Raw genomic sequence first — 40,777 nt, 5'->3', positions numbered from 1 at the left:
ACACCGTCACACACCCCACCCCCCTTTTTATCTATTAATTTTGGGCGCCTTACAAACTGACACAGCACACCGCCGCCCGCGCCCGGCCGCCGCCCGCCCCCCCGCGGGGCGAGGGCGCCGAGCTCCCACAGCCGCAGGCCGATGTGGTAGACGCCCCCAGGGTCGCGCTCGAGTGCACCCCAGGCCGTCAGTAGGCCGACGAGGCGGTGCGTGGTCGGCAGGGTGAGGCCGGCGCGCCTGCTGATCTCGGTCAGCGACAGCGCCGGGCCGGCATGCCCGAAGGCCGCCAGTACGGCGAGCAGCCGGTCGGCGGCCGAACGGGGGGCCGGGTCGGTCATGCGTAGAAACGGTAGACGGCCTGGGCGACGACGGCGGGCTTGGGCTGTCCGTCGATCTCGACGGTCAGATCGACGGTGACCTCCGCGCCGCCCTTGACCTCGACGACTGACGCGATTGCGCCCTGGGCGCGGATCTTGGCGCCGACGCGTACCGGTGAGGGGAAACGGACCTTGTTGAGGCCGTAGTTGACGGCCATGCCGACGCCCTGGACCTTCAGCAGCTCGCTCCACAGCGGGATGAGCAGCGAGAGGCTCAGGTAGCCATGGGCGATGGTGCCGCCGAAGGGGCCGGTCCTGGCGCGTTCGACGTCGACGTGGATCCACTGGTGGTCGCCGGTCGCGTCGGCGAAGGTGTTCACCCGCTCCTGCGTGATCTCCAGCCACTCGCTGTGGCCGAGGTCGGCGCCGCCGAGCTCGAGCAGTTCGGCGATGCCGTTGACGGTACGGGACATGGGGAGGCCTCTCCGAGGGGTCAAAGGGTGGTCAGCGCTGGCTGTAGGTGGCCCGGAGCGGGCCCTTGAGCAGCTTGCCCGCGCCGCTGCGCGGGAGGGCGTCGGCGAACAGCACCGACTTGGGGATCTTGTAGCGGGCGAGTCGCCCGTCCAGGTGGGCGATCAGTTCCTCGACACCGGCTTCGGCGCCCGGCCGCAGGACGACGACGGCGCGGCCGACCTCGCCCCACTTCTCGTCGGGTACGCCGAAGACCGCGCACTCGGCGACGGCCGGGTGCTCCAGCAGGGCGTCCTCGACCTCGGCCGGGTAGACGTTCTCGCCGCCCGAGATGAACATGTCCTTCAGCCGGTCCACCAGCCGGATGTAGCCCTCCGCGTCCACCGTGGCGATGTCGCCGGAGCGGAACCAGTGGCCGTCCCGGAAGGCGGCAGCGGTCTCTTCCGGGCGCTCCCAGTAGCCGGGCGTGACATGGGGCCCGGCGATCAGCACCTCTCCCGGCTCGTCCACCCCGACCGGATCGCCCGCCGGGTCCGCCAGCCGTACGTCGGTGAAGAAGTGCGGTACGCCCGCCGTTCCGGCGTGGGAGAGCGCGTCCTGCCGGTCCAGGAGCAGGACGCCGGGCGAGGCCTCGGTCATGCCGTAGCCCTGGACGAAGGCCAGGCCCCCCTCGAGGTAGCGGCGGATGGTCCGGGTCGGCACGGGCGCGCCCCCGCACAGCAGGTTGCGCAGGCTGCCGAGGTCCGCCTCCGCCCAGCCGGGCTCCGCGGCTACCGCGTCGTACATCGCCGGGACGCCGAACAGGCAGGTGATCCGGTGGCGTTCGATCAGCTCCAGGGTGCGGGCCGGGTCGAAGGCGGACTCCAGCACGGCCGTGCCGCCCTTGAGCAGGGTGGGCAGGCAGGTCATGTTGAGTGCGGCGGTGTGGAACAGCGGTGCGCTGACCAGGGTGACCTCGTCGGTCGACAGGTCCACGTCGACCAGGACGTTGAGGCTGTTCCAGAGGATGTTGCCGTGGGTGAGCATGGCGCCCTTGGGGCGGCCGGTCGTCCCCGAGGTGTACATGATCATGCACAGGTCGTCCGGACCGACCGGCACGTCGAGCGGATCGGTCGAAGCCCCGGCCAGGAGCGTCTCGTAACCGTCACCCTCAGCCTCCAGCACTTCCACGTGCGCGGAGAGTTCGGCGGACCCGGGCTGACGCACCGTCAGTAGCAGGCGGCTGCCCGAGTCCCGCAGTTGGTAGCGCAGCTCCGGTGCGGCGAGTCGGGTGTTGAGCGGGACGAAGACCGCGCCGAGCCGCCCGGCGGCGAAGAGGGTCTCCAGGAAGGCGGGGTGGTTCGGCCCCAGGAAGGCCACACGATCGCCCTGCCGCACGCCGCGTGCGCGCAGCAGGTGGGCGAGGCGGGTGGTCCGGTCGTGCAGCTCGGCGTAGCTGGTGGCGCGCTCCTCGTGGAGCAGGGCGGTGCGGTGGGGGGTCTTGCGGGCCCTGCGGGCGGGCCAGGACCCGATGCCTTGGTTCTGCAACGCGGGACTCCCTTGTCTGGCGTCACTGCTGCTTGTCGAGGCCGAGCAGCCTGGCGGCGTTCTCCTTGAGGATCTTCGGACGGACCTCGTCCTTGACCGGGAGCCCGGCGAAGTCGGCGAGCCAGCGGTCCGGGCTGATCAGCGGGTAGTCGGAGCCGAACAGCACCTTGTCCTTGAGCAGGCTGTTGGCGTACTGGACCAGCTGCGGCGGGAAGTACTTCGGCGACCATCCCGAAAGGTCGATGTACACCTGCGGCTTGTGGGTGGCCACCGCCAACGCCTCGTCCTGCCAGGGGAAGGACGGGTGGGCGAGGATGATCGGCATCCCGGGGAAGTCGGCGGCGACGTCGTCGACCAGCATCGGGTTGGAATACTTGAGCCGGATGCCGCCACCGCCGGGGGCGCCGGCGCCGATCCCGGTCTGGCCGGTGTGGAAGACGGCGATCGCGCCGGCCTCCTCGATGGCCTCGTACAGCGGGTAGGCCATGCGGTCATCGGGGTGGAATGCCTGGACGTTGGGGTGGAACTTGAAGCCCTTGACCCCGAACTCCTCGACCAGCCTGCGGATCTGCCGCACGGCCATCTTCCCCTTGTACGGGTCGACGCTGGCGAAGGGAATGATCACATCGGGGTTCTCCCGCGCGGCCTCGGCGACCTCCTCGTTGGGGACGGCCGGGGTGCCCGTGGCGGCCTCGGCGTCCACGGTGAAGACCACGCAGGCCATCCTCCGCTCGCGGTAGTACGCGGCGATCTCCGGGAGGGTCGGGCGGCGGTGCTCCGCCTTGAAGTACGCCCCGGCGGCGGCGTCCAGCTCCTCGGAGAGCGAACCCTGGCCGCGCGAGGACACCTCGGCGTGCGTATGGACGTCGATGGCGACGAGTTCGTCCACGTTCATGGGGTGACTCCCTTCGTATTCTCTGGCCTTCAGATCCTCGGGGCCGGGATGCCGTAGGTCTCCGGCACGCGCCCGACGGTGACCGGCCAGGCGGCGGCGATGGCCTCCGCGCTCCAGCCGCCGTCCGCGTAGGCGACGGAGATCTCCTGCGGGTGCGACCACAGGGCCAGCTTGTCCCCGCCGATGCCGATGCACTGCCCGGTGATCGCGGCCGAGGCGTCGGAGGCGAGGAAGGTGATCAGCGGGGCGACGTCCTCCGCGGTGCCGAAGCCCTCGCCCTTGCGCAGGCTGTCGGGCAGCGGGGTGCCGTGCTGCTCCAGAGCCTCGACGTGCGGGGCGAAGACCGGGATGGTCTTGGTCATCGCCGTGGCGGCGACGGGGATCACGGCGTTGGCGGTGATGCCGGCCTTGGCCAGCTCCATCGCCCAGGTGCGCACCATGGCGGCGATGCCGGCCTTGGCAGCCGCGTAGTTGGTCTGGCCGAAGTTGCCGCGCTGCCCGGCGGGGGAGCCGGCGACGATGATCCGCCCGCCCCCTCCCTGCTCGCGCATCCGCTCCACGGCTGCCCGGACGCAGGTGAAGGTGCCGCGCAGATGGACCTGGACCACGGTGTCGAAGTCCTCGTCGGTCATCTTCCACAGCACCCGATCGCGCAGCACGCCCGCGTTGGTGACCATGACGTCCAGCCGCCCGAAGGCCTCGACCGCGCGCGCGACCAGGGCCTCGGCGGCCTCGGTGGTGCCGACCGCGGCGACCTCGGCGACGGCTCGACCGCCGGCGGACCCGATCTCCTTGACGGCGGTGGCCGCCGCGTCGCCGTCCACATCGTTCACCACGACGGCCGCGCCCGCAGCGGCGAGGGCCTTGGCATAGGCGAGTCCGAGTCCGCGACCGCTGCCGGTGACGACGGCGACCTTGCCGCTCAGATCCATGGGAGTGCTCCTTGGCTAGGGGGCGGTGCGCTCAACTTAGGCAGGTTCCTGTCGACGGTCAATGGATCTGCCCAATATTTGGGCGCATTCACACGCGGGTCGCCGGGCGCCCTACGCTGTGCCCGTGACCAGTCCCGATCTCGCCCCGCGCCCCCAGTCGCTGATGCTCACCTTCTTCGGCATCCATGTGCTCGGCCGGGACATCGCCCTGTCCTCCGCCTGCGTGATCGACGTGTTCGCGAGGATCGGCGTCACCGAGGAGGCCGTTCGCTCGACCCTCACCCGCATGGTCAACCGCGGCCTGCTCGAGCGGCACCGCCAGGGCCGGAAGATGTACTTCGCGCTGACCCCTCGCGCCGTCGCCGTACTGCAGGACGGGCACGACCGCGTCTGGCGCACCGGCGCGGTCAACCGCGACTGGGACGGCCAGTGGACGCTGGTCGGCTTCTCCCTTCCCGAGGCCTGGCGGCGCGAGCGGCACGATCTGCGCTCCCGCCTGACCTGGGGCGGCTTCGGTCCGCTGCAGAGCGGCCTGTGGGTCGCGCCGGGCGTCGTGGACGTCAAAGCGCTCCTGGCGGACCTATCCCTCGCCGCCCACCTCCGGGTGTTCCGCGGGACCGTCCTGGAGCCGACGGAGGCGGCGCAGGTGGTGGAGTCGGCCTTCGACACCGCCTCGATCGCTGCCGAGTACCACGCCTTCCTGGACCGCTGGAGCGAGTCCGACGCCGGCGGTGCGGACCCGCTGGGCGGGCAGCTGCTGCTGCACACCGACTGGCTCGAGCTGGTCCGCCGCGACCCGCACCTGCCCGCGGAACACCTGCCCGGCGACTGGCCCGCGATCCGCGCCGAGGAGCTCTTCCGCGCGCTGGCTGGGCGCTGCGCCTCCGCCGCGCGGGCGGAGGCCCAGCGAGTTCTGGACACGATCCCGGTGCACTGACGCAATCTCCCGCGATGTCGGTCCGCGGCATGGCCATCGGCAGATCTTGGGCAATATCTTGACCCTCGCCAAAAAATCGCCCTACATTCAACGCGTTCTCGGCCCTCGCCGCCGCCCCGGCGGTCGCCCTCGTCCTGCGCGGCGGCGACCTGGGAAACGAGTCATGACAGGGCACGCCAGCCTTGGAGAGGGCTCCGCGGAAGTGTTGGATCTGTCAGCCGGTCAGTTCGTGGACCACGCGTTGCTCCAACTCGGCACGTTGCTTTCAGATCGTTGTGAGGATCCAAGTCGCCATGAGTGCCTTCGGGATCGAGCCCGGCCGACTGTTCGTCGGCGGGCAGTGGCATGAGTCGGACGCGGCACGCTGACCGAGGTGATCGACCCGTCCACCGGCCGGGTGGCCGCCACCGTCGCCGAGGCCGACGCGACCGACGTCGACGCGGCGGTCCGCGCCGCCCGGGAGGCCTTCGAGCAGGGCCCGTGGGCCGCGACAAGCGGGCGCGGGCGCGGCCGGGTGCTGCACCGGATCGCTCAGCTGATCAGGGAGAACGCCGATGAGCTCACCGCCCTGGAGAGCCTGGACGTCGGCAAGCCCGTCTCCCTCTATCGGCCCGTGGACGTCGAGACCGCCGCCGACCAGTACGAGTACTACGCCGCCCTCGCCCAGACCTTGGACGGAGCGAACCGCGACACCCCGCTCAACGCCTTCGCCCACACCCGGCGCGGTCCGCTCGGCGTCGTGGCGGCCATCACCCCCTTCAACTTCCCGCTGATCCTCTCCAGTTCGAAGATCGCGCCCGCTCTCGCGGCCGGCAACACGGTCGTCCACAAGCCCGCCGACGAGACGCCGCTGAGCGCGCTGTTCATGGCCGGCCTGTTCCAGCGAGCCGGCCTGCCCGACGGCGTCGTCAACGTCGTCACCGGCACCGGCCCGGTGGCGGGTGAGGCCCTGCTCGGGCACCCCGGGATCGACGAGGTCGCCTTCACCGGCTCGACGGCGATCGGCCGGCACGCCGCGAGCGTGGGCGGCGAGGCGCTCAAGCCGGTCACCTTCGAACTCGGCGGCAACGCGGCTCATCTCGTCTTCGAGGACGCCGACCTGAACAAGGCGATCGGCGCCGTCATCAAGGGGCTTCGTCTTCAACACCGGCCAGTTCTGCATGGGCGGGCCCCGGCTGCTGTACGAGACGGTGCTGGGGATCCTCGCGGAGGCCGTCCCCGGCGTCCCGGTCGGCGCCCCCCCGGGACCCGGACACCGTGGTCGGGCCGATGGCCGGCGACCGGCATCTGAAGAAGGTCGAGGAGTACGTCGCCCTCGCCCGCCAGGAGGGCGGTCGCATCGTCTGCGGCGGCGAAGGCCTCGAACTGAACGGCGGCTGACCGGTCGGCCATGCCGGCCGTCTGATGACGTCCGGTCTCTGCCCCGGTCACCGAGCCCGCCTGGTCTGCCCCGGGCATGACAGCGCCGTCCCGGGAGCGGTGCCGCTCGCCGCCCCGCACTGCCAGGCTCACCAGGCAGACCAGACCCGCATGTCCTCACCGCCTCCTCGGTCCGCCGGCGCGGTCACCGCATGACAGCGGTGCGCGGCGGCGGCTCCGTTGTGAGGACAGTGCTCCTGAGCGCTGGGGTCTCCGGCCCATGGGGTGGGGGAGTGGGGCAGTGTCTGCCCAGGTGCTGGTCACGGGTGAGGGGTCGTCATGGGTTCGGGTGGTCGTGTGGTTCCGCTGGTGGTGCTGTCTTCTCTGGTCGTGGCGGGGTGCTCTTCCTCGACCACTCATTCGGGTGGGGCGGGGAAGAGCGGGGCGCCGTCGTCGGTTTCGGCGGTGCCCGCGGGTCGGTCGGAGAGATCCCGGTGGCTGCGGGTCCGCAGAAGACGTACACGGTGCAGCAGCGGCCGCCCGCGGGCAGCTGCCACTACCGGCACGAGCAGGGCGAGCCGCTCCAGGACCTGAAGTGCACCCCGGGTGCTACGTCGCCGGCGGTGGCGCAGGCGAACCTGGCTTCGACTATCTGCCGCAAGGGCGGCTACACCAACCTCACCGACACCCGGAACGCATCCTGCGCTGCATCCGGCGGACGATCGCCGGCCATCGTCCAGGCCCGGCCGTGTGGGGGAGAGGTAGCGCGCCTTGCCCCTTCGGGCGACCGTCGGAGGCCGGGTACCTCGGTACTCTTGCCGCTGCCTGACCAAGTGATTTATGCGGGTACGGCGTCAGTCGGCGATGAACTCGCGGACCAGCTTGGTGAAGTCGTCCCGCTTCTCGAAGAATGCGACGTGACCGGCGTCGATCTCGGCGTAGGCGCTGCCCGCTATCGCCGCGTGCAGGGCCCGGCTGTGCTCCACCGGCACGGTGGCGTCCTGAGAGCAGCCCACCACCAGCGTCGGTGCCTGGATGCGTGGCAGCAGGTGACGGATGTCCACGCGCAGATCCAGGTCGACATGGCGCAGGGTGCCGGGGGTGGGCGGCATGTTGGGCACGAGCTTCTCGACCTCGTCGCGGCCGATGGCGTTGAGGAAGCCGCGGCTGAAGCCGGTCATGGTGACGCTGCGGCCGAAGCCCTCGGCGTCCACCTGGCCCAGCCGCCGCCACAACGTGAAGAGGTTCCTCATGTATTCGTCGGCGTCGGTGTGCGCCCAGCCTGCCACTGTGATCAGGCGCCGCACGAGATCGGGCCGGGTGGCCGCGACGGCGGCGACCACGGGTGCCCCCATGGAGAAGCCCAGCAGGTCGACCGGGCGCGCCCCGGCGTCCTCGATGACGGCGATGACCTGCTGGGCCAGGCCGTCGACAGTCAGCGGCGCGCCGTCGTCAGTGGTCCGCTCGGTGCCGGAAAGGTCGGGCGTGATGACGGTGTGCCGATCGGCGAACGCGGGCACGATCTGGCCCCACGTCAGCTCGGCGCCCGCGGAGCCGGTGCCGTGCACCAGAACGAGGGTCGGTCCGGTGCCGGTCACGTCGTAGTGGACCTGGGCGTTGCCTGCGGTGACTGTTGCCATGGTCGTCTCTCCCCCTGAGGATGGGCGCGCCCGGTTTAGTTGCGGCGCGGAAGTTTCGATGCGGGATTCTATGCATGACGATATTCCTCATGTCAACTATCCGCAGCGCAAGCACTCCTGCTAGCCTTCTGCCATGCCCGCACCCGATCTCTTCGACGACGCCCGCTTCACCGCCATGGGCCTGCTCCTGGAAACCCACGACGGGCTGCTCGCCCGGCTGGCGCCCAGCCTGGGAGGTATGTCGCCGCTGGACTTCGACGTCCTGGTACGGCTGAGCCGTTCACCCGGCCGGCGGCTGCGGCTGAGCGACCTGGCCGCCCAGACCTCCCTCTCGACCAGCGGAGTGACCCGTGTCGTCGACCGCCTCCAGCGCCGCGGCGAGGTCCGGCGCGAGGCCCGCGTCGACGACCGCCGCAGCACCTACGCCGTGCTGACCGCCGAGGGCGTGGACCTCCTGGAGCGGATCCTTCCCGGCCATCTCGAGGCGATCGAGCACTGGTTCACCAGTCGGCTGACCACCGAACAACTCGACGCGCTGAACAGCGCTCTGCGCATCGTCCGCGACGCTGTCCATCCGGACGCCGCCGCGCACTGAGCCGAATCGAGCGCAGGCGCCACGTGTCGCGGCGCGCAGCCCACGAGGCGGATCGGGGGGGGCGGGCAGCTCGCGAGGGCAGCATGCTGTCGACCGTCTCCCCGGGGCCGAGCAGGTCCGGCACCCCCAGCGGGGCCACCTTCCCCTCGCCGGGCTGCATCCGCAGTGCCCGGCCCACGGCCTGGACGAGGTCGGGCATAGAGCCGCAGACGTCAGCGAAGGAGACGCAGTCGCAGTTCCTGGTGCCGAAGCCCTCGCCAAGCACCCGCACCGAGCCCAGGAAGCTCTTCTCCATGACCGCGCCGTCCCTGGCGATCCCGGCCGCGAACTCGCCGAGCACTCGACGCTGGGGGAGTCGTTTGTGCTCGCCGCCCGGCCAGTCGGCCTACACCACACGCGGGTACAGCTCAGGATCCGCACTTTGCAGTCGGCCGACGACGCGGGGGAGGCCGGCCGCGAAGGCTTCGGTCTCCTCGACGACGTGGTGGAAGACCAGCGTCCTGCGGAACCCTTCCTCGGCCGACGCCACAAGCGCCGTCTGCAGCGCGGCGAGCCGCGCCCCGCGCACCTCATCCGAGCGGCCCTCAGCGCCCAGGAGCTGGGCGGCTTGAAGCTGGGTGCCGGTGATGGCGACCGGGCTGCACCTGAACCTGGTCCGTCACCGCCCCCGTCTGCCGGCCACCCTGCAGCGGGGCCCTGCACCGCGTCCCGCACACCATCACCGAGGGGCTTAACGCCGCCCCGGCGGGGCTTCGGGCCGCCCGCCCAGGCCCCGCCCGCACCCTCCCGCCGGACCGCGAATCGCTGGATCACGCTGCCGGCCCTTGAGCGGTTCGACTCTCTCGACAGTTCCAGCCACTGCATCGGCACCTGTACTGCGCCGATGATCAAATGGAGACACCGGCCCAAGCCCCGACCGCGCACCGAGCCCACCCTGAGCAAGATCCCCGTCGATGTCGTACAGCACGAAGTACACCGGACCGGCGGAGGAGCCGCGGCGGATCTGGCGCGAGCGGATCAGCGGAATCACCGTGTTGCGGACCGCGTCGTGCACGCTGTCGTTGACTGTGGGGTCCGGGGCGGTGAGCGTGTCCGCCTTCACCGTCCACCGAGGGCCCTGGCGCTCCACCCCGACGAACACCGCGCGCTGTTGCTTGGCCCGCCGGTATGCGGCGTTGAAGGCATCGACGCCGGTGGCATCCGGGACCAGGCCGGCGGGGCACGGAACGGGCGGCGGCTGCGTGAACAGCATCGTGCCAGGCAGCGCTCAGGGCTGTACGGCCGACTGCATGAGCGAGGCGGCTGCCGGACCGGACAGCCGCCTCGCTCTACGCTCTCCTGCCCGCTCAGCCGCGGACGATGTTCTGCGCCTGCGGGCCCTTCTGGCCCTGGCCGATGTCGAACGTGACGTGCTCCCCCTCGGTCAGCTCGCGGTACCCGCTGCCCTTGATCTCGGAGTAGTGCGCGAAGACGTCCGGACCCCCGCCGTCCTGCTCGATGAAGCCGAAACCCTTTTCGGCGTTGAACCACTTCACGGTGCCGCTGGCCATACCGGTTGATCCTTCATTCAGGCCCAGGAACAGCCCTACCACCGGGCATGCTCCGGCTCGCGCAACCACACGAACCAACAGCCGTTCTACCCCGCAACGCCACCTCCACACGGCTGCCGACACGACCAAGGAACCAGATGTTCGCCTGGGGGCGATCGGATCGCGTAGCCGTCACCCGGCCGGCGCCGCCCCTTTGCGTTCCCACCCACGCGGCCGTACGGCACCGACTGGAGCAGAACACCTGGTCAGAGCGGGTGAAGTAGCGGGGGGCCAGACGGTGGCCGCACACCGGGCAGGTGGGCCCGCTCCTCCAGCCATACCTACGGTCTACGCCCCTTCGCCCGCGCGCACCGGCCTGTTTTCCACCGCACAGCGCGTGACCTTGCGGGCCGGCTGGGTGTTGAGCCGGTGACGCGCGCTGGTCTGGACGCCCCACGTTGGGCCGGTGCGGTCCGCGGCCCTTCGATTCCGCGCTCTGGCGTCGGGGCCGCGTCAGCTTCCCTCCGAGGCCTACAAGGTCCTGATCATCCCCGAGCGGTCAGGGCCTTCGTCGTGCCGGGCGCCGTTGCATGCCCCGGGGCCGGGTGACTGACTGGCGGGGCTGCCGGACCGGGGCCCAACCACGGTGACGGCTCGGCAGCCCGGGAGCACGGGCGCCGTACCGGTGCTGGCGGGTTCCCTGGGGGTGCGGTGCGGGTGGCGGTGGCCGCACCGCGCGGTCAGCGCCCCGGCCAGCGCTATCTGGTCGGCATCGACGTCAATATGGCCTCCGCCGCCGGCGCGAACGGGCTCAACGTCGGCCTCGGCCAGGCGACGCACGTCAAGGCCCCCGCGTTCGACCCGAAGCTGCCCGGCTCGTGGCTGGTCGACCTGTCCCACGTCGACCTGTCAAGAGTGAAGGTCGGCAAGGAATGGGTGGAGCTGGACGGCTCGCTGCTCCCCAGCCCGTTCACGCCGAAGGGCGAGCGCCCGCAAGGGCCGGCCTGGTACGCGACGCCCACCGTCGCCTACGCCCAGGAGCTCGGCTACGAGGCGCGGCCGATCGAGGCGTGGGTCCGCTACGACAACGGCCGCTACCTGAACGGCTGGTACAACCGGCTCCGCGACGCCTACCTCGCCACGATGGCCGACCTCGCCCCGGCCGGCTTCCTCGCCGCGATGGACGGCTACAAGGACCGCGACCCGGAGCCTGCGATCGTCGTCTCGGCGATCAAGGCGACGGTCACGGCGGCCGGGGCAAGCTGCGCGAACGGCCCCGGGGCGAAGGCTGGCGGCCGGGCCAGCCATGGCGCGCCCTGTCCCGCCCGACGTGGCGGCCGGACATGTGCGCGGCGGTCATCTCCCGCACCCGGAGCAACCTCCACCGCAAGATCGTCAAGCACGCCGCGTTCACCGGCCAGTACCCCGTCGCGATCCTGTCCGACTGCGTGGTCTACGCGGCCAACGGTCCGAGCCCGTTGGACTTCCTGCCGTACCGGGACGGCAAGCCGCTGCCCGGTGGTTTCAAGCTCGGCGTCAACCCGGCCTGGTCAAGCACGAGGGCACCCAGGACGTCCTGTGGGGCGAAGAGATCCGGGAGCGGTTCAACGCCCCGGAGCTTGACCTCGCCCGGTACATCAAGGACGGCACCGTCACCGACGTCGACAACGGAGAGCAGGAGCAGGCCACGATGAGCCTGCTCGGGGACGGCCTGGAGAAGGCGGTGCAGAAGGCGTTCACCCGCCCGGCGCCGAAGCCGGCCGGTGCGCAGAAGCGGTACCTGGTCAAGCAGCTCAAGGGCACGAAGGTGGTCGCCCAGATGCTGCGGGTCTCCCAGCGCACCGTCGAGCGGTACGTGAAGGACCAGATCAAGAAGCCGCGCCCCGAACTTCGCCGAGCGCCTGGAGCGCGAGGTGAAGAAGCGGTGGCAGCCGCAGATCCGGGCCAAGGCCCGGCGGAAGGCGGCCACCACCGGTGGCATCGTCATCGACACCCAGGCGCGCATGGGCTACACCGCGCCGATCGGCTCCACGGACGAGGACCGCGTCCGGCACCTGACCGTCGCCCTGCCGCCCGCCTACGCCGCCCGCCTCTTCGAGGCCCAGGAACAGGGCGCCACCGACCAGCAGCTCCAGCAGATCGTGGCCGAAGGACTCAAGGAGTGTTACTCCAGGACGGCGGCCGCCGCGCCGGCAGCCTCGAGGAGGTCCACTTCACAGACATCGAGCACCTCGAGTTCGACCTGTAGTGGCCTGCGCCCTGAGCAGCCAGAGCCCCGGTGTGACTGAGCGCTTCACCTGCCAAGTTTGCGTTCGAACTGGCCAGCTGTGCTTTCCGCGCGAGGACGGTGCTCTCCGATGCTCCGCCAGAACTCGCGGAGCGCGGTGACGAGTGCCTCGGGTGCCTCTTCGGCGATGTGGTGCCCGGAAACGATCGGGCCACCGACCAGCCGGTCGCCCGCCCAGTCGCGCCAGACGCTTCTCACGTCGCCGTACAGGTCGGCCATGTCGTCATGGGTGGCCCACAGGACCTGCAGCGGAGAGCCGATGCGTCGCCCGGTCTGCCGGTCGGCGTCGTCGTGCTCACGGTCGACACCGAGTCCGGCTCGGTAGTCCTCGCACATGGCGTGCACGGTGGCCGGGTCGTGGATCGCACGGCGGTAGTCCTCGTACGCTTCGGTGCCCATCTGCTCAGGTGTGGCCTTGTACCAGGCGTCGGGGTCGGCGTTGATGATGCGTTCGGCGGGCTTGTCGGTCTGTCCGAGGAAGAACCAGTGCCACCAGCTTGCGGCGAACGTGGCGTCGCAGCGCTGCAGTGCCTCCCCGATGGGGACGGCGTCCAGCACGCTGACGGCGGACACGGCCTCCGGATGGTCCAGGGCGAGGCGGGTGGCCACGTACGCGCCCCGGTCGTGTCCGACGACGGCGAACCGTTCGTGCCCCAGTTGGCGCATGACCGCCAGGCAGTCACCGGCCATGGCCCGCTTGGAGTACGGCCTGTGCAACTCGTCGGTCGGCGGCTTTTCGGACTCGCCGTAGCCGCGCAGGTCGGGGCAGACCACCGTGTGACCTGCTGCGACAAGCCGCGGAGCGACGCGGTGCCAGGTCACGTGCGTACGCGGGTGGCCATGCAAGAGCAACACCGCTGGCCCACTGCCGCCGTAACGCACCCGCAGCTGCGCCCCGTTCCCTTCAACTCGAGTCAGCTGGAACCCCTCGAACATGGCCTCCTGGCCTCCCTTGTATGGGGCCTCCAGCTCCTCTGCCCCAGAGCACTCGGATCATGCGAGGGTCGCTCGCGCGGTGAAGTAGGCCGCGCTCAACTGGCCAACTCACGCGCTCAGTCACAACTGGGCCCTTCACTTGGCGGATGAGCGGTTGAATTGGCGAGTTGCGTTTCCGCGCGTTGACAGGTTGCGATGTGCCAGGTTGGCATCCTGCTGGGGCTGCTGGCATCTGCCGCCGCGCCGGATGGGCGTGTGCTTGCGCCGCCTTGGGTGAACACCTGCACAGGTGGCGGTACCGTTCCCAACGTGCCCTGCGGGCACTACGCAGTGCCGCGTGCCGTTGGGGCACTGGCCGGCCCTGACGGCCTGGCCAAGGCCCCGTGCGGTAGGAGGAGGGGAGGTGTCAGTTTCATGATCGGCCCTACCGCCCCACGAGGACGGCGGATCACTCGCCCCGATGTGATCCTGCGCGGAGAGGAAGTCGGTGCCGGACCGACCTTCCTGCTCCTTCACGCCGGTGGCGAACGCCGTCAGGTGTGGGGACCGGTCAGCGAGGTCCTCGTCGACGCCGGGTACCGGTGTGTGGCCTTCGACCAGCGAGGCCACGGCGACAGCGAGGGCAGTGCTCGCACGCTGTCCGCGTGCGCGGATGACGTCGCCGCGATGGTGCACACCGAGCCACCGGAAAGCGTGGTCGTCGGTGCCTCACTCGGCGGGCTCGCCGCCATCGCCGCTCTCGCGGATCCGGCAGTGCGAGCCAGGGTGGCGGGGCTGGTGCTGGTCGACGTCGTACCCTGCCTCGCCCCCTCCAGGGTCCGCCGCTTCCTCGCGTCCGTCGGTCCGCTCGGCGCCCACACCGAGCTCGTCGAGGACATCCTCGCCCAGGTCCCACGGCTACGGCAGGTCACCGCGGAACTCGACCTGCCCCTCCTGCTCGTCCATGGCGACGAGGGCTCGTCGCTCACCGACGAGGACATCGACCAGTTGCTGCACCTGGCTCCTCACACCACAGTCCGGCCCATCCGTGGCGCCGGGCACCTCATCGCCCGCAGTCAGCCCGTGGCCTTGGCCCAAGCAGTCATCGCCGCCACCACCGCCTGGCGGTGAGCACGCCGCTGGTTTCCAGTACCCCGCGAAGGAGGGTGACGTCATCGCAGGCGAGGCCACGGGTCTGGCCGATTCCCTCAACGACAGGTGCCCGGCCAAACGACAGGTGCCCGGCCAACGCGCAACTCGCCAATTGAACTGCTCAGTCAAGCACCGTCACGGTTGTAACGCAGCGCGGCGAACAGCTCGTTGAAGCAATTGTCGGGCAGCCGCCGCGGCAGACGCTGAGGAAGCGAGGGCCGGTACCTGCCTCCCGCCGACTGCCGGGTCGTCCGGCCAGCTGCCGTCGGCAACCGGCGGCGTTCCCGAGCTGAGGGAAGCGGGTTGGTGATCGGGCCGGTGCCCTCCTCCAGATGGAAGTCGTAGAACGATCTCAGCACGGTCTCGCAGTGCGCCCGCGTCGACGCCAATAGAGCAAGCCCGGCGCGGCCCGCCCCGTGACCGGCTTCGGCACACTCGCCGCGGGCCGTGTCAACGCCTCTGCGGGACCCTCACCGAAGGCCCGGTAGCGCCAATGCGCCCGAGAAGCCTTCGGCACGATCTGCTGGCGCGGGCATCCTGTCCGACCTCGCCTACGAGCTGCTGTGGCTCACCGACGCCCGTGGTGCCGTGGCCATCCTCGAACACGCCATCCCGCGCGCCCAACACCCCACCGCACGCTCCCTCCTCACAGGTGCCTTGCCGATCTCGGCCAGCGACGGCGGGCTCACCAGCTCATGAACGAGGGCATCGCCCTTCTCCCAGCCACCCGCTCCAAAACGCGCGCGGTGTTCCTCACCTACCAGGCCGAGACCTACCTCCGCGACGGCGAAGTGGAGATCGCAGCGGAGACCGCCACCCGTTCCCTGGACTTGGCCAACCGCATCAACGCTCCTTGGTGCGTCACGATGGTCCGTGACCTGGAGCCAGCGCTGTCTCCCTACGCTCACACCGCAGCCGTGGACGACCTCCTCGAGCGGCTGCGGGCCACCGGCTGAAGCGGACTGCGACGTGTATCTGGGTCACACCTCCTCGAGGCCCTGCCGCAGATCGGTGTACATCCGCAGCCGTACGGGCTGGCCAGCATCCCGGGTGTCGATACCAGCAGGCCGGGCTCGGACAGGTGCGCTTCTCGGATCGGGTCCACGTCTGTCACTACGTGTTCGTGGACGGCCCGGGTTCTGTCCAGACTCCGGATTCACCTGGCCGGGTGAGTTGTCAGTGGCGACGCCTACCGTTCCCTGTATGACCAGTTCGCCGAACTCCCCCGACCGAGCATGGGTGTTGGAGGCCGCCATCCGGACAGCTCCGGCCGCCGATCCTCAATGGCAGGAACAACTCGACAGGCTCCGCCAAGTAGCCACGTACGACCCGGAGACCCAGACGTGGCATGCCCGTCTCGGTGCGCTCGACCTGGCGGGCGTGCAGCTGCTGCAGACCCTCTTCGACGCCGCGCGCATCCACGGCACCGAGGTGCGCCTCACGCCCATGGCGGTCCCGGCGTCCTGGGACGGCCCCACCTTCACCACGGGGCCGGACGTTGCCGCTGAGCTGGAGGCTCAGGCTGATCGTGGTCGGCCGCTCGGGCAGCTTCCTCTGGCCTGAGAGCAGGCGCGACTTCGAGCTCGTTGTCGGCGACGTGGAGGTAGTCGGTGCGGGTGCAGCGCTGGGGATGCCCACCATCCCTAGGTCTGTCCCGCCTATGTGGCACGACGTCCATGCGCGTCGTCTGGGCGATCGCCTCGGTCCCACTGCCGGGCTGACGGGGGAGGGGAGCTGAGGGCGAGGGGGGTGGCGGGGTAGAGCACTTGACGCCCGTAGCGGGCGCGGGCGCGGTCGGCGACGGTTTCAATCGCGAGCGGTTTGTCGTCGCTCGCGTCGAGGGTGAGCGTCTTTTCGATCTTGAGGGATGCGTTTCGAGCGGGGCGCCTCCAGTACGCCGTACGCCTCGTCCTCGCCGGCATAGTCCGCATCCATCATCTTCTCCACCAACGCAACGGCCGTTGCACGAGCTGTCACCGTCACAGCCACCCCTCCCCAAAGAGGGTCGGCCTAGACAGTCACATGATCGGCCGGGCAGGCCTTAGCGGGCAGACATGCTATGTATGATCGGGGATTAATAGTCGGATAGCTATAGATAAAGGTAAAAAAGGGGCAGTCGAAAGACCGTATTCATCCCTGCATGCCCGTTGACAGGGGCATGGTGTGTGCCGCAACTTCATGCGAGACACAGGCACGCACGGCGCAGGGTCGCACGAGAGGCTCCGGGCGGCGAAAGAGTCATGCGGCGGTGCTGCCGTACGGGAACCGAGTGAGGAGGTGCGGTCGGGAAACCGCTCCGCCGCGAGTTCCCCGGGGCCCGCGGACGCCGTCGCCGTCACAGCCGGTGGCGCGCTCCTCGCCGGCACAAGTGCAACCGGCCACCCGCCCTGGTCTTCCACCACAGCTCTGACGGAGGTACCACCATGATCAGTAGACGCCATTTCCTGGCGAGCGCTACAGGTGTCGCGGCGGCGGTGGCCGCAGGCAACGTCCTCGCCGCCGGCACCGCCCGCGCCGCGACCACGTACACCCCTACCTGGGCCTCGGTGGATCAGCACAACGCGGCTCCCGAGTGGTTCAAGGACGCCAAGTTCGGTATCTACTACCACTGGGGCGTGTTCAGCGTGCCCGCCTACGGGAACGAGTGGTATCCGCGTCGCATGTACATCAGCGGCGATGTGTGCAACCAGCACCACATCGCCACGTACGGCGACCCGTCGGCGTGGCCGTACCACAACTTCATCAACGGCGCGAAGGACCTGAACGGCAACTTCACCAAGTTCGCCCCGAAGCTGAAGTCCGCCGGCGGGAACTTCGACCCGGACGAGTGGGCGCAGTTGTTCGTCGACGCGGGCGCGAAGTTCGCCGGCCCGGTCGCCGAGCACCACGACGGGTTCTCCATGTGGAACAGTTCGGTCAACGAGTGGAACTCGGTCGCCAAGGGCCCCCAGCTCAACCTGCTCCAGCTGTTCACCGACTCCATCCGCGCCAAGGGGCTGAAGCTCCTGGTGGCCATGCACCACGCGTACAACTTCAACGGCTATTACGACCACGCGCCCGCGCAGTCCGACCCGAGCCTGCAGAAGCTGTACGGGCAGTTGGGCACCACGGCCGAGAACCAGCTGTGGTACGGCAAGCTCAAGGAGGTCATCGACCTCGCCCAGCCGGACATCATCTGGCAGGACTTCGATCTCAACAAGATCGACCAGACGCAGCAGCTGAACTTCCTGTCGTACTACTACAACCAGGCGAACACCTGGGGCCGCGAAGTCGTCGCCACCTACAAGGACGGCTTCAACCCGCACGGCGAGGTGTTCGACTACGAGCGCGGCGGCCCCAGCGACATCACCGCTCCCTACTGGCTCACCGACGACAGCATCTCCAGCTCCAGCTGGTGCTACACGGACGGCATCGGCTACTACAGCGTCCAGCAGATGCTGCACTCGCTGATCGACCGGGTCAGCAAGAACGGCAACATGCTGCTCAACATCGCCCCGATGGCGGACGGCACGATCCCCCAGGCCCAGAAGGACATCCTCCTCGGCATCGGCGACTACCTGCGCCGCTTCGGCGAGTCGGTGTACTCGACCCGGGCCTGGACCACGTACGGCGAAGGTCCCACGCACATGGGCGGCGGCGCCTTCACCGCCCCGAAGGTCGGAACGGCGCAGGATATCCGCTTCACCCGCAACAAGAACAACACCGTCCTGTACGCCACGGTCCTCAGCTGGCCGGGCAGCACTCTGAACATATCGACGCTCAGCTCCGACCGGATCGACGTCGGTTCCCTGGCCTCGGCGCAGCTGCTGAACCCCACCGCCGGCACGTACACGAACCTGCCCACGCCGACGCAGGACTCGGCCGGGCTGCACGTGACCCTGCCGTCGTCGTCGGCGCCGTTCTCCGCCCTCGCCTACGTCGTGAAGCTGACCTTCTCCGGCTCGATCCCGGTTCTGAAGCCACTGACCGGCGCCGTGGTCTACCAGGACGTCAACTACCTGGGCGGCTCCTCCGTGCTCCAGGTCGGCTCCTACACCGCCGACCAGCTGACGCTCGCCGGCCTGCCCAGCCGCAGCCTGTCCTCGCTGAAGCTGGCCCCCGGCTACCAGATCATCGGCTACTCCGGTGACAACTTCACCGGCGCCGCCTGGACCTTCACCGACGACAACGCCGACCTGCGGGTCACCGGCAACAATGACGCCGTCGTGTCGATGAAGGTGCAGCTCAACCCCTCGGCGTGGTTCAAGATCACCAACGTCACCGACGGGCTGGTGCTGGACAGCGGCGGTAACGTCCCCAGCGGCTCCAACCTCAAGCAGTGGACCTGGAACGGCAGCAGCAACCTGCAGTGGCAGGCCGTCGAGCTCGGCACCGGGTACTACAAGCTGGTCAACCGAGCCAACGGCATGGTCGCCGACGGCGGCGGCGCCACCACGAACGGCTCCCCCGCCGTGGAAGCTCCCTGGGACGGCGGCAACAGCCAGCAGTGGCAGCTCAAGTACCAGGGTGGCGGCTGGTACTGGATCGTCAACCGCGCCACCAACCTCGTCCTCGACGGCGGCGGCAGCGTGCCCTCGGGCTCCGTGACCAAGCAGTGGTCCGGGAACAGCAGCACCAACGTGCAATGGACCTTCACCAAGGTCTGAGCGGACGGGAGGGCAGGGGCCCCCGGGCTGTGAGCGCTCATGCCTGTGCTGCACATTCGCCATCGGCTGCAGCGAAGGCTGGTCGTCTTCCTGGCGGCGGTGGCGCTCGCGTTCGCCGGTCTGGTCGCCTTCGGCGGTGCCTCGCAGGCTGCCTCGCAGGGGCCGTGTGACATCTACGCGGCGGGTGGTACGCCGTGTGCGGCGGCGCACAGCACCACCCGCGCGCTGTTCGCCGCCTACAACGGCCCGCTCTACCAGTTGCAGCGCACCTCGGACAACGCGTTCAAGAACATCGGGGTGCTGTCCGCCGGTGGTGTCGCCGACGCGGTGGCGCAGGACTCGTTCTGCGCAGGCACCACCTGCACCATCACCCGCATCTACGACCAGACCGGCCACGGCAAAACCCTGGTCTACCAGGGACCCGGCGGTACCGGCGGCGCCGACACGGCCGCCACCGCGACCACCGAAGCACTCAACGTCGGCGGCCAGAAGGCCTACGCGCTGTACATCAACCCCGGCAACAGCTACTTCGCGTACAACTCCGCCGGCGGCGTGCCCACCGGCAGCTCACCCGAGGGCGCGTACATGATCACCAGCGGCACCCACGTCAACAACGGCTGCTGCTTCGACTACGGCAACACCGAGACCAACAACCACGACAACGGCAACGGTCACATGGAGGCCATCTACTTCGGCACCGAGAACCACTGGGGCACCGGCAGCGGCAATGGCCCCTGGATCATGGCAGACCTGGAGAACGGCCTGTTCTCCGGCGTGAACCAGCACCTCAACGCGGGCGACCCCACCGTCACCAACCGGTTCCAGACCGCCATGGTCAAGGGCGGCCCGAACCAATGGGCCATCCGCGGCGGCAACGCCCAGTCCGGCAGCCCATCCACCCACTACAGCGGCGTGCGCCCCAACGTCTCCGGCTACAACCCCATGCACAAGGAGGGCGCGATCATCCTCGGCATCGGCGGCGACCACAGCGTCGCTGGGCCCGTTCCACGCAGGACGCGACGATGTGCTCGGCCATGACCTCCTGGGCCGGACGGCCGAGTGGGAGTTCCATAGCCGTCCACCGCCTTCTCGCCCGGCAGCCGAGATCCTCCTGTGCATACCGTCGCACCGCGTGCCTGTCGCCGCGACACGCCACCGGGTCCCGGGCCGGGGTGGCTCTCCGGCCGGTTTGCGAGCCGTGAGGTCCTGGCGATGCTTGAGGCATCGGCCGAACTGGGCTCCCCGGCCGCCCCTCGAGGACCGAGACATGCCCGTCACTGTTCCGCACATCGTGAGCGATGTGATGACCACGCCCGCGGTCGCCGTCGGGCGCGACGCGCGGTTCAAGGAGATTGTGCGGGTCATGGACGAGCGGCAGGTGAGTGCCGTGCCGGTCGTGAGCGGTGAAGGGCGGGTCGTCGGCGTGGTGTCCGAGGCCGACCTGCTGCCCAAGGAGGAGTTCCGGGAACGCCGGCCCACCCGCTCCGAGCGCAGGCGACTGTGGTCCGACCTGGCCAAGGCGGAAGGTGCGACCGCTGAGCAGGTGATGAGCGCGCCCGCTGTCACGGTCCACTCGGACGAAACCTTGGCCCGGGCAGCTCGCCTCATGGCCGTGCACCACGTCAAACGGCTCCCCGTCGTCGATGCCGAGGACGGATTGCTCGGCATCGTCAGCCGTGGCGACCTGTTGAGGGTCTTCCTGCGCTCGGACGAGGACATCGAGGAGGAGGTCCGCCGCACGGTGGTGTCCTATCTGTTCCCCAAGCACGCCCACGCCATCCACGTGTCGGTGCGAGACGGCGTCGTCAGGCTCCGCGGACCCGTCCACGACACCTCGCTCATCTGGGTCGCCGAGCGCCTCGTGAACGGGTTGGAAGGCGTGGTGGGCGTCGAGTCCCGCCTGAGCTGCGAGGGCTCCGAACCGGACAGCCCTGAGCCCGAGGCATGATCGTCTACTGATCGGCAGGGGTGATCCGGCGGCCCGTGAGATCTGTGGGCTCGATCGACACCCACATCTCGCGCTCGCCGCCCGCCCACGGCGTGGTGTGCGCGTGTCGGGCGAGCCCGCGTACCGCCTCGGGGTCCGTCACCACACGTGCCGGTCCGACGGCGAGCACGCTCCAGCCCTGACTCAGGGCGTCGTCCACGTGGTCGACCTCGAACGCGACCTCCCTCTCCGCTGCCAGCGCCGCCACGGAGTCTGGCGCGGTCCGGAAGACGATGGCGTCATCGACGACCTCGTAATTGACCGGGACGACCACCGGACGGCCGTCGGATGTGGACACCGCGACGCGCCCCACCCCGTGCGTGGAGAGCAGGCTGCGGCATTCCTGCGGGCTGAGGTCTCGAAGCCGGGGGTGCAGCAGTGCGCGGCCCTGACCCGGTGGGAGACCGGTGCCTCCGCCACGCAGCTCGGCGACCGAGGTGCCGAGCGCGTCGGCCAGCCTGATAAGCGTCGCCAAGGTCGGATCGGCGGGCCGTTCCTCCAGGTAGGCCAAATAGTAGGGCGACATGCGTGCGCGGCCGGCAGTTTCTTCTCGGCTGAGCCCCCGCCTTCGGCGTTCGACGGCTACCCGCCGGCCGATGTCACCGGCATGGGCCGTCCCGGGCGGCCTGTACGCCGTGGACGCGGCCGCCGCCTCGTCGGCCGTCGTCGCCGCCCCGCCCGCTTCCGTAGGCTGCTGCACATCCTCGAGATGGCGGATGTGGGCGTCCGGCCCTGGAAACACGAGCGTCACGTCGTGCGTGTCGGACCAGCGCACGTCGTAGGGGGGTGTTCCGTCGTCGTGGTGCAGTCCGACGATCTCGCCGTCGCGCCTGGCGCCGCCGGTCGCCGGACTCTCGATGACGAGTTGGTCGCCGAGGTGAGCTCGCATGATCGCCGCCCTCTCCTCAGAATGGTGCTGTATCCAACCTGCCACGCGGGCCACACCGCCGCACGGGGTGGCCTGGTGTCCGCGAGGTGGGTGCCCCGCACCCGGGAGGCACCATGCATCACCGAACAGTCGAGGAGCTCATGTCCCGGAACGTCGTTCGGGCACGGCCCGACACGCCGTTCAAGGAGCTCGTCAGGCTGCTGGAGGAGAACGGGGTCACCGCCGTACCGGTGGTGGACGAGCTCGGCCGCCCGATGGGCGTGGTGTCCGAGGCCGACCTGCTGCGTAAGAGTGCCGACCAGACCGACCCGTCCGGCCGAACCCCCATCCCGCATCTGGAGGCCTGGGAGCGGGCCAAGGCCGAGGGGGCCCGGGCCGAGGAACTGATGTCCGCTCCCGCGGTGTGCGCACGGCCCGAGTGGACGGTGGTCGAGGCCGCCCGCCTCATGGAAACCCAGAACGTCAAACGCCTGCCCGTGGTCGACGAAGCCGATCGGCTGCTGGGCATCATCAGCCGTGGTGATCTGCTGCGGGTCTTCCTCCGCCGTGACGAGGCCATCCGCGAGGAGATCACCGGAGACGTTCTGCGGCGCACCCTGGGGCTCGATCCGAGGGACGTGACCGCGGAGGTGCACGACGGGCGGGTCGCCCTGACGGGCACCGTGGAGTACAGGAGTCTGATCCCCGTCATCGAGCAGTTGTGCCGGGGCGTCGACGGCGTCGTCTCGGTCACCGCGCAGATCGCGTCCCGGACGGACGACGCCCGGGACACACCTACCGGGACCTTGTGAGGCGACTGGGTTTCACAAGGGTTGACCGGCGGTCTGACGGATGCCGGGCCGCGGGGCCGCCATGCCCTCGATGTCGTGTTCGGCGGTCTCCAGCAGCTGGTGAGCGAGATCCACCAGGGCCCTGCCCGCCGCCAGCTCGTCGCCGATCTCCGGCACGTTCGTGTCCGCCGGGTGGCAGTGCGCGGTCCCGTGTCCGGTGAGCGCCGTGGTGCCGGTGTCCAGCACCAGATGAGCCTTCGTCGTTCCGTCGTCGTCCTCGAAGAGGTCGAGACGTACCTTCCACTGTCCTGTGTGCGACATCGTTCTCTCCTTGCCTCCGCGTTTCCACGATCGGACGACGGCCGTCGGGGATCACGGGGCCAAAGGTCCCCGGAGTATCGGCGACCGGCCCTGGCAGCCGGTCCTGCGGCGGTCACATCTGAGGGACGACGGCCACGGGACACGGTGCGTGATGCAGCAGCGCATGGTTGGTCAGGCCGAGTTGCAGCCCCGGATGGCCAAGTCGCCGCCGCGCACCCAGGATCAGGAGATCTGCGGTCGACGCGGCCTCCAACAGCGCCTGGCGCGCAGGTTTCTCGATCAAGCGCCGGCTCACCGTGGCGTCGCGGTACCTTTCCGCAGGACGGCGCAGAGCGTCCTCCAGCACCTGCGCCGGAGGACGCCGATGAGCCTCCAGCTGCCATGAAGGCGCCTGGGGTGTAGTACACGCACCGGACGGTGCGCTCCAGGCGTGCACGGCCTCGAGCCCACAGCGCCGCACCTCGGCCTCGCGCATCGCGAAGTCCACGGCCGTGCCGCTGCCCTCCCCGTCCTCAACACCCACGACGACGGTTCCGAACCGGGCAGCACGGTGCTCCGGGGTGCCGCGGACCACGACCACCGGGCAGTCGGCGCGTGCGGCCACGGCGAGGCTGACCGAGCCGAGGAGCATGCCGGAAAGTTCTCCGAGTCCCCTGTCTCCCCATACCAGCGCGTAGGCATTGCGGCCATGGCCGACCAAGGCGGAAGCCGCGTCCTCGTGCGACACCTCGCTGGCAGCCGCACCCCTGGTGCACCCGTCCGGGCACGTTCGACGGCAGCGTCGATCACCTCGGAGGCTTCCTGCTCACCGGCCGCCGCGTGCAGCAGGTGGAGCTGGACCCCGTGCCGGGCCGCCTCGTCGGCGGCCCAGTCGACGGCCTCAAGGCTCGCATCGGATCCGTCGATGCCCACCACCAGAGGAATCGTCACCGCTCCTGACTCCTCTCCTGCCCGCACGCCCCGCCCGCCGCCCGCGGGATCCACATGCGCCGTGGCGAGGACCGGGAGATCCTCGAAGGGGAGAAACACGTCGATCCCGGTATGCAGGCGACGTCCGGAGCGTCCACGCGATCGGACTCGTTCGCCGTCCCCTCCAGCCTCTTACGAGACGGAGACCGCCGCCATGCAACCAGTCGTAACCGTGGGCCTCGACGGCTCGCCGGCGAGCCTGGCCGCCGCTCGCTGGGCCGCCGACGAGGCCGGAAGGCGAAAGCTCACTCTGCGGTTGCTGCACGCGTGGCCGACGCTTGCCCCGGAACCGGCTCGTCTCCCCGCGGAGGTCGACCAGAACTACTGGGCGAGGCTTCTCGTCGACACGGTGCGGGCGGAACTCCGGAACCGTCACCCGGGCCTGGCCATCGGCAAGGTCCTGGTCGCCGACGATGCCCAGCACGCGCTGCTTCGAGCGGCCTCCGAGTCGGAGATGGTCGTCCTGGGCTCCCGGGGACTCGAGCCCGTCGAGAGCTATTTCCTCGGGGACGTCAGTCTGCCCGTCGTGGCACGGGCCGAGCGGCCTGGGGTGCTGGTGCGCGCCGAACCCCGGGACGAGGGGAGACCAGCCACGTCCGCGCGCCCTGTCCTCGTGGCGCTGAAGCTGAACGGATCACCGGACGACCTACTCGACTTCGCCTTTCAGACCGCTGCGGCCAGGGGCGTTCCCGTCCTCGCCGTCCACGGCCGCAGCGTGCCGCTGTACGCACGGACGCCCTGGGGGGTGGACCACGGCTTCAGCGAGAAGACGACCCGGGACGCGCACGAGCAAGTGAGTAGAGCGCTGCACCCGTGGCACGAGAAGTACCGGCGGGTGGACGTGGTCGAGAGCATCCGTCTCGAAAGCCCCGCCAAGGCCGTCGTACAGGCTGCGGAGGGCGCCTCACTACTGGTCGTGGGCCGCCGCAGGCACCGTGCCGGTCTGGCGCCCCACCTCGGTCCGGTGGCGCAGGCCGCCGTCCATCATGGCCGCTGCCCGGTCGCCGTGGTTCCCCATGACTGAGCCCGGTCTCCGCGAGCCGCGTGCCGACGTGTCCGCTCTCCGGGCGAGTGCCCCGCACGAGGGGGAGCGGCTGTCGCGCGCGGCGGTGTGCGAGACCCACACCGCGACGCTGTTCTTCGTCGGTGACCGGGCCTACAAGCTCAAGAAACCAGTTGATCTGGGGTTCTTGGACTACACCACGGTCGCGGCGCGCCGGGCCGCGTGCGAGCGCGAACTGACGCTCAACCGTCGTTTCGCCCCCGACGTCTACGCGGGACTCGGCGAGTTCCGCAGTCCCGATGCGGAGTCACCTGAACCACTCGTGGTGATGCGCCGTATGCCGGAGGAGCGCCGCCTCTCCCACCTCGTAAGGGCAGGGGCTGCGGTGGACGACGTCCTTCGCGCCGTCGCGCGGCAACTGGCGGCATGGCACGCGCACGCACCCCGTGGCCGTGACGTGGACGAGCAGGGCACGCGGGACGCGCTGTCGGCACGATGGGAGGCGAGTTTCGCGCAGGTCCGGGAGCTGGCCGCGCACGGCGCCGTGCCCGACTGCCTGACAGAGATCGAGGGGCTGGTGCGCCGGTATCTGGCCGGTCGCAAGCGGCTGTTCGACACGCGCATCGAGCAGGGACGGGTGGTCGACGGCCACGGTGACCTGCTGGCCGAGGACGTCTTCTGCCTCGACGACGGCCCCCGCGTCCTGGACTGCCTGGAGTTCGACGACCGCCTCCGCTACGTCGACGGCCTGGACGACGCCGCGTTCCTCGCCATGGACCTGGAACACCTCGGCGCCCCGGAAGCCGCGGCATACTTCCTCGCCCGGTACGGCGAATACTCAGGGGACCCCGCGCCTCCGTCCCTGTGGCACCATTACGTCGCCTACCGCGCCTTCGTCCGCGCCAAGGTCTCGGTGATCCAGGCCGGACAGGGTGCGTCCGGCGCGGAAGTGGCGGCGCGGCGGCTTGCCTCCATGGCACTGCGCCACCTGCGCACCTCCGCAGTCGGCCTCACCCTCGTCGGCGGACTGCCGGGCAGCGGGAAGTCCACCCTCTCCGGAGCCTTGGCCGACCGGCTGGGAGTCGCCCTGCTCAGCAGCGACCGCATGCGCAAGGAACTGGCCGGCATTCCGGCGGAGCAGTCCGCCGCGGCCGGCTACGGCGAAGGGCTGTACACGCCCGAGTGGACGGCCAGGACCTACGCCGCCCTGCTCGACCGCGCGTCCGCACTGCTCTGCTCCGGTGAATCGGTGGTCCTCGACGCCACCTGGTCCGACGCCGCACAGCGCGAATCCGCTCTGCGCGTGGCCGACCGAACCAGCGCCGAACTGGTGGCCCTCCACTGCCAGGTGCCGGGCGAAGTGTCGGCGGCCCGCCTGAGCACGCGCGCCCCCGGCATCTCCGACGCCGGCCTCGACGTCGCCACCGCCATGGCCGCCAGGGAGCCGCCGTGGCCCGAAGCCGTCCCGGTCGACACCAGTGGCGCCCTGGAGTCCGCGGTCACCCAGGCGCTCGCGGCCGTACGGCCGTGGGGCAGCGGTCAGGCACCCGTCTTCCGCCGCCCTTACATGGAGCCGGACTGAGGTGTCGCGAGTGGCCGTGTCGCCCGAGCGCAGTGCGGGGGTGACCCTGGAGGTGGGGGGAGCGAGGGAGCGAATGCGGTGCGAGCGCTCGTCCACCACGGCCCGGCACACACCTCCTGGGACACCGTCCCCGACCCGGTGATCGAGGAGCCGACCGACGCGATCGTGCGGATCGATGCCACCACCGTCTGCGGCACTGACCTGCACATCCGGCGGGGCGACTTCCCCGAGGTGAAGCCGGGGACGGTCCTGGGCCGCAGGTACGGACAGTGCCATGGGGGCGGCGGATGGATGTTGGGGAGCCTGGTCAACGGCACCCAGGCCGAACTGGTGCGCGTCCCGTTCGCCGATCACTCCACCACCCGACGGCCCCCCGACCTCCCGCTCGCTGACGCGGTCTTGCTCGCCGAACTCCTCCCCACCGCCTACGAGGTCGGGGTCCGCAACGGACATGTCGGCCCGGGAGACACGGTCGTCGTGGTGGGCGCTGGCCCTGTCGGTCTCGCCACGGTGGTCGTCGCCCGGCTCTAATCGCCTCGCAGGATCATCGTCGTCGACCTGGCCGGCGCCCGGCTGGAGAACGCCAAGCGGGTGGGGCGGATGCTGCCGAGTCACCGGGAACCATGATCGCCGAACTGTCCGAGGGGCCGGGCGCCGACGTGGTCGTCGAGGCGTCCGGCGACCCGGAGGGTTTCGTGCTCTGTACGCGTGCCGTCCGCTCGGGAGGGCACATCGCCAACGTTGGCACCCACGGCAAGCCGGCGAGGCTGCATCTGGAGTCCCTCTGGCGCAAGAACGTGGATCGCCCCCACTACCCGAGAAATGCAACAGGACTGTTGCTGCCACCCGCGGAACCGATGCCTTCCTGACCTGGGTCATCATGGTGAGCTCGACGGAGTGCATCAGCTCTGAACTTGCGGCAGAACCGGCAGCTTGTAGGCGATCGCCCATCGCGGTGCGCGGGAACCGGATCCGGCCGCCTCCTGGTCAGCGGCGAAGTCGGCCTTGAAGACGATGCCGTCGATGTCGAAAGGCAGGTCCGCCCGCGCAGCGGCGATCTCCTTTACCCGGGCCAGCACCGCCTCAGTGCCGTGGGCGACCGTGTCCGGGACGGCGGTCTGGGCGCTGGTGTGCACGCCGAAGTCGGCGACCAGCTTCATCAGGTCGCTGTGTGCACATGAGGTCAGCCGTTCGGCGAGGGCCGGGTCGGTGTCCGGCATGAGAAGCAGGCCGTAGCCGAAGAAGGTCATCGGGACCGTGTAGGCGCGCTCCTTGGCTCGCAGTGTGCCGGCGGCCGCGTTGCGGGGATGGGCGAACGGCTGTCCGCCGTGAGACGTGCGCACCTCGATGGCGCGCTCGAACTGGATGGTGGTCATGAGGACTTCGCGCGCACCTCCACGGTGACCGGCTCGGCCAGGGTCGCGGGCAGTCCCTCTATGGTGCCGATCGCGTGCGAGACGTCCTCCCCAGCCGTCCCGTCCCCGCGAGTGATCAGTTGGGTGAGGCGGCCACTGCTGTAGCGGGCCGCGACCGCCAGCCCGTCCAGCTTCGGCCCCACAAGGAAGCGCGTGGCCTCAGGGCCGATCCGTCTGTCCAGGGATACCGTCCAGGCGGTGAATTCCTCCGGGGAGAACACGTTGTCCAGGCTGAGCATCGGCACTGTGTGCGGTACATCGCCCTCGGCCGCACCGCCGGCGATCGTGCCCGTGGGGGAGTCGGGCAGCACTTGATCGGGGTGTTCTGCCTCCCACGCGGAGATCCCCGTACCAGGCGGTCGTAGGCGTCATCATCTAGCGGTGATATGCCACCCGCGTAGTAGGCGGCGGCCGCACGCCCTGCGTCCTCGACTGCTTGCGCGTAGGCGGCGCCATCGTCGATCACTGCTGCAGAAGTCGTCATGCTCGGCATCTTGCCGTCCACCACTGACGGGCCGCCGACGAAGGATGGCTGGTGAGGTGAGGGGAGTGGTAGTCACGACCCGGCTATCGCCACCGTGGGCGGGCGGCGCGGCCTCGGCGTACAGGGGCGGCACCGGGTAGGAGCCGGCCCTCAGCGGCGAGCCAGAGAGGCGCTGAACAGGCCCTGCACTTTCGACGTCACCCAGGACCGGAAGGCCCCAGGCCCAGAGCATCGTCCGCCGCGGCTGACGTCCGACCCGAGTCCCGCGTGATCCACCATGTAGAGTGGCATCACCGACGCGGGGTGGAGCAGCTCGGTAGCTCGCTGGGCTCATAACCCAGAGGTCGCAGGTTCAAATCCTGTCCCCGCTACCAGAAGAAGGGGTCCGCTAGCGCGGGCCCCTTCTGCGTTGGCGGCCGGACGAGCAGCCGGCCAGTGGGCAGTGTTGTCGCGACCTGTTCTACCGCTCCGCGAGAGCCGAACGGCTGGTGCTGCGCTGGCCAGACTCGACCGTAACGAACGTGTCCGATCCGTGTCGGGCTCGACGGAGTGAGACGCCCAGCCCTTTCAGTGCCAGTTGGTAGCCGTCATCGCCGTCGTTGCAGCAGAGCTCGAGGCCTGGAAGCCACACCCGGAACGGCTCCCCCTGCGCTGCTACCAGGTATCCGCGCTGGCGGTACCAGCGCATCACTCCGTACTCCCCGCGGGCGATCTTCGCCATCACCACGCGGCACCCCTGGTTTCCCAACCACCCCTCGGTCTCTTCAAGGAGTGCACTGCCCACTCCTTGTCGGCGGACGTCGGCGTCGACGGCCAGCAAGTCAATCTCTGCCAGCACCCGGGCCAGAGCACGCAGCGCGGAACGTCCGTGCTCGGCGTGCTGGCGCATCAACCGAACTGGGGGAGTCACGAAAGCCAGCCCGCATGGTTCACCTGCCGACTCCCTCTCGGCCACCACGGCTCGCGCTTGTCCGAAGGGGCGTACGGAGAACTCGCCACCATAACGTTCCACGATTGTCCCAAGCGGCTGATCCTTCGGCTGCCGCAAGGAGGGGCGACCTCCTATGGCAATGTCTGACAGCCGGTTGAGATCCTTGCTCTCACCGCGGCGTGCGGTGCGAATGGCAAGCACCGAATGTCCTCTCGTCGTTTGCGAGCAGGTCCGCCCCTTACGTGATGCGGGCGTCCCATACAACGACAGACCAACTGTTTAGGCACACAACAGCCGTATTTCCTCCGCAGTTCCGCCCGGGGAAGAGCTGCCTGTGTGCGGCCGACGGCCCAGCGGCCTTCACCGCGCTCCAAGCCGTGGAGCAGGCCCTGCCGGAGTACCGCAGCAGCGCCCTCGGACGGCTTAGAGTTCCCCACAAAGGCGTTGGACGTGGCGGTGGGTGATGAGGCATGTAGCGAGGCCGAGGAAGGCTTCGTGGATGTCGTCCCGTCGCTCCCAGCGGATCCGTAGGCGGCGGAAGCCGGGGAGCCAGGAGATGGTCCGCTCCACGACCCAGCGGAAGGTGCCCAGGCCCGTGCCGTGCTGTCGGCCGCGTTCGGCGATGACGGGGCGGATGCCTCGCTGCCAGAGCAGTCTCCGGTACTTGTCGTGATCGTAGCCGCGGTCGGCGAAGAGCATGTCGGGGCGTCGTCTGGGCCGGCCGACAAGCCCTGCGACGGCCGGGACCTTGTCCAGCAGGGGCAGCAGTTGGGTGACGTCGTTGCGGTTGCCGCCGGTCAGCGACACCGCGAGCGGAATGCCCTGCCCGTCGGTGAGGACGTGGTGCTTGCTGCCCGGCCGTGCGCGGTCGACCGGGCTGGGACCGCTTTTGGGCGCGTCGAGCCGCCCGTACGTGGGAGGAATCGATCACCGCCCGCGACCGGTCCAGCTTCTTCGCCGACGGCAGCTTCTTCAGCAGGACCACGTGCAGCTGGTCCCACACACCTGCCTCGTTCCATGCGGCCAGACGCCGCCAGCAGGTCATGCCCGAGCCGAAGCCCAGCTCCTGGGGCAGGTACTCCCACTGGATCCCGGTGTGCAGCACGAACAGGATCCCGCACAGCGCTTGCCGGTCCGGCACCCGAAGCCGGCCCGCGACCAGCTTGGGGCCGGGTTCGGGCAGCAACGGCTCGATCGACGACCACAGTTCATCCGACACGACCCACGGCCGCGACTGACGCTTCCCCACGACCAGACCCACGAGCAGCCCCGCCGATAGTCACATGATCAACGACTTCTGTTAGGGCCAGTTAGCCGAACTCGTGCCGAAATGATGAGTAACGCCGGTTCACGCCGGTGTGCGCGGCGCACCCCGTGGGGGCACGAGCGCCCGATGGGAACCTCCGCACGCTCTACCGGGACCCCTGGGGGACGGAAATGATGAGCGCACCGTACGTGAACCAGATAATCCGCACCCCTGTCCGCAAGGCGGACATGCGGCGGAAGGAGCCCGTTGGTGTTGCTTCTCATCTCCCCGGACAGCGTGGAGGAGGCCCTCGACTGTGCGAAGGCAGCGGAGCACCTCGACATCGTCGACGTCAAGAAGCCCGACGAGGGCTCGCTCGGCGCCAACTTCCCCTGGGTCATCAGAGAGATCCGCGACGCGGTCCCGGCGGACAAACCGGTGTCCGCCACCGTGGGAGACGTCCCGTACAAGCCCGGCACCGTGGCCCAGGCCGCGCTCGGCGCGGTCGTCTCCGGCGCCACGTACATCAAGGTCGGCCTCTACGGATGCACGACGCCCGATCAGGGCATCGAGGTCATGCGCGCGGTCGTCCGGGCAGTGAAGGACCACCGCCCCGAAGCGCTCGTCGTCGCCTCCGGCTACGCCGACGCCCACCGCATCGGCTGTATCAACCCGCTCGCCGTGCCCGACATCGCCGCCCGCTCCGGCGCCGACGCGGCCATGCTGGACACCGCCATTAAGGACGGGACGCGGTTGTTCGACCACGTTCCGCAGGACGTCTGCGCCGAGTTCGTCCGGTTGGCCCACACGTCCGGTCTGCTCGCCGCCCTCGCGGGCAGTGTCAAACAGACCGACCTCGGCCCGCTGACCCGCATCGGTACGGACATCGTGGGCGTGCGCGGAGCGGTCTGCGAGGGCGGCGACCGCAATGCCGGAAGGATTCAGCCGCATCTGGTGGCCGCCTTCCGGACGGAGATGGACCGGAACGCCCGAGAGTACGCGGCGGGCGTCCCCGCCGTGAACTGACCACCGGCATGCCGACCTCTGAGCCCGACCGCGGCCCCGGACGCCGGGCCGCGCGTTTCTCCGTCGTCGACCCGGCCACCGGGGAGACCTTCGATGAGGCCCCTGACCAGCAGCCGGACGAGTTGGACGCCGTGGTCGACCGGGCCCACCGGGCCTGGCACGGCTGGCGTACCGAGCCCGCCGCCCGCACCGCCGCGCTGCGTGCGGCGGCCGACGCCGTGGACACGGCCGGCGACGACCTCGCCCGGTTGCTCACCCGAGAACAGGGCAAGCCCCTGGCCGAGTCGTACGCGGAGATCGCCCGTACGGCGGCCCGCCTGCGCTACTTCGCCGACCTGGCCCCCAGAACGCGGCGGATCACCGACGGCCGGCCCGTGCACAGCGAGATCCGCTGGCGACCTCTCGGACCCGTCGCCGCGATCGTGCCGTGGAACTTTCCCCTCCAGCTCGCGGCGGCGAAGTTCGCGCCCGCGCTCGCAGCGGGCAACACCATCGTCCTCAAACCATCCCCATTCACCCCCCTCGCCACCCGACTGCTCGGCTCCGTCCTCGCCACCGCCCTGCCCGAGGACGTACTGACCGTCGTCACCGGCCGCGAACCCCTCGGCGCCCGCCTGGCCTCCCACCCGGGCATCCGCCACGTCACCTTTACCGGCTCAGTGCCCACCGGGCGGGCCGTCGCCGAAGCGGCGGCGGCCTCGCTCGCCCGGGTCACCCTGGAACTGGGCGGCAACGACGCCGCCGTCCTGCTCGAGGACGTCGAGGTGGACCGGATCGCGGACCGGCTGTTCTGGGCCGCGTTCCGTAACTGCGGGCAGGTCTGCATGGCGGTCAAACGCGTCTACGCCCCGGCCCGGCTCCACGCCGAGGTCGTCGAAGCCCTCGCCCAGCGCGCGAAGACCGTCCCTGTCGGAGCCGGCCTCGCCCCTGACACCCGGCTGAGCCCGGTCAACAACGCCCCCCAGCTGGCCCGGGTCGAACAGGTCGTGAAGCAGGCCCTGACGGACGGAGCCCGGGCCGCGGCCGGCGGGCACCGGCTGGACGGGCTGGGCTACTTCTTCGCCCCCACGATCCTTACCGATGTCCCACCCGGCAGCCCGGTGGTGACCGAGGAACAGTTCGGACCGGTCCTGCCGGTGCTGCCGTACCGGAGCCTCGACGAAGCCGTCGACGCGGCCAACGGCACCGGCTTCGGACTGGGCGGCTCCGTATGGGGCACCGATCTCGACCGGGCCGAGGCGGTGGCCGACCGGCTCGAATGCGGCACGGCCTGGATCAACCACCATGGCGAACTGTCCCTTGCCCAGCCCTTCGCAGGCGTCAAGAACAGCGGTGTCGGCGTAGCGGGCGGGCCGTGGGGGCTCTACGGCAACCTCCGGCCGTTCGTCGTCCACCGCCCGCAGGAGGCATGACGATGAGGTTCCAGGCGGCCGTACTGCGCTCCTACGAGGACCCGTTCACGGTCGAGGAGGTGACCCTGCGCACGGAACCCGCCGCTGGCGAGATCCTGGTCGAGATCGCGGGCTGCGGGATGTGCCGGACGGATCTCGCGGTCCGGCGATCGGCCGGCCGCAGCCCGCTGCCGGCGGTGCTCGGCCACGAGGGGGCCGGGGTCGTGGTGCGGACGGGCTGCGGCCCGGACACCGCGATCGGCGTCGGTGACCACGTCGTGCTGAGCTTCGACTCCTGCGGACACTGCCGCAACTGCCGCGGCGCGGCGCCCGCCTATTGCGACTCCTTCGCCTCCCTCAACCTCTTCGGAGGACGCAAGGAGGACGCACCGCGGCTCACCGACGCGACCGGGGAAGCGCTGGCCCCCCGGTGGTTCGGCCAGTCCTCGTTCGCCCAGTACGCGCTCGTCCCGGTCCGCAACGCCGTCCGGGTCGATGCCGCACTGCCCGTCGAACTGCTCGGGCCGCTCGGCTGCGGCTTCCTCACCGGCGCCGGAGCCGTGCTGAACGCCTTCGGCGCCGGCCCCGGCGCCACCCTCGCGGTCTTCGGCGCCGGAGCGGTGGGCCTGGCCGCGGTGATGGCGGCCACCGCCGCCGGCGCGCTCACCGTCGCCGTCGACCGGCATCCCGGGCGGCTGGCCCTGGCCGAACGGTTCGGCGCAATCCCGCTGCCCGCTGAAACGGCCGGACTGCCCGAGCAGATACGGCGGCTGACCGACGGCGGCGCGCAGTACGCGCTGGACACCACAGCCTGGCCCCCGCTCATCAACGACGCGCTCCGGGCCCTGCGCCCCACCGGCAGCCTCGGCCTGGTGGCACGGCTGCACACCGCGCTGCCGCTCGTACCGGGCACGCTGGAGGGAGGCCGCAGCATCCGCCACATCTGCGAAGGGGACGCCGTACCCGGACTGCTGATACCCCGGTTGACCGGGCTGTGGCAGGCCGGACGCTTCCCCTTCGACCAGCTGATCCGCACCTACCCGCTGGCCGACATCAACGAGGCCGAACGCGACTGCAACGCGGGCCGCGTGGTCAAACCCGTCCTGCTCCCCGAGGGGAGAAGCCGATGAGCGAGGCACGCAGCACCGCAGACTCACCGCATCCGACAAGCAGGCACCCGGCAGTCCCCACTCCCGCAGGCGGAGGAAACATGGTCGGCACGGCGCCGCAGCACACAAACGTGGAAGGCGTGGACGGAGGCGTGGGCCTGACCGCCCTCCTGGTCGCCGCGGCACGGGCGATCGAGACCCACCGCCACGACAGCCTGGCCCAGGACGTATACGCGGAACACTTCGTGCGTGCCGCCCCCGGGTGCGCAAACTGGCCGGTGCGCATCCAGCAGGTCCAGGACGGGGACGGCAACCCCCTGTGGGGGCGGTTCGCCCGCTACTTCGGCCTGCGGACCAGGGTCCTCGACGACTTCCTCCTCGGGTCGGTCCGCAGGAGCGCCCGCCAAGTGGTCCTGCTGGGCGCCGGGTTGGATACCCGCGCCTTCCGGCTGGACTGGCCGTCCGGCTGCGTGGTCTTCGAGATCGACAGAGCGGGGGTGCTGGCGTTCAAGCACCAAGTGCTCACGGACCTGTCGGCCACCCCGAAAGCCAAGCGCGTCCCCGTACCGGCCGACCTGCGCGCTGACTGGGTCACCGCGCTGACCACCGCCGGCTTCGACCCGGTCGCACCGAGCGTCTGGCTGGCCGAGGGACTGCTCTTCTACCTGCCGGGGCCCGCCGAGACCTACCTCATCGACACGGTGGACCGGCTGACCACCGAAGGCAGCGCACTGGCCTTCGAGGCCAAGCTGGAAAAGGACCTGCTCGAGTACCGCGACAGCGCGATCTACACGGCGACGCGAGAACACATCGGCATCGACCTGCTCCACCTCTTCGACAAGGGACCACGACCCGACTCCGCAGGCGACCTGACGGCCAAGGGCTGGTCCACCTCGGTACACACCCCCTTCGACTTCACCCACCAGCACGGACGCGGCCCCCTCCCCGAGCCGAACGACGCGCTGGAGGGGAACCGGTGGGTCTTCGCGCACAAGCCCCGGCTATGAGGTCTCGGTGGCCGCAGGCCGTGACGTCGCACGAGGCGATCGGACCATCGGGATGGCTGCACCCCAGGCGGAAGTGGTCCACCAGGGCGTGGCCTATGACCTGGTGGTGGACACCACACACGCAGAGGCGATGGAGTGCGCACGGACCATCGCCGGGCATGTCAAGTGATCGACAGCCAGGCTGTCTGCCGCTGTGAGGCCGGGGCGAGTCGGGCGGCGGTGGTGAGGGGGCGTCCGCCCCAGCGGATGCCCTTCTCGCTGCGGATGCGGGCGCGGTCCTTGCGCTGGGCGGCGAGCATGTCGGGGTGACGGGTGTTGGCGTTGCGCCAGCGCAGATAGCGGTGCAGGGCCCGGGTCTGCTCGGGGTGGCTGCGGTGGTGGGAGTTGGCCAGAGTGAACTGCCGCAGCGGTCCGAAGTGCGCCTCGATCGGGTTGGCCAGCCGACCGATCAAGCGCGCGTGCGTCTGCTGCGCCCCCACCGGCCTCAGCCACGTTGCCGAGGTTCCTTTGAGCAGACAGCTGGGGAAGCTGAGATCATTTGCGGTCGGTTCAGGCGCTGATGGTTGATCTGCGCTGTCGCCGGAGCCGCTGGCTTTCACTGTGATGCCCGCTGTTCCCCGTTCGATCTGGTGCGCTTGTTGTGCGGCCACGGAGCGCCGGCTCCGCGCGGCGTCCTGCCCGGGTGGGTACCGGAAGGTTCCGAGGCGGCTGCCGACCACTGCTTCAGGAGTTCGATCGCAGGGCCCCGTGGGCCCCGCTCCTCGCGATGAAACACCACTCGTGCTCGCTCAAGTACACCTCGGCCCGTTGTCATTGATGTCACATGGTGATGTCAGGTTGGATGGCGTGATGGAGGGTGACGAGGCAGAACTGTTCACCGATGGCGACTCCTTCAAGTATTCCGCAGCGACCTGGCCGAGGTGATGGAGGCGTGCGCGCCGGCGGGCTGGCTGACGCCCGAGAGGCCGCTGTGGCCACCGGCTGCCACCCCATATCGACGCTAGATAGGGACTTGACTCGTTCACTCGTTGGCAGGCTTACCGCAGATTCCGCTCAGGTGCGTGGAATTTTATACCCAGACCTTGAAAATCGAGCGAGCCACCCATTGGGAGCTACGATGGCTGCATCCATTCCCGTATCTCCAGGGCTCATTTCAATAAGATTTTGACGCTCAAGCTCCTCTGCGTGTTGCCTCATGTCTCGAACATCCGTAAAATTGAAGGACTCGAAGTCTTCAAAATTACAAGATCCCCCATTATCGACCATCTCATCCAGCAGCCTCCAGCCGACTGTTGAAATGTTGGAGTTGTGGGCATATTCATCCGAACGGAGCGTCAACCAGGATTCCAATAGTGCAATACATTCCAAATCATCCGCATCCAAGATGCCCTCGTCGTGCAGCCGGAAACTAAAATCCTCACACTTCTGGAGAGTGTTTCTGAGGTTGCATTTTAGTATCTCGTAGAGATGCCGAAAACCGATGGGCCCGACCGGGGCTGTCCCGCCAGTCGAGTACTCGCCGATCCTAGCCTCGAGGGCTCTTATGGCGTCATCCATGGACAATGGATCCACTTCGATCGGATGACACAAGCGGCCTTGGAGCCGAGGTGAGGATGCTGCTGTGCGCACCACCCCTCGTGCGCCGCAGATAACCCACCTCAAGCCTGATTCGGCGAGGATCGTGTCGCGCATTTCCTCGAGCGCCTGTCGCGCTGACGCAGAGCTAACCAGAAGTTCCAAATTATCCAATACGCAGACGAAGTATCCGCATCCCTGAGGATCGAAGCATTTGCGCATCCAGTTTCGAACCGTTTTGGCGAGCCCTGATTCCGCAAACCCGACTGAAGTATTCAGGGATTCACTTCTCGCACCTGTCACGCCAAAGCCGGCGATTGAAGCGCCAGCGGATACCGACTTTACTGTAGGTGAGTTCATCCACTTGTTTACGTCTCTCACCTTAGGCGCATCATAGCCCCAGCTACGCAATTCATCCCTGTACCGGATGAACGCTTCGGCCACCGCCCGATAGACCTTAAATTCAAGAGCCGTTATGCCATCTTTCGTGGTGAGCTGGAATTCCTCCCCAAGAGGCAGTAGTAGTGGACTCCTGGCCTTATCGCTATTCCGCTTCATGCGATAGTTGGCTATGGTTATGAGGCTAGTTTTTCCAGCCCCGGCCTCGCCCTCTATGGTGACGTGACTTGAGGAGGAGGCCAGTCGATTAATCAATCGTCGTATGTGATGCTCACGCCCCACGAGTAGCCTTTCCCCTGTCGCCGTCGGAGGGAGGGAGTCAGTGTCATAGGGGCTTTGAGTAAAACCGAAATCCGACCAGATTGTCATGATGCCCCAACTGGTACTTCGTTGAAATGGTTACAATCTCGGATTGGATGCTCTTTATTCCAAGGGTAGAAGCTACCGGCGAAGTCCTCAACTTGCGCCTCACGTCCGGTTATCATCACCGCACAGGGCACGTAGCCAGTCGGCTCCCGCGGCAGAATCGGCCAGATGCCCGCCGCAGCCGTGGCTAGTGAACTCAGGCTGCGGAACTGAAACAACTTTGAGGTCTGCCTCCGCCTGCGAACCGCATTCCGTTGGCAGTTCTACGGCGACCTCTGCTAGTCAGGCATCGCATACGACCCGGTCGGCGTGGCGGCCGTGGGCTGGTCTGCGCTGCGGCCGGGTGGAGATGGACCCAGCACACCGCGCGGCCACGCCACTGGAGCGGCCAGGACCATGGCCGCCTCACCGGCCGGCCACAACGGCACGCGATCGCCGTCGAGCATGAACTCCTCCGCTCTAGCAGGTCGCCCAGGAACTGGCCGCCCTTGAACAGCGGCCAGGCAGGAAGGATGTCGGTGAGGCGGGCCGCCGTTCGGAGTCGCCCCCCCGGCACAGCCGCGCCGTGCCGGGCCGGCGTGCACAGCCCGGACCGGGTCAGTCCGTTGACCGCGCGCAGCGGGCTCAACACCGCGATCGCCGGGGAGCAGGCCGCCCGCAGCGGTCTGGTGGTGGCGTAGTGGGCGATCTGGCGGAGCACGGCTTTTTCTTCGTTGTCCGCCGACGATGGCGAGATCGCTTTCGAAGCGGGTGATTTGCGTCGGCTGCGAGACGATTCAGCGAGTTCGATGGCGTACTCGATGGAGCCTGCCGCGCGCCGGCCTGCGGGCGGCGTCCGTCATAGGAGGCGGGCCGGGCGACGGCTGGCGGGCGTGCTGGCGTCCTTGCCCGGCTCGCCGTCGTGTTGCCGCATTGGCCTCGGCGAGCCGGGCTGGGGCCCGTTGTCCCGCGCCTGTCCGGTTGTGCTGGTCCGGCCGCTGCCCGGCTGCTTGCTGCTGTGTCCGCGCTCCTCGTGCTGCACGCAGTACCCGTGGCACCAGCAGCATGCGTAACGACAGCAGCAGCCGGGCGAGCAGCAGCACCTTCCGCGCCGCAGCAGCACCTCGCCGGCCCTGGCCGAGCCCAGGAGCTGCTGCTGCGTTCGGCAGGGGACTGATTGCCGTGCTGCGCCCCGGTGTGCTGCCGCCCCGCGGGGCGGCGTCGGGAACGGGTGCGGAGGTGGCCGGCCACCCGGCGCCGATGTCCCAGGCAGGGGCGGGTGGCTGTGATGTGGAGTCCGGGCCTTGGCTGGGTCTCGGAAGGGTGCCCGGTGGGCCGGATGGGGGAGGGGCCCGTACCTGGTGTGGTGCTTGCCGTCGGGTTCCTGGAGGGGCCGGGGGAGGCACCTGCGCCGGCTGGTTGTGCGAGCCGAAGTCCGCAGTCGTGGCCGGGCTGCCGTCGGTCGGCACCGACGGAGCGGTGGCGCCCGGGGCCTCCTTGACCTGCGACAGCGAAGACGGACCGCTTGTCACCGAAGTTGGGAAAGCGCTGCTTTGTGCCAACGAAGTTGGCCCTGTTCTCGTATAGCTACGGTAGGCGGGACATGCATCGGAGAGTGACCGTGGCCCCGGCCTGTCGTGGGAAGGCAGTCCCCAATCCGAGTGTCATCAGAACTTCGATTTGGCACGCCACCTGGCCGGTGCAGGGGCGCCCCGTTTGGGCGACGCTCCTTGTGGGCCTCGCCGGCGCCCTGCTCGCGAGCGCAGGAGCGTTCGCCGGCGCCTGGCGCTCCTCAAGAGCCCTCCGCCAGAACACCGAAAGAACCCTGGAACACGAACGAACCCGCCTGCTCAACGAACGCTTCAGCACCGCAGCCGAACTCCTCGGCCACAACGAAGCAGCCTGTCGCCTCGCAGGCGTCCACGCCATGGCCGGCCTCGCCGACGACTGGACCGAACGCCGACAAACCTGCATCGACGTTCTCTGCGCGTACCTACGCATGCCCTATCCACGAGGCCTGGCAGAGAACACACCAGACGACGAGGACCCAAACGGACAAGCCAACCGCGAAGTCCGCCTCACTGTCATTCGGACAATCCGTGACCACCTCCTACCCGCCAACCCAGCCGAGACGTCCTGGAGCGGATACGACCTCGACTTCACCGGCGCCGTATTCGATGGCGGCGACTTCTCCAACGCCAGGTTCTCCGGCGGCAAGGTGCGTTTCACCGGAGCCACGTTCTCCGGCGGCCTGGTGAGCTTCTACGGAGCCACCTTCTCCGGCGGCTCGGTGGGCTTCTACGGAGCTACGTTCTCCGGCAGCGAGGTGCTCTTCCGCGGAGCTACGTTCTCCGGCGGCTCGGTGAACTTCCGCGGAGCCACGTTCTCCAGCGACGTGGTGAACTTCGACCGCGCCGCGTTCTCGGGCGGCGAGGTGAGCTTCTACGGCGCCACGTTCTCCAGCGGCACGGTGAACTTCGACCGCGCCAAGTTCTCCAGCGGCACGGTCAACTTCGACCGCGCCAGGTTCTCCGGTGCCACGGTGACATCCCATGCAGCACAGTTCGATGGCGGTGTCGTCGACATGCGAGACGTGGCAACCTGGTCGAGGCCTCCGTCCCTCGACGACGGCCTCCTAACAGCCCCACCCGCAGGACTACTCCTGCCAGGCGCGCCGCCCATGCCGAAACCTTGAAACCGCAACGGCGGCCCGACCCATCAGGGGTGATGACACAGGGCCTGTTTCACCGCCTCGGGCGGGAACAGGCTGGCCTGTGACAGCGAAGACGGACCGCTCGACATCCACGAAGCCTTCCTCACCCCGGGATGTGCACTCATCTGCTGGCGACGGCTGCGCTCATGCTGTTGATCTGTCTAGCACGTTGGACGAGGGGACGGCGGGTCGGGAGCGCATGCTGCTTCCTGGGCGGCCATAACCTCATCGCCGTGCTCGAAGGCCCATGCGCCGACGGCGTCGATGGGCGCCAGCAAGGTCCGGCCCAAAGCGGTGAGCTGGTACTCGACCCGTGAGGGGTGGTCGTTGTCTGCCTGCCGGTCGACCAGTCCGTTGAACTGCAGCCGGCGCAGAGTCTCGGTGAGGACCTTGGAGCTGATGCCCCCGATCCG

At 69.3% G+C, this 40,777-nt stretch carries 30 protein-coding genes, 1 tRNA gene and 9 pseudogenes; 22 read left to right on the top strand and 18 right to left on the bottom strand.

Annotated features, from left to right (window positions below; all coding sequences use genetic code 11):
* The 5 genes from ACFVIU_RS25700 to ACFVIU_RS25680 all read right to left on the bottom strand — a co-directional run.
* The coding region (locus ACFVIU_RS25700) for a helix-turn-helix domain-containing protein (RefSeq protein WP_385845331.1) at positions 1-338 on the bottom strand (338 nt) is incomplete at its 3' end.
* On the bottom strand, positions 335-790 hold the full coding sequence (locus ACFVIU_RS25695; protein WP_385845330.1) for a MaoC family dehydratase: 456 nt from the start codon (positions 788-790) through the stop codon (positions 335-337). The genes ACFVIU_RS25695 and ACFVIU_RS25700, both read right to left, overlap by 4 nt.
* Before the next feature lie 31 nt (positions 791-821).
* Complete coding sequence (locus tag ACFVIU_RS25690; RefSeq protein WP_385845329.1) at positions 822-2,315, bottom strand: long-chain fatty acid--CoA ligase; 1,494 nt, start codon at positions 2,313-2,315, stop codon at positions 822-824.
* A 22-nt stretch (positions 2,316-2,337) separates the two neighbouring features.
* Positions 2,338-3,210, bottom strand: a complete 873-nt coding sequence (locus ACFVIU_RS25685) for an amidohydrolase family protein (protein WP_385845328.1) — start codon at positions 3,208-3,210, stop codon at positions 2,338-2,340.
* A 29-nt stretch (positions 3,211-3,239) separates the two neighbouring features.
* A complete protein-coding gene (locus ACFVIU_RS25680) occupies positions 3,240-4,142 on the bottom strand; it encodes an SDR family NAD(P)-dependent oxidoreductase (protein WP_385845327.1) in 903 nt (300 codons plus the stop codon).
* Between the two features lie 118 nt (positions 4,143-4,260).
* On the opposite strand from ACFVIU_RS25680, the gene ACFVIU_RS25675 reads away from it, so the two are divergent.
* Together ACFVIU_RS25675 and ACFVIU_RS25670 are read left to right on the top strand one after the other, a co-directional pair.
* A complete protein-coding gene (locus ACFVIU_RS25675; RefSeq protein WP_385845325.1) occupies positions 4,261-5,079 on the top strand; it encodes a PaaX family transcriptional regulator C-terminal domain-containing protein in 819 nt (272 codons plus the stop codon).
* 293 nt (positions 5,080-5,372) lie between these two features.
* Positions 5,373-6,456: pseudogene (locus ACFVIU_RS25670) on the top strand (aldehyde dehydrogenase family protein); the annotation flags it as partial.
* An 836-nt stretch (positions 6,457-7,292) separates the two neighbouring features.
* Here ACFVIU_RS25670 and ACFVIU_RS25665 read toward each other — a convergent pair.
* Positions 7,293-8,078 (bottom strand): alpha/beta fold hydrolase, encoded by a 786-nt coding sequence (locus tag ACFVIU_RS25665; protein WP_385845324.1) that lies wholly within the window; start codon positions 8,076-8,078, stop codon positions 7,293-7,295.
* Between the two features lie 133 nt (positions 8,079-8,211).
* Here ACFVIU_RS25665 and ACFVIU_RS25660 point away from each other — a divergent pair, with 133 nt between their 5' ends.
* Positions 8,212-8,673 (top strand): MarR family winged helix-turn-helix transcriptional regulator, encoded by a 462-nt coding sequence (locus ACFVIU_RS25660; protein ID WP_385845323.1) that lies wholly within the window; start codon positions 8,212-8,214, stop codon positions 8,671-8,673.
* 730 nt (positions 8,674-9,403) lie between these two features.
* Here ACFVIU_RS25660 and ACFVIU_RS25655 read toward each other — a convergent pair.
* Entirely contained in the window at positions 9,404-9,925 is a 522-nt protein-coding gene (locus ACFVIU_RS25655) for a hypothetical protein (RefSeq protein WP_385845321.1), read from the bottom strand.
* 94 nt (positions 9,926-10,019) lie between these two features.
* Positions 10,020-10,223: a cold-shock protein gene (locus ACFVIU_RS25650; protein WP_055711351.1), complete on the bottom strand. Its 204-nt coding sequence runs from the start codon at positions 10,221-10,223 to the stop codon at positions 10,020-10,022.
* Positions 10,224-10,958: 735 nt separating this feature from the next.
* Between ACFVIU_RS25650 and ACFVIU_RS25645 the strand changes: the two are divergent.
* Both ACFVIU_RS25645 and tpg read left to right on the top strand, forming a co-directional pair.
* Positions 10,959-11,877, top strand: a pseudogene (locus tag ACFVIU_RS25645) (transcriptional regulator); the annotation flags it as partial.
* A gap of 15 nt (positions 11,878-11,892) precedes the next feature.
* Positions 11,893-12,450, top strand: a pseudogene (tpg, locus tag ACFVIU_RS25640) (telomere-protecting terminal protein Tpg).
* Between the two features lie 45 nt (positions 12,451-12,495).
* Here tpg and ACFVIU_RS25635 read toward each other — a convergent pair.
* Complete coding sequence (locus tag ACFVIU_RS25635; protein WP_385845319.1) at positions 12,496-13,425, bottom strand: alpha/beta fold hydrolase; 930 nt, start codon at positions 13,423-13,425, stop codon at positions 12,496-12,498.
* A 414-nt stretch (positions 13,426-13,839) separates the two neighbouring features.
* Between ACFVIU_RS25635 and ACFVIU_RS25630 the strand changes: the two genes are divergently transcribed.
* The 6 genes and pseudogenes from ACFVIU_RS25630 (at position 13,840) to ACFVIU_RS25605 (ending at position 21,150) form a co-directional block, all read left to right on the top strand.
* Entirely contained in the window at positions 13,840-14,535 is a 696-nt protein-coding gene (locus ACFVIU_RS25630; protein WP_385845318.1) for an alpha/beta fold hydrolase, read from the top strand.
* Between the two features lie 716 nt (positions 14,536-15,251).
* On the top strand, positions 15,252-15,512 hold the full coding sequence (locus ACFVIU_RS25625; protein ID WP_385845317.1) for a hypothetical protein: 261 nt from the start codon (positions 15,252-15,254) through the stop codon (positions 15,510-15,512).
* 247 nt (positions 15,513-15,759) lie between these two features.
* Positions 15,760-16,119 carry a hypothetical protein gene (locus ACFVIU_RS25620; protein WP_385845315.1) on the top strand — a complete coding sequence of 120 codons (360 nt, stop codon included), beginning with the start codon at positions 15,760-15,762 and terminating at the stop codon, positions 16,117-16,119.
* An 860-nt stretch (positions 16,120-16,979) separates the two neighbouring features.
* The gene (locus ACFVIU_RS25615; RefSeq protein ID WP_385845313.1) at positions 16,980-19,202 is read left to right on the top strand and encodes an alpha-L-fucosidase; all 2,223 of its coding nucleotides are present in this window, start codon (positions 16,980-16,982) and stop codon (positions 19,200-19,202) included.
* Between the two features lie 39 nt (positions 19,203-19,241).
* Positions 19,242-20,192 (top strand): annotated as a pseudogene (locus ACFVIU_RS25610) (arabinofuranosidase catalytic domain-containing protein); the annotation flags it as partial.
* Positions 20,193-20,469: 277 nt separating this feature from the next.
* Positions 20,470-21,150, top strand: a complete 681-nt coding sequence (locus tag ACFVIU_RS25605) for a CBS domain-containing protein (protein ID WP_385845312.1) — start codon at positions 20,470-20,472, stop codon at positions 21,148-21,150.
* A gap of 4 nt (positions 21,151-21,154) precedes the next feature.
* On the opposite strand, the gene ACFVIU_RS25600 is transcribed toward ACFVIU_RS25605, so the two are convergent.
* Positions 21,155-22,078, bottom strand: coding sequence for a pyridoxamine 5'-phosphate oxidase family protein (locus tag ACFVIU_RS25600; protein WP_385845311.1), 924 nt, complete (start codon positions 22,076-22,078; stop codon positions 21,155-21,157).
* Positions 22,079-22,191: 113 nt separating this feature from the next.
* Here ACFVIU_RS25600 and ACFVIU_RS25595 point away from each other — a divergent pair, with 113 nt between their 5' ends.
* The gene (locus tag ACFVIU_RS25595; RefSeq protein WP_385845310.1) at positions 22,192-22,869 is read left to right on the top strand and encodes a CBS domain-containing protein; all 678 of its coding nucleotides are present in this window, start codon (positions 22,192-22,194) and stop codon (positions 22,867-22,869) included.
* Between the two features lie 12 nt (positions 22,870-22,881).
* Here ACFVIU_RS25595 and ACFVIU_RS25590 read toward each other — a convergent pair whose 3' ends face one another.
* Both ACFVIU_RS25590 and ACFVIU_RS25585 read right to left on the bottom strand, forming a co-directional pair.
* On the bottom strand, positions 22,882-23,169 hold the full coding sequence (locus ACFVIU_RS25590; RefSeq protein WP_385845309.1) for a DUF1876 domain-containing protein: 288 nt from the start codon (positions 23,167-23,169) through the stop codon (positions 22,882-22,884).
* Positions 23,170-23,281: 112 nt separating this feature from the next.
* A pseudogene (locus ACFVIU_RS25585) lies at positions 23,282-24,099 on the bottom strand (universal stress protein).
* 193 nt (positions 24,100-24,292) lie between these two features.
* On the opposite strand from ACFVIU_RS25585, the gene ACFVIU_RS25580 reads away from it, so the two are divergent.
* The 3 genes and pseudogenes from ACFVIU_RS25580 to ACFVIU_RS25570 all read left to right on the top strand — a co-directional run.
* The gene (locus ACFVIU_RS25580; protein ID WP_385845307.1) at positions 24,293-25,162 is read left to right on the top strand and encodes a universal stress protein; all 870 of its coding nucleotides are present in this window, start codon (positions 24,293-24,295) and stop codon (positions 25,160-25,162) included.
* Positions 25,163-25,247: 85 nt separating this feature from the next.
* Entirely contained in the window at positions 25,248-26,723 is a 1,476-nt protein-coding gene (locus tag ACFVIU_RS25575) for an AAA family ATPase (RefSeq protein WP_385845465.1), read from the top strand.
* 78 nt (positions 26,724-26,801) lie between these two features.
* A pseudogene (locus ACFVIU_RS25570) lies at positions 26,802-27,523 on the top strand (zinc-binding dehydrogenase); the annotation flags it as partial.
* Between the two features lie 111 nt (positions 27,524-27,634).
* Here the strand turns inward: ACFVIU_RS25570 and ACFVIU_RS25565 are convergent.
* Positions 27,635-28,622: pseudogene (locus ACFVIU_RS25565) on the bottom strand (NAD-dependent DNA ligase LigA); the annotation flags it as partial.
* Positions 28,623-28,919: 297 nt separating this feature from the next.
* Between ACFVIU_RS25565 and ACFVIU_RS25560 the strand changes: the two are divergent.
* Positions 28,920-28,996, top strand: a tRNA-Met gene (locus ACFVIU_RS25560).
* An 86-nt stretch (positions 28,997-29,082) separates the two neighbouring features.
* On the opposite strand, the gene ACFVIU_RS25555 is transcribed toward ACFVIU_RS25560, so the two are convergent.
* Both ACFVIU_RS25555 and ACFVIU_RS25550 read right to left on the bottom strand, forming a co-directional pair.
* Positions 29,083-29,577, bottom strand: coding sequence for a GNAT family N-acetyltransferase (locus tag ACFVIU_RS25555; protein ID WP_385845463.1), 495 nt, complete (start codon positions 29,575-29,577; stop codon positions 29,083-29,085).
* Positions 29,578-29,976: 399 nt separating this feature from the next.
* Positions 29,977-30,802, bottom strand: a protein-coding gene (locus ACFVIU_RS25550) for an IS5 family transposase (RefSeq protein WP_385845306.1) whose coding sequence is annotated in 2 segments (ribosomal slippage) — positions 29,977-30,451 and positions 30,450-30,802 — 828 coding nt in all. Because the reading frame shifts where the segments join, the coding sequence is not laid out codon by codon here.
* Between the two features lie 267 nt (positions 30,803-31,069).
* Here ACFVIU_RS25550 and ACFVIU_RS25545 point away from each other — a divergent pair.
* The 5 genes and pseudogenes from ACFVIU_RS25545 to ACFVIU_RS25525 all read left to right on the top strand — a co-directional run.
* Positions 31,070-31,825 (top strand): (5-formylfuran-3-yl)methyl phosphate synthase, encoded by a 756-nt coding sequence (locus ACFVIU_RS25545; RefSeq protein WP_385845304.1) that lies wholly within the window; start codon positions 31,070-31,072, stop codon positions 31,823-31,825.
* A gap of 8 nt (positions 31,826-31,833) precedes the next feature.
* Complete coding sequence (locus ACFVIU_RS25540; RefSeq protein WP_385845303.1) at positions 31,834-33,237, top strand: aldehyde dehydrogenase family protein; 1,404 nt, start codon at positions 31,834-31,836, stop codon at positions 33,235-33,237.
* A 2-nt stretch (positions 33,238-33,239) separates the two neighbouring features.
* On the top strand, positions 33,240-34,346 hold the full coding sequence (locus tag ACFVIU_RS25535; RefSeq protein ID WP_385845462.1) for an NAD(P)-dependent alcohol dehydrogenase: 1,107 nt from the start codon (positions 33,240-33,242) through the stop codon (positions 34,344-34,346).
* 80 nt (positions 34,347-34,426) lie between these two features.
* Positions 34,427-35,332 (top strand): class I SAM-dependent methyltransferase, encoded by a 906-nt coding sequence (locus tag ACFVIU_RS25530; RefSeq protein WP_385845302.1) that lies wholly within the window; start codon positions 34,427-34,429, stop codon positions 35,330-35,332.
* Between the two features lie 4 nt (positions 35,333-35,336).
* Positions 35,337-35,501 (top strand): annotated as a pseudogene (locus ACFVIU_RS25525) (chloramphenicol phosphotransferase); the annotation flags it as partial.
* On the opposite strand, the pseudogene ACFVIU_RS25520 reads toward ACFVIU_RS25525, so the two are convergent.
* Together ACFVIU_RS25520 and ACFVIU_RS25515 are read right to left on the bottom strand one after the other, a co-directional pair.
* Positions 35,494-35,769 (bottom strand): annotated as a pseudogene (locus tag ACFVIU_RS25520) (hypothetical protein); the annotation flags it as partial. The pseudogenes ACFVIU_RS25525 and ACFVIU_RS25520 overlap by 8 nt on opposite strands.
* 616 nt (positions 35,770-36,385) lie before the next feature.
* The gene (locus ACFVIU_RS25515) at positions 36,386-37,675 is read right to left on the bottom strand and encodes a hypothetical protein (protein WP_385845300.1); all 1,290 of its coding nucleotides are present in this window, start codon (positions 37,673-37,675) and stop codon (positions 36,386-36,388) included.
* 1,708 nt (positions 37,676-39,383) lie between these two features.
* On the opposite strand from ACFVIU_RS25515, the gene ACFVIU_RS25510 reads away from it, so the two are divergent.
* Entirely contained in the window at positions 39,384-40,346 is a 963-nt protein-coding gene (locus tag ACFVIU_RS25510; protein ID WP_385845298.1) for a pentapeptide repeat-containing protein, read from the top strand.
* 179 nt (positions 40,347-40,525) lie between these two features.
* Here the strand turns inward: ACFVIU_RS25510 and ACFVIU_RS25505 are convergent.
* Positions 40,526-40,777, bottom strand: a 252-nt coding sequence (locus tag ACFVIU_RS25505) for a winged helix-turn-helix transcriptional regulator (RefSeq protein ID WP_385845297.1), incomplete at its 5' end; no start/stop codon positions are given.

The sequence above is a fragment of the Streptomyces sp. NPDC127190 genome, assembly GCF_042672505.1.
Lineage (GTDB): Bacteria > Actinomycetota > Actinomycetes > Streptomycetales > Streptomycetaceae > Streptomyces.
The sequence above is the reverse complement of the archived record's forward strand: the minus strand, read 5'-3'. Positions and strand labels throughout refer to the sequence as shown.

Coding starts and splice junctions, on each gene's coding strand:
- ACFVIU_RS25535 (WP_385845462.1), top strand. CDS start 33,240: ATGAGGTTCCAGGCGGCCGTACTGCGCTCCTACGAGGACCCGTTCACG.
- ACFVIU_RS25630 (WP_385845318.1), top strand. CDS start 13,840: ATGATCGGCCCTACCGCCCCACGAGGACGGCGGATCACTCGCCCCGAT.
- ACFVIU_RS25595 (WP_385845310.1), top strand. CDS start 22,192: ATGCATCACCGAACAGTCGAGGAGCTCATGTCCCGGAACGTCGTTCGG.
- ACFVIU_RS25655 (WP_385845321.1), bottom strand. CDS start 9,925: ATGCTGTTCACGCAGCCGCCGCCCGTTCCGTGCCCCGCCGGCCTGGTC.
- ACFVIU_RS25680 (WP_385845327.1), bottom strand. CDS start 4,142: ATGGATCTGAGCGGCAAGGTCGCCGTCGTCACCGGCAGCGGTCGCGGA.
- ACFVIU_RS25660 (WP_385845323.1), top strand. CDS start 8,212: ATGCCCGCACCCGATCTCTTCGACGACGCCCGCTTCACCGCCATGGGC.
- ACFVIU_RS25600 (WP_385845311.1), bottom strand. CDS start 22,078: ATGCGAGCTCACCTCGGCGACCAACTCGTCATCGAGAGTCCGGCGACC.
- ACFVIU_RS25515 (WP_385845300.1), bottom strand. CDS start 37,675: ATGACAATCTGGTCGGATTTCGGTTTTACTCAAAGCCCCTATGACACT.
- ACFVIU_RS25605 (WP_385845312.1), top strand. CDS start 20,470: ATGCCCGTCACTGTTCCGCACATCGTGAGCGATGTGATGACCACGCCC.
- ACFVIU_RS25580 (WP_385845307.1), top strand. CDS start 24,293: ATGCAACCAGTCGTAACCGTGGGCCTCGACGGCTCGCCGGCGAGCCTG.
- ACFVIU_RS25665 (WP_385845324.1), bottom strand. CDS start 8,078: ATGGCAACAGTCACCGCAGGCAACGCCCAGGTCCACTACGACGTGACC.
- ACFVIU_RS25625 (WP_385845317.1), top strand. CDS start 15,252: ATGAACGAGGGCATCGCCCTTCTCCCAGCCACCCGCTCCAAAACGCGC.
- ACFVIU_RS25620 (WP_385845315.1), top strand. CDS start 15,760: ATGACCAGTTCGCCGAACTCCCCCGACCGAGCATGGGTGTTGGAGGCC.
- ACFVIU_RS25540 (WP_385845303.1), top strand. CDS start 31,834: ATGCCGACCTCTGAGCCCGACCGCGGCCCCGGACGCCGGGCCGCGCGT.
- ACFVIU_RS25590 (WP_385845309.1), bottom strand. CDS start 23,169: ATGTCGCACACAGGACAGTGGAAGGTACGTCTCGACCTCTTCGAGGAC.
- ACFVIU_RS25650 (WP_055711351.1), bottom strand. CDS start 10,223: ATGGCCAGCGGCACCGTGAAGTGGTTCAACGCCGAAAAGGGTTTCGGC.
- ACFVIU_RS25615 (WP_385845313.1), top strand. CDS start 16,980: ATGATCAGTAGACGCCATTTCCTGGCGAGCGCTACAGGTGTCGCGGCG.
- ACFVIU_RS25685 (WP_385845328.1), bottom strand. CDS start 3,210: ATGAACGTGGACGAACTCGTCGCCATCGACGTCCATACGCACGCCGAG.
- ACFVIU_RS25695 (WP_385845330.1), bottom strand. CDS start 790: ATGTCCCGTACCGTCAACGGCATCGCCGAACTGCTCGAGCTCGGCGGC.
- ACFVIU_RS25530 (WP_385845302.1), top strand. CDS start 34,427: ATGGTCGGCACGGCGCCGCAGCACACAAACGTGGAAGGCGTGGACGGA.
- ACFVIU_RS25635 (WP_385845319.1), bottom strand. CDS start 13,425: ATGTTCGAGGGGTTCCAGCTGACTCGAGTTGAAGGGAACGGGGCGCAG.